The 56,134-nt window shown below is 64.4% G+C and carries 57 protein-coding genes (2 of these 57 only partly in view); 30 read left to right on the forward strand and 27 right to left on the reverse strand.

Going from position 1 to position 56,134, the window contains the following annotated elements; genetic code table 11:
- The 7 genes from ACXAED_RS20345 to ACXAED_RS20375 form a co-directional block, all read right to left on the reverse strand.
- Positions 1-269 carry the 5' portion of a (2Fe-2S)-binding protein gene (locus tag ACXAED_RS20345; RefSeq protein WP_421053542.1) on the reverse strand. The gene continues 217 nt to the left of window position 1, outside the view, so only the first 269 of its 486 coding nucleotides appear in the window; it begins with the start codon at positions 267-269; its stop codon lies off the left edge, out of view.
- A 163-nt stretch (positions 270-432) separates the two neighbouring features.
- Positions 433-1,434 carry a molybdopterin-binding protein gene (locus tag ACXAED_RS20350; protein ID WP_475052830.1) on the reverse strand — a complete coding sequence of 334 codons (1,002 nt, stop codon included), beginning with the start codon at positions 1,432-1,434 and terminating at the stop codon, positions 433-435.
- Positions 1,431-2,411 (reverse strand): XdhC family protein, encoded by a 981-nt coding sequence (locus ACXAED_RS20355; protein ID WP_475052832.1) that lies wholly within the window; start codon positions 2,409-2,411, stop codon positions 1,431-1,433. Before ACXAED_RS20355 ends, ACXAED_RS20350 begins: the two co-directional genes overlap by 4 nt.
- Positions 2,412-2,568: 157 nt before the next feature.
- Entirely contained in the window at positions 2,569-3,159 is a 591-nt protein-coding gene (locus tag ACXAED_RS20360) for a DUF6691 family protein (protein ID WP_475052835.1), read from the reverse strand.
- 3 nt (positions 3,160-3,162) lie between these two features.
- A complete protein-coding gene (locus ACXAED_RS20365) occupies positions 3,163-3,714 on the reverse strand; it encodes a YeeE/YedE thiosulfate transporter family protein (RefSeq protein WP_475052837.1) in 552 nt (183 codons plus the stop codon).
- Between the two features lie 110 nt (positions 3,715-3,824).
- Positions 3,825-5,075: a vWA domain-containing protein gene (locus ACXAED_RS20370; protein WP_475052839.1), complete on the reverse strand. Its 1,251-nt coding sequence runs from the start codon at positions 5,073-5,075 to the stop codon at positions 3,825-3,827.
- 61 nt (positions 5,076-5,136) lie between these two features.
- Positions 5,137-6,045 carry an AAA family ATPase gene (locus ACXAED_RS20375; RefSeq protein ID WP_475052841.1) on the reverse strand — a complete coding sequence of 303 codons (909 nt, stop codon included), beginning with the start codon at positions 6,043-6,045 and terminating at the stop codon, positions 5,137-5,139.
- Positions 6,046-6,308: 263 nt separating this feature from the next.
- On the opposite strand from ACXAED_RS20375, the gene ACXAED_RS20380 reads away from it, so the two are divergent.
- The 9 genes from ACXAED_RS20380 to ACXAED_RS20420 all read left to right on the forward strand — a co-directional run bounded on the left by ACXAED_RS20380 (position 6,309) and on the right by ACXAED_RS20420 (position 16,471).
- Complete coding sequence (locus tag ACXAED_RS20380) at positions 6,309-7,373, forward strand: glycosyltransferase family 2 protein (RefSeq protein WP_475053167.1); 1,065 nt, start codon at positions 6,309-6,311, stop codon at positions 7,371-7,373.
- 152 nt (positions 7,374-7,525) lie between these two features.
- Positions 7,526-8,482, forward strand: a complete 957-nt coding sequence (locus ACXAED_RS20385; RefSeq protein ID WP_475052843.1) for a phosphoadenosine phosphosulfate reductase — start codon at positions 7,526-7,528, stop codon at positions 8,480-8,482.
- Positions 8,483-8,547: 65 nt separating this feature from the next.
- A complete protein-coding gene (gene pyrC / locus ACXAED_RS20390; RefSeq protein WP_475052845.1) occupies positions 8,548-9,588 on the forward strand; it encodes a dihydroorotase in 1,041 nt (346 codons plus the stop codon).
- Between the two features lie 131 nt (positions 9,589-9,719).
- A complete protein-coding gene (locus tag ACXAED_RS20395; protein WP_475052848.1) occupies positions 9,720-11,078 on the forward strand; it encodes a calcium-binding protein in 1,359 nt (452 codons plus the stop codon).
- 115 nt (positions 11,079-11,193) lie between these two features.
- Entirely contained in the window at positions 11,194-11,874 is a 681-nt protein-coding gene (locus ACXAED_RS20400; protein WP_475052849.1) for an orotate phosphoribosyltransferase, read from the forward strand.
- A 320-nt stretch (positions 11,875-12,194) separates the two neighbouring features.
- Positions 12,195-13,718 (forward strand): replicative DNA helicase, encoded by a 1,524-nt coding sequence (locus ACXAED_RS20405; RefSeq protein ID WP_475052850.1) that lies wholly within the window; start codon positions 12,195-12,197, stop codon positions 13,716-13,718.
- Between the two features lie 193 nt (positions 13,719-13,911).
- Entirely contained in the window at positions 13,912-14,949 is a 1,038-nt protein-coding gene (gene alr / locus ACXAED_RS20410; protein ID WP_475052851.1) for an alanine racemase, read from the forward strand.
- Complete coding sequence (locus tag ACXAED_RS20415; RefSeq protein ID WP_475052852.1) at positions 14,946-15,728, forward strand: MlaE family ABC transporter permease; 783 nt, start codon at positions 14,946-14,948, stop codon at positions 15,726-15,728. The genes alr and ACXAED_RS20415 overlap by 4 nt, the downstream gene beginning before the upstream one ends.
- Positions 15,725-16,471 (forward strand): ABC transporter ATP-binding protein, encoded by a 747-nt coding sequence (locus tag ACXAED_RS20420; protein ID WP_475052854.1) that lies wholly within the window; start codon positions 15,725-15,727, stop codon positions 16,469-16,471. The genes ACXAED_RS20415 and ACXAED_RS20420 overlap by 4 nt, the downstream gene beginning before the upstream one ends.
- An 8-nt stretch (positions 16,472-16,479) precedes the next feature.
- On the opposite strand, the gene ACXAED_RS20425 is transcribed toward ACXAED_RS20420, so the two are convergent.
- Complete coding sequence (locus tag ACXAED_RS20425) at positions 16,480-16,878, reverse strand: DUF5071 domain-containing protein (protein WP_475052855.1); 399 nt, start codon at positions 16,876-16,878, stop codon at positions 16,480-16,482.
- A 207-nt stretch (positions 16,879-17,085) separates the two neighbouring features.
- On the opposite strand from ACXAED_RS20425, the gene ACXAED_RS20430 reads away from it, so the two are divergent.
- The 14 genes from ACXAED_RS20430 to ACXAED_RS20495 all read left to right on the forward strand — a co-directional run bounded on the left by ACXAED_RS20430 (position 17,086) and on the right by ACXAED_RS20495 (position 30,868).
- A complete protein-coding gene (locus ACXAED_RS20430) occupies positions 17,086-17,526 on the forward strand; it encodes a paraquat-inducible protein A (protein ID WP_475052858.1) in 441 nt (146 codons plus the stop codon).
- A 153-nt stretch (positions 17,527-17,679) separates the two neighbouring features.
- Positions 17,680-18,462, forward strand: a complete 783-nt coding sequence (locus tag ACXAED_RS20435) for a DNA repair protein (RefSeq protein ID WP_475052859.1) — start codon at positions 17,680-17,682, stop codon at positions 18,460-18,462.
- Between the two features lie 186 nt (positions 18,463-18,648).
- Complete coding sequence (gene radA / locus ACXAED_RS20440) at positions 18,649-20,010, forward strand: DNA repair protein RadA (RefSeq protein WP_475052861.1); 1,362 nt, start codon at positions 18,649-18,651, stop codon at positions 20,008-20,010.
- A 42-nt stretch (positions 20,011-20,052) separates the two neighbouring features.
- On the forward strand, positions 20,053-20,607 hold the full coding sequence (locus ACXAED_RS20445; protein WP_475052863.1) for a CvpA family protein: 555 nt from the start codon (positions 20,053-20,055) through the stop codon (positions 20,605-20,607).
- A 388-nt stretch (positions 20,608-20,995) separates the two neighbouring features.
- Entirely contained in the window at positions 20,996-21,676 is a 681-nt protein-coding gene (locus ACXAED_RS20450; RefSeq protein WP_475052865.1) for a Hint domain-containing protein, read from the forward strand.
- A 272-nt stretch (positions 21,677-21,948) separates the two neighbouring features.
- Complete coding sequence (locus tag ACXAED_RS20455) at positions 21,949-23,349, forward strand: selenium-binding protein SBP56-related protein (protein WP_475052868.1); 1,401 nt, start codon at positions 21,949-21,951, stop codon at positions 23,347-23,349.
- A gap of 3 nt (positions 23,350-23,352) precedes the next feature.
- Entirely contained in the window at positions 23,353-24,012 is a 660-nt protein-coding gene (locus ACXAED_RS20460) for a hypothetical protein (RefSeq protein WP_475052869.1), read from the forward strand.
- A gap of 353 nt (positions 24,013-24,365) precedes the next feature.
- A complete protein-coding gene (purF, locus tag ACXAED_RS20465) occupies positions 24,366-25,886 on the forward strand; it encodes an amidophosphoribosyltransferase (protein WP_475052871.1) in 1,521 nt (506 codons plus the stop codon).
- 159 nt (positions 25,887-26,045) lie between these two features.
- The gene (locus ACXAED_RS20470; RefSeq protein WP_475053169.1) at positions 26,046-26,588 is read left to right on the forward strand and encodes a DUF2199 domain-containing protein; all 543 of its coding nucleotides are present in this window, start codon (positions 26,046-26,048) and stop codon (positions 26,586-26,588) included.
- Positions 26,589-26,747: 159 nt separating this feature from the next.
- Positions 26,748-27,023 carry a hypothetical protein gene (locus tag ACXAED_RS20475; protein WP_475052872.1) on the forward strand — a complete coding sequence of 92 codons (276 nt, stop codon included), beginning with the start codon at positions 26,748-26,750 and terminating at the stop codon, positions 27,021-27,023.
- A gap of 112 nt (positions 27,024-27,135) precedes the next feature.
- Positions 27,136-27,783, forward strand: coding sequence for an SDR family NAD(P)-dependent oxidoreductase (locus tag ACXAED_RS20480; RefSeq protein ID WP_475052875.1), 648 nt, complete (start codon positions 27,136-27,138; stop codon positions 27,781-27,783).
- A 226-nt stretch (positions 27,784-28,009) separates the two neighbouring features.
- Positions 28,010-28,804, forward strand: coding sequence for a 5'/3'-nucleotidase SurE (gene surE / locus ACXAED_RS20485; protein WP_475052876.1), 795 nt, complete (start codon positions 28,010-28,012; stop codon positions 28,802-28,804).
- 8 nt (positions 28,805-28,812) lie between these two features.
- Positions 28,813-29,460 carry a protein-L-isoaspartate(D-aspartate) O-methyltransferase gene (locus ACXAED_RS20490; protein ID WP_475052877.1) on the forward strand — a complete coding sequence of 216 codons (648 nt, stop codon included), beginning with the start codon at positions 28,813-28,815 and terminating at the stop codon, positions 29,458-29,460.
- Positions 29,461-29,617: 157 nt separating this feature from the next.
- Complete coding sequence (locus ACXAED_RS20495; protein WP_475052878.1) at positions 29,618-30,868, forward strand: peptidoglycan DD-metalloendopeptidase family protein; 1,251 nt, start codon at positions 29,618-29,620, stop codon at positions 30,866-30,868.
- 86 nt (positions 30,869-30,954) lie between these two features.
- Here the strand turns inward: ACXAED_RS20495 and ACXAED_RS20500 are convergent, their stop codons facing one another.
- The 6 genes from ACXAED_RS20500 to ACXAED_RS20525 all read right to left on the reverse strand — a co-directional run bounded on the left by ACXAED_RS20500 (position 30,955) and on the right by ACXAED_RS20525 (position 35,637).
- On the reverse strand, positions 30,955-31,797 hold the full coding sequence (locus tag ACXAED_RS20500; protein WP_475052880.1) for an ATP-binding protein: 843 nt from the start codon (positions 31,795-31,797) through the stop codon (positions 30,955-30,957).
- A gap of 88 nt (positions 31,798-31,885) precedes the next feature.
- On the reverse strand, positions 31,886-32,527 hold the full coding sequence (locus tag ACXAED_RS20505) for a hypothetical protein (RefSeq protein ID WP_475052881.1): 642 nt from the start codon (positions 32,525-32,527) through the stop codon (positions 31,886-31,888).
- 207 nt (positions 32,528-32,734) lie between these two features.
- Complete coding sequence (locus tag ACXAED_RS20510; protein ID WP_475052884.1) at positions 32,735-33,856, reverse strand: adenylate/guanylate cyclase domain-containing protein; 1,122 nt, start codon at positions 33,854-33,856, stop codon at positions 32,735-32,737.
- Between the two features lie 195 nt (positions 33,857-34,051).
- Positions 34,052-34,954, reverse strand: coding sequence for a twin-arginine translocase subunit TatC (gene tatC, locus ACXAED_RS20515; RefSeq protein WP_475052887.1), 903 nt, complete (start codon positions 34,952-34,954; stop codon positions 34,052-34,054).
- Positions 34,951-35,415, reverse strand: coding sequence for a Sec-independent protein translocase protein TatB (gene tatB / locus ACXAED_RS20520; RefSeq protein ID WP_475052889.1), 465 nt, complete (start codon positions 35,413-35,415; stop codon positions 34,951-34,953). The genes tatC and tatB overlap by 4 nt, the downstream gene beginning before the upstream one ends.
- Before the next feature lie 6 nt (positions 35,416-35,421).
- Positions 35,422-35,637 (reverse strand): twin-arginine translocase TatA/TatE family subunit, encoded by a 216-nt coding sequence (locus tag ACXAED_RS20525; RefSeq protein WP_174144998.1) that lies wholly within the window; start codon positions 35,635-35,637, stop codon positions 35,422-35,424.
- Between the two features lie 226 nt (positions 35,638-35,863).
- Between ACXAED_RS20525 and ACXAED_RS20530 the strand changes: the two genes are divergently transcribed.
- From ACXAED_RS20530 to ACXAED_RS20540, 3 genes are all read left to right on the forward strand, one after another.
- Positions 35,864-36,172, forward strand: coding sequence for a hypothetical protein (locus tag ACXAED_RS20530; RefSeq protein WP_421053507.1), 309 nt, complete (start codon positions 35,864-35,866; stop codon positions 36,170-36,172).
- Between the two features lie 80 nt (positions 36,173-36,252).
- A complete protein-coding gene (locus tag ACXAED_RS20535; protein WP_475052892.1) occupies positions 36,253-36,927 on the forward strand; it encodes a helix-turn-helix transcriptional regulator in 675 nt (224 codons plus the stop codon).
- 206 nt (positions 36,928-37,133) lie between these two features.
- On the forward strand, positions 37,134-37,769 hold the full coding sequence (locus ACXAED_RS20540; protein WP_475052895.1) for a DUF998 domain-containing protein: 636 nt from the start codon (positions 37,134-37,136) through the stop codon (positions 37,767-37,769).
- A 154-nt stretch (positions 37,770-37,923) separates the two neighbouring features.
- Here ACXAED_RS20540 and ACXAED_RS20545 read toward each other — a convergent pair whose 3' ends face one another.
- The 5 genes from ACXAED_RS20545 to ACXAED_RS20565 all read right to left on the reverse strand — a co-directional run bounded on the left by ACXAED_RS20545 (position 37,924) and on the right by ACXAED_RS20565 (position 43,302).
- On the reverse strand, positions 37,924-38,775 hold the full coding sequence (locus tag ACXAED_RS20545) for a GNAT family N-acetyltransferase (RefSeq protein ID WP_475052896.1): 852 nt from the start codon (positions 38,773-38,775) through the stop codon (positions 37,924-37,926).
- 42 nt (positions 38,776-38,817) lie between these two features.
- Entirely contained in the window at positions 38,818-39,924 is a 1,107-nt protein-coding gene (locus tag ACXAED_RS20550) for an ABC transporter ATP-binding protein (protein ID WP_475052899.1), read from the reverse strand.
- Between the two features lie 205 nt (positions 39,925-40,129).
- Complete coding sequence (locus tag ACXAED_RS20555) at positions 40,130-41,179, reverse strand: methyltransferase domain-containing protein (RefSeq protein ID WP_475052900.1); 1,050 nt, start codon at positions 41,177-41,179, stop codon at positions 40,130-40,132.
- A gap of 211 nt (positions 41,180-41,390) precedes the next feature.
- Positions 41,391-42,512 carry a hypothetical protein gene (locus tag ACXAED_RS20560; RefSeq protein WP_475052901.1) on the reverse strand — a complete coding sequence of 374 codons (1,122 nt, stop codon included), beginning with the start codon at positions 42,510-42,512 and terminating at the stop codon, positions 41,391-41,393.
- Between the two features lie 10 nt (positions 42,513-42,522).
- Entirely contained in the window at positions 42,523-43,302 is a 780-nt protein-coding gene (locus ACXAED_RS20565) for an SDR family oxidoreductase (RefSeq protein ID WP_475052902.1), read from the reverse strand.
- Between the two features lie 205 nt (positions 43,303-43,507).
- Here ACXAED_RS20565 and ACXAED_RS20570 point away from each other — a divergent pair, with 205 nt between their 5' ends.
- Complete coding sequence (locus ACXAED_RS20570; RefSeq protein ID WP_475052904.1) at positions 43,508-44,533, forward strand: Hint domain-containing protein; 1,026 nt, start codon at positions 43,508-43,510, stop codon at positions 44,531-44,533.
- Positions 44,534-44,631: 98 nt separating this feature from the next.
- Here the strand turns inward: ACXAED_RS20570 and ACXAED_RS20575 are convergent, their stop codons facing one another.
- The 3 genes from ACXAED_RS20575 to ACXAED_RS20585 form a co-directional block, all read right to left on the reverse strand.
- Positions 44,632-44,871 (reverse strand): hypothetical protein, encoded by a 240-nt coding sequence (locus ACXAED_RS20575; RefSeq protein WP_475052906.1) that lies wholly within the window; start codon positions 44,869-44,871, stop codon positions 44,632-44,634.
- 6 nt (positions 44,872-44,877) lie between these two features.
- A complete protein-coding gene (locus ACXAED_RS20580; protein WP_475052907.1) occupies positions 44,878-45,447 on the reverse strand; it encodes a hypothetical protein in 570 nt (189 codons plus the stop codon).
- A gap of 211 nt (positions 45,448-45,658) precedes the next feature.
- On the reverse strand, positions 45,659-46,024 hold the full coding sequence (locus tag ACXAED_RS20585; protein WP_475052908.1) for a BrnA antitoxin family protein: 366 nt from the start codon (positions 46,022-46,024) through the stop codon (positions 45,659-45,661).
- Between the two features lie 280 nt (positions 46,025-46,304).
- Between ACXAED_RS20585 and ACXAED_RS20590 the strand changes: the two genes are divergently transcribed.
- From ACXAED_RS20590 to ACXAED_RS20600, 3 genes are all read left to right on the forward strand, one after another.
- Positions 46,305-47,912: a peptide chain release factor 3 gene (locus ACXAED_RS20590; RefSeq protein WP_475052909.1), complete on the forward strand. Its 1,608-nt coding sequence runs from the start codon at positions 46,305-46,307 to the stop codon at positions 47,910-47,912.
- A 299-nt stretch (positions 47,913-48,211) separates the two neighbouring features.
- Positions 48,212-49,600 carry a DEAD/DEAH box helicase gene (locus ACXAED_RS20595; protein ID WP_475052911.1) on the forward strand — a complete coding sequence of 463 codons (1,389 nt, stop codon included), beginning with the start codon at positions 48,212-48,214 and terminating at the stop codon, positions 49,598-49,600.
- A 215-nt stretch (positions 49,601-49,815) separates the two neighbouring features.
- The gene (locus tag ACXAED_RS20600; protein ID WP_475052912.1) at positions 49,816-49,995 is read left to right on the forward strand and encodes an RSP_7527 family protein; all 180 of its coding nucleotides are present in this window, start codon (positions 49,816-49,818) and stop codon (positions 49,993-49,995) included.
- Positions 49,996-50,213: 218 nt separating this feature from the next.
- On the opposite strand, the gene ACXAED_RS20605 is transcribed toward ACXAED_RS20600, so the two are convergent.
- From ACXAED_RS20605 to ACXAED_RS20625, 5 genes are all read right to left on the reverse strand, one after another.
- Complete coding sequence (locus ACXAED_RS20605; RefSeq protein WP_475052915.1) at positions 50,214-51,881, reverse strand: ribonuclease J; 1,668 nt, start codon at positions 51,879-51,881, stop codon at positions 50,214-50,216.
- On the reverse strand, positions 51,878-52,660 hold the full coding sequence (locus ACXAED_RS20610) for a type III pantothenate kinase (protein ID WP_475052917.1): 783 nt from the start codon (positions 52,658-52,660) through the stop codon (positions 51,878-51,880). Before ACXAED_RS20610 ends, ACXAED_RS20605 begins: the two co-directional genes overlap by 4 nt.
- Before the next feature lie 12 nt (positions 52,661-52,672).
- Positions 52,673-53,419, reverse strand: coding sequence for a biotin--[acetyl-CoA-carboxylase] ligase (locus ACXAED_RS20615; protein WP_475052918.1), 747 nt, complete (start codon positions 53,417-53,419; stop codon positions 52,673-52,675).
- Positions 53,420-53,489: 70 nt separating this feature from the next.
- Entirely contained in the window at positions 53,490-54,929 is a 1,440-nt protein-coding gene (gene nuoN / locus ACXAED_RS20620; RefSeq protein WP_475052919.1) for an NADH-quinone oxidoreductase subunit NuoN, read from the reverse strand.
- A gap of 15 nt (positions 54,930-54,944) precedes the next feature.
- Positions 54,945-56,134, reverse strand: partial view of an NADH-quinone oxidoreductase subunit M gene (locus ACXAED_RS20625; RefSeq protein ID WP_475052922.1) — the 3' portion only. The gene runs 358 nt beyond the window's last position; only the last 1,190 of its 1,548 coding nucleotides appear in the window; its start codon lies beyond the right edge, outside the window — the gene reads right to left on this strand; it ends in the stop codon at positions 54,945-54,947.

A 56,134-nucleotide genomic window follows, 5' to 3' on the forward strand; every position in this document is an offset into this window, starting at 1 on the left:
TGCTGGATCGTGTTCAGCGAGCCGTCGGCGTTGGCCTGCCCTTCGATGGTGGCAACCTCTGCGCCTTCGGCCTCAAGCGCCAGCATGGTGCAGGCTTTCACCGCCTTGCCGTCCACATGCACGACGCAGGCGCCGCACTGGCTGGTGTCGCAGCCCACATGGGTGCCGGTCAGCCCGAGCTCTTCCCGAAGGAATGAGGACAGCAGCGTGCGCCCTTCAACCTCGCCGCTGGCAGCCTTGCCATTCACGGTCATGGAGACCTTGGCCATAGTACCCTCCCTTTAGCTTGTTTTTGTCTGGCTGGGGGGAGTTAAGCACGGGCCGCGCCATCCGCGAAGTGTTTTAACAGGGGGGCAGAGGGTAAATTTCGCGTCAGAAGCGCTTACCCAAGGTTGTGACCCTGCGTCACAAATCCCGCGCTGCGCTGCGGCGTCAGCCTTCTGCGTCGCGGCGCGGCATCGGGCGGGTTGGAATTTCCTTGAGCAGCCCGCCAACACCCATCGCGGCGATATCGGCAGAGGTGACAGGAATGCCGCAGATCACCCGCTCCAGCACCCAGTCGGCGCCGTTGAGTGCGGGAGAGCGGGCGCAGCCCGGCAGGCCGATCACCGGCTTGGTCTGGTATTTGCCAAGAAACAGCAGATTGCCGGGGTCCACCGGCATGCCGAAGCGGGTCACTGTGCCGCCCGCGTTGCGCACAGCCTGCGGCGCCACGTCGTGCGGGTCGGAGGTGGCGGAGCCTGTCAGCACCAGCACCAGCTGCCCCGGCGCCTGGGTGATGGCCTCAGCCAGCGCATCCTCGCGGTGCGGCACCACCACCCGCGCCGACAGGCTGAGGCCCATCCGGTGCAACCGGCCCGCCATTGCGGCGCGGCCCTTGTCGGGGGGCGTGTCCTTGCTCACCGTGGTTTCGATCAGCGTGGCGGAGGACAGCACCGGCGGCAGCACCCGGATCGCGTCCCCGGCGCCCTCGCTGGCGCGGCGGATGGCGTCGGCGGGCACGCCATAGGAGATGATCTTTATCGTTGCCAGCATCCCCCCCGCGTCGGCGCGGTGATAGTCCGGCACGGTGGCGACGGTGATCATCGGGTCCACCGCGTTGACCGCCTCCAGCTTGGCGCGGTCCAGCCGCACGACCCCGGCGCCTGTGGTGTACAGGTTCACCCGCCCGGTGCCCGCGCCGGAAATCCGGATGCCCTGCGCGGACGGATCCGGCACCAGTGCGTGTGCCAGCGCCTCGGCGGCAGCGTCCTCATTCATGTCGGCGGGGTCGAGCCGCGCGGCGGTCAGCGTCTCATGGCCCGCCGCAGCAAGCTCTGCGAGGTCTTCACCAGTCAGCACCGTGCCCTTGGCGACCTTGCGAGTGGCGCCTTGCAGCGAGTGCGCGAGGATGGCGCCTTCGGCGTCCTTCAGGGGAACCGGGCCAAACCTCATGGCTGCTTGCCGCGCAGGACGGCGGTCATTTCCGCGAGGATCGAGACGGCGATTTCCGCTGGACCGGCGGCGCCGATGTCGAGGCCGATGGGGCCGTGGATGCGGCTGATCTGTTCTTCGGTAATGCCGGCTTCCTGCATCCGGGCGACGCGTGCGGCGTGGGTCTTCTTGGAGCCCAGCGCGCCGATGTAGAACACGTCTGCAGCCAGCCCCGCGTGCAAGGCCGGGTCGTCCAGTTTGGGGTCGTGGGTCAGCAGCACCAGCGCGGTGCGGGTATCGAGGCCCAGCTTTTGCACCGCCTCGTCCGGCCAGTCGTCCATCAGGGTCTCGCCGGGGAAGCGTTCCGGCGACGCGAAGGCCGCGCGGGGGTCGATGATCACCGGATCATACCCCGCGATCCGCGCCATCGGCACCAGGGCCTGCGCGATGTGGACCGCGCCGACACAGACCAGCCGCAGAGGCGGGTTGTGAACAGCCACGAAGGTCTCGCCATCGTCCTCCAAGCCAGAGCGGTCCATGCGCATCCGGTCGGGGTATGCGCCGCGCAGAAGTTGCCGCGCGCCGGTGGTGAGGTTTACTTCACAGGCAACAGGCGTGCGGGCGGCGCGGGCCTGAACCAGCTCCTCAAGCATCTCCGCGGGCAGCGCGGAGCCGACCGGCTCCACCAGCACCTTGATGGTGCCGCCGCAGGCGAGGCCGACGGCAAAGGCGTCCTCGTCGCTGACGCCGAATTCCAGGAGCCGGTGCTTGCCGTCTGCCAGCGCTTCCTGCGCCTCGACCACCACTGCGCCTTCGACGCAGCCGCCGGAGACGGAGCCTTCGATCCTGCCATCGCCGGAGACCACCAGCTGCGAGCCGGTGCGGCGCGGGGCCGAACCCCAGGTCTGCACCACGGTGGCCAATACGGCGCCTGCGCCTGCCTTGTGCCAATCCAGCGCGGTTTCCGGCGCGTTCTCAAATTGGGCGGTGTGCTGCATCTTGCGTCTCTCCCCGGACCGCCAGGGCGGCGGCTGCCTTTAAACCTCGGCGCTGGCAGGGGAAGTTTCAAGCGCGAAGCGCCCGCAAAAGACGGGCGGAAGACCGGAAAGCGCCCGCCATCCCCGGCGGGCGCTCCCCTGTTGCCCTGCGCGCGGGTTATTCCGCGGGCTGCGCGGCCGCTTTCTGCGGCACCAGCCGTTCCGGCAGGGCAAAGGCCAATGCGATGAATCCAAGGCCCAGGATGATGCCCAGCAGATCACCGGGCAGCGCCATCAGGCCTTCGTATTTGGCACCCGGAACAAAGCCCAGGGTCACCTTGCCGCCCGCGAAGCTGTCCAGCAGGCCGCTGGCCTTCCACGCCGGGTAGGTGACCATGTAGGCCGCCGCGCCCAGCAGGCCGCCCGCGATGAAGAACAGCGCGTCCTTGCGGCCCGAGGCGGCGGCGACCACGCCGGTGCCGGGGCAATAGCCCGCCAGCGCCCAGCCCGCGCCCAGCATCAGCCCGCCGATGAAGACACCGGCATAGGCGGCCTTGACCGACATGTGGCCGACATCGACCAGCCCCGCCATCTGGCCGCCGAACATCAGGACCGAGCCGGTGCCGATCGCCAGCAGGATGGATTTCGCCAGGTTCAGATTGGTGAGGTTCAGCATCTTGCCGATGTAGTTGGGGTTGGAGGCCCCGATCCGGTCCAGCACCGCGCCAAAGGCGGCGCCGATCACGATTGCCAGGATAATGGTAGTCATGGCTCAGGCCTCCTTCTTGAACAGCATCAGCGAGACGGGGATCGCGGCGGCAAAGGCGCCGGCGGCAAAGATGTAGCCCGACAGTGCGGTCTGCATCATGCCGGACATCATGTGGCCCGAGGTGCAGCCGCCCGCCAGCCGCGCGCCATACAGCACTATGAAGCCGCCGAGGAAGGCCGCGGCATAGCGTTTCGCGGTGCTGTCCCCGAAGTTGGCGCGCCACAGGGCGTGCACGCTGCGCTCAGCCCCCGTGATGCCGCCGCGCAGCTTGGCCGACAGCAGCCCGCCCAGCGCCATCGCCAGCACGAATACAAAGCTGTAGTTGAGCGGATTGGCGACGGATTTCGCGTATTTGCCATCCGATTTCGCCAGATAGGCGTTGGTGGAGGTGTAGCCTTCGGCGGTTTCCGTCACCAGCTGCGGGTTCACGGCGTCGGCGATGATGCCGTCGAGGATCACAAACTGGGTCGACACCCCGATGGGTTTGACCAGCAGCACCGCCAGGAAGAACACCAGCCCCAGCAGGAGCCCCCCGGCTTTCCAGTTGAGTGGCATGTTAGCTCCTTTCGCACGTTACATTCTATTTTCAGAATATATTGGAGCGATAAGGTGCGGATTGATTCAGATCAAGTCACATTCTGAATTTGGAATTCATTTACGCCGGGTCACAGCAGCGCCATCAAACGGGCCTTTTCGCCCGCATCCGCAGGGCTGGAGATCACCTGGGCCAGCTCCTCCAGCGAGGCGATGGAGTGGCCGGCGCGGAAGCTGTCGGTATAAGGCAGCATGGCACGGATGCCCTGCGCCTTGGGCGCGAAGCCATCCCAGCGCAGCAGGGGATTCAGCCAGATCAGGCGGCGCGAGGAGAGCTGCAGCCGCTGCATCTCGCGCGCCAATGCCTCCGGGTCGCCGCGGTCCAGCCCGTCGGAGATCAAGAGCACTACCGCCCCCTGCCCCATCACCCGCCGCGACCAGTCGCGGTTGAAGGCGTGCAGGCAGTCGCCGATGCGGGTGCCGCCCTCCCAGTCCTGCGCCTCAGCCCCCGCCGCCGCCAGCGCCGCGTCGACATCGCGCTGGTGCAGGTGGCGGGTGATATTGGTGAGCCTTGTGCCGAAGGTGAAGCCATGCACCCTGGCCCAGCCTGCGCCCTTGGCGTTGGCGGCGGCGTGCAGGAAATGCAGGATGATACGGCTGTACTGGCTCATCGAGCCGGAGATGTCGCAGAGCACCACCAGGTTGGGCCAGCGGATCCGGCGTTTGGCGCGGGCGATGGTTTGCAAGTCGCCGCCCTGCCGCGCGGCCTTGCGCAGGGTGCGGCGCCAGTCTGCCCGGCGCCCCTGCGGAGAGGCCATCAGGCGGCGGGACTGGATCGGCGTCACCGGCAGCTGCAGCTGCGCCAGGATGCGTTTGGCGGCGGCAATCTCGGCCGTGCTCATCTGCTCGAAATCGAGGGTTTTCAGGCGCTCCTCTGCCGTAGCTGTACGGGAGGCGTCGATGTCGATTTCGGTACCCTCTGGCTCCTCCGCCGGGGTGCCGGGCGGCTCCAGCATCCCGTCCAGCAGCGCCTCGGCGGCGCGTTTTTCGGCTGGTTTCGCCGCGCGTTCCTCCTGCACGCCGCGGATCGCGGGCAGCATCGCGGCCATCATCTGCTCAAGGTATCTGGGGTCGCGCCAGAACAGGCGGAAGACCTGGGCGAAGACCAGCCGCTGCTCCGGCTTGGTGACGAAACAGGCGTGCAGCGCCCAGTAGAAATCCTCGCGGCTGGTGAAGCCTGCGGCGGCCACTGCCTGCACCGCGTCCAGCACCCGGCCCGGCCCGATCGGCAGCCCCGCCTTGCGCAAGGCGCGGGCGAAATGGGTGATGTTGCGGACCAGCTTGGGGTTGTCCGGCAAGGGGAGCGGCGGATAGTCGGGCACTACCGTGTTTCATGGGGGCTCTGCCCCCATACCCCCGGAGTATTTCGGGAAAGATGAAACATCAGGCCGCGTCCAGGCCGGCCCTTGCCTGATCCAGGATGCGCTTGGCCTCGGAGCCCTGCAGGCGGGCGATGTCGTCCTGGTACTTGAGGATGGCGCCTAGAGTGTCGGCGATGACCTCGGGGCTGAGGGCGATCACGTCGAGCGCCAGCAGGCAATTGGCCCAGTCGATGGTTTCCGCCACACCCGGCTTCTTGAACAGGTCCTCGGTGCGCAGCGCCTGCACGAAGGCGACGATTTCGCGGCTAAGCTGCTGGCTGGCCTCGGGGGCACGGGCGTTCAGGATTTCCACCTCGCGGCTGAAGTCAGGGTAGTCGACCCAGTGGTAGAGGCAACGGCGTTTCAGCGCGTCGTGCACTTCGCGCGTGCGGTTGGAAGTGAGCACCACGATGGGCGGCTCCGGGGCGTGGATGGTGCCGAGTTCCGGGATCGTCACCTGGAAATCGGAGAGCGCTTCCAGCAGGAAAGCCTCAAACGGCTCATCGGTGCGGTCGAGCTCGTCGATCAGCAGCACCGGCGCGCCGCGTTCATCCGGGCGCATCGCCTGCAAGAGCGGGCGTTCGATCAGGTAATCAGCGGAAAAGAGTTCGTTTTGCAGCGCGGCGCGGTCGGCAGCGCCCGCAGCTTCTGCGGTGCGGATGGCGACCATCTGGGCGGCGAAGTTCCACTCGTAGACGGCGCTGGCGGCGTCCAGCCCTTCGTAGCATTGCAGCCGGATCAGGCGGCGGCCCAGGCCCGCGGCCAGTGCCTTGGCGATCTCGGTCTTGCCGGTGCCGGCCTCGCCCTCCAGGAACAGCGGGCGGCCCAGTTTCAGCGACAGGAACACCACCGTGGCCAGCGCCCGGCCGCAGACATAGCCCTGGCCGGAGAGTATCTGCTGAACCTGATCGATTGACTGCGCCTGCTGCATGCTGACCCCCTTTGCCCGCCCAACAGGCCACGCGGGGCGGCCCCGGTCAAGCCGCGCGGCGCGGAGACGCTGCGGCGGCGGCGCCGGCCCGGGCGGCCGGAGAGTTGTAAATCCCGTCCGGGCGGTTAAAACTTCCACGCAGAGATGCGCTGACCCGGGCGCGGGTTACGAGGACCGAGAAGCACGCCATGCGCAACGCCCCGCACAAGCTGTCCCGCCAGCCTGCCCGAACCGCTGCGGCCATCCGGGGGGGGCTGAGACGGATGCGGGTTCTGGCCATCCTCTGCGTGCGCAACGAAGCCGCCTTTCTGCTGGAATGGCTGGCCCACCACCGGGCCGCCGGATTTACCGATTTCCTGGTGTTTTCAAACAACTGCCAGGACGGGACGGCCAAGATACTGGACCGGCTGCAGGAGCTGGGGCAGCTTACCCACCTGCGCAACGAAGGGCCTTATGACAAGGGCGGCATCCAGTTTACCGCACTGAAGCAGGCGGACCGGCATCCGCTGGTGAAACAGGCCGATTGGATCCTGGTGCTGGATATCGACGAGTTCGTTTGCATCAAGACCGGCGGCGGCACGGTGGCGGACCTGCTGGCGGCGCTGCCGGAGGCGGATGCGGTGACGCTGACCTGGCGGCTGTTCGGCAATGCCGGGATCGTGCGTTACGAGGATATGCCGGTCACCGAACAGTTCACCCGCTGCGCGCCGGAGGTGATCCACTGGCCCTGGCGGGCGGTGATGTTCAAGACGCTTTACCGCAATGACGGCACCTACCGGAAATGCGGCGTCCACCGGCCGCGCGATGTCAAGGACACGGCGCGGCTGGAGGGCTACCGCTGGTTCGATTGCGAGGGGCGCGAGCTGGGCGAGGCGTTCAAGACCAAGCGGCTGTTTTCCGATTACGGCCAGCCCAACGGGCGGCTGGCGCAGCTGAACCATTATCCGCTGGGCGCCATGGAAAGCTATGTGCTGAAGGCCGACCGCGGCCGGGTCAACCGGCAGGCGGAGCTGGGCATGGATTACTGGGTCGAGCGCAATTATTGCACGGACACAGACACCTCCATCGCCCGCTGCGGCGCGGCGCGGGCGGAGCTGCAGTCCAGCCTGCTGAGCGACCCGGAGCTGGCGCGGCTGCATGCCAAAGCGGTGGAATGGCGCCATGCCCGGTTTGCAGCCCTGATGCAGCAGGAGCCCAGCCGCGCGCTGTTTGCCCGGCTTCTGATGACGCCGCCCTCGCGCGCGGTGAGCCCGGCAGCGGCGCGGCTGCTGCGGGAGTTTGCCCTTCAGGGTCCGTCCGCGGGGCTGCCGCCCCAGGACGGCAGCTGAGCCGCCGGCAGCGTTGCTGAAGGCCGCCGAAAGGACGCCGCAACGCCTTAATGAGGCAGGAGTTTTTCCAATTTTAGCCTTATTTCCCTCCTAACTGTTACTGCGAACATCAGGCCCGGACTGTTTCTGGAAGGGCACAGAGGATAGCAGGCATGCAGGACGGACTTGAAAATCTGGATGAAGACCTTTCCGGGCTGAAGCCGGCCCAGTGGAAGGCCCGGATGGCGGAGCTGGCCGAAGAGCATGGCATGTATCAGCCGCTCGGCGACCGGCATTTCGCCACCTTCATCGATCAGGGCAACACGCTGCTGGTGACCTTCGAGACCATGCAGGGCATCCACAACCTGTCCGATCAGGCACAGCCGCTGGGTTTTGACCTGGTGAAGAACCTGGGCTGGTCGCATATGTGCGTGGTCTCCGACGGCGACACCTGGTTCCGCGACGACCTCATCTACGGGTTTTTCGATCAGCTGATCGACGACGGCTTTTTCGACGAGTTCGACAATGTGATCTTTTACGGCGCGGGCCCCTGCGGTTATGCGGCAGCGGCCTATTCGGTGGCATCCCCCGGAGCTGTGGTGGTGGCGGTGCAGCCGCAGGCAACGCTGGATCCGCGGATGACCGAATGGGACGACCGGTTTGCCGAAATGCGGCGCCTGTCCTTTACCGACCGCTACGGCTATGCGCCGGATATGTTGGATGCGGCGGATCAGGCCTATGTGATCTATGATCCGCAGGAGCGGCTGGACGCCATGCACGCGGCACTGTTTGCCCGCAAGAACGTGACGCGGCTGCGCGCATCCCACATGGGCGATGCAGTGCAGACCCGGCTGATCGAGATGGAGATGCTCTATCACATCCTGTCGCTGGCCGGCAGCCGCAAGCTGACCGGGGCGGCTTTTTACAAACTGTTCCGCAGCCGCCGCAACAACTCCTTTTACCTGCGCAACCTGCTGGGACGGCTGGAGCGGGAGAACCGCCCGTGCCTGATGGCGCTGATGTGCCGCAACGTGACTGAGCGGATGCGCGCGCCCCGGTTCCGCCGCCGCCTGCAGGAGCTGGAAAAGCGCGCGGAGGCCGGCGGCTTCACCATTCCCCCAAAACGCTGAAGCGGACCCGGCAGGCGCGCATTCAGCCGCTTTGTTTCCGTGCGGTCATGTGCTAACGCGGGCGCATGACCGACACGCTGACCATCCCCCGCCCCGACGACTGGCACCTGCATCTGCGCGACGGCGCAATGCTGCAGGCCGTGCTGCCCGAAACCGCCCGCCATTTCGGCCGCGCCATCATCATGCCGAACCTGGTGCCGCCGGTGGTGACCGGGGATCAGGCCGCCGCCTACCGCGGCCGCATCCTGGCGGCGCTGCCCGAAGGCATGGCGTTTGAGCCGCTGATGACGCTGTATCTGACCGAGGACACCGATCCTGAAGATGTGGCCGCAGCCCATGCCAGCGGGCTGGTCAAGGCGGTAAAGCTGTACCCGGCGGGGGCGACCACCAATTCGGCGTCCGGCGTGCGCGACTTCGACAAGGTGCGCCCGGTGCTGGAGAAAATGGCTGAGATCGGCCTGCCGCTGTGCACTCACGGCGAGGTCACCGACCACGACATCGACATCTTCGACCGCGAGGCGGTGTTCATCGACCGGGTGCTGGATCCGATCCGCCGGTCCACCCCCGGCCTGCGGGTGGTGATGGAGCATATCACCACCAGGAACGCCGCCGACTATGTGGCCAGCCAGGACAAGGATCTGGGCGCGACCATCACCACGCACCACCTGATCATCAACCGCAACCACATCCTGGTGGGCGGCATCAAGCCGCACTACTACTGCCTGCCGGTGGCCAAGCGCGAAGAGCACCGCCTGGCGCTGCGCGCTGCTGCCACCTCGGGCGACAAGCGCTATTTCCTGGGCACCAACTCGGCGCCGCACACCGACCCGAACAAGGAAAGCGCCTGCGGCTGTGCGGGCTGTTTCACCGCCACCAACACCATGTCCCTGCTGGCGCACGTGTTCGAGGAAGAAGGCGCGCTGGACAAGCTGGCGGGCTTTGCCTCAGAGAATGGCCCGGCGTTTTACGGCCTGCCGGTGAGCGATCAGACGCTGACCCTGACCAAGTCGGACGCCGCCGTGGCGTTTCCGGAGAAGATCGAAAGCGGCGACGGGCCTGTCACCGTGTTCGATCCGGGCTTTGACGTGTACTGGCGTGCCGAATAGCAACACTTGTTAACCAACAGTAAACTTTCTGTCCCCTTCGCCTTGCCGGGAATCAGCAGTCCCCCTCAAGTTTCGGGCTATTGATTTCCGCCAGCGGCGGCCGCTGGCTTATACCGGTAAGGGGCAATGTTATGACAACTTTTACGTTCAGTGGCGCGCGGGTCGATTTTGTGGACGGCGAACCATCGTCGGTCAGCAACATCGAAGTGCAGGTGACGGTTCCGGATGCCAGCTCGACCTTCACCTATTCCATTATCGGTCGTGACGACGACGGCGTTGCCTATATCGAAATGAATGACGATGTCCTTCAGGCGATTGCCGGCGGCGTCAACCTGGACAACCTTGGTTTCGACGCCCTGTCCGACGAGACGCTGATGACGCGGGTTACCTGGTCCGGCGGCACAAGCGTGGTCCTGGGTGTCAGCCTGGAAACCGGCGAGAACACCGACACAGAATTTTATCTTGTGATTGACGGGGCCGCGCTGCCGCAAGTGAGCTCACCGGCGGATTGGAATGCCTTCGACGACACCATCTCCGGCATCGCCGACCCCACCGGGGCACTGGCGCCGGGCCAGGTCATCGCGTGGTCGTCGCTGGCCACCACCGGGTCCACCGAAGACGACGAATTCTACGGCACACCGGGCCGTGACAGCTATAAAGGCGGTGCCGGCGACGACTATTTCGTCAGCTCCGACGGGCGCGACACTTACAACGGCGGCAGCGGCGGCTTTGACCAGGTCGCGTTCACCTGGGACCCCAGCGGTGTCATTGCGCATCTGGGCAAGGGCACCGCGACGGACGGCTGGGGCAGGACCGACACGCTGAAAAGCATCGAGATGCTGCGCGGCTCGGCCCATGACGATAAGCTGACCGGCAACGGAAAAGCCAACTACTTCCGCGGGCTGGAAGGCAACGACACCATCCAGGGCGGCAAGGGCAAGGACGAGGTCCGCTATGACCGCGACGAACGCTATGGCGGCGAGGATGGGGTTACCGTGAACCTGAGCAAAGGTTTTGCCATCGACGGTTTCGGTGACCGCGACACGCTGAGAAGCATCGAACGCGCGCGCGGTTCCGACAGCGGGGATAAGCTCACAGGCAATGGCGGCAGCAACCGCCTGATGGGCGAAGGCGGCAATGACACCCTGTCCGGCAAAGGAGGCGACGACCTTATCCTGGGCGGCGCCGGCCGTGACAAGATCAACGGCGACAGCGGCAACGACGAACTGTTTGGAGATGGCGGCGCCGACCGGTTCATTTTCAAGGGCGCCTTCGGCGACGATACCGTGTCCGATTTCCAGACAAAGGGCCGCAAGGAAAAGATTGATCTGGACGGTGTCAGCAGCATCAAGTCCTTCCGCGATCTGAAGAACAACCACCTGTCCGAAAACGGCGATGGCGATGCTGTGATCAGCGACAACAACGGCAACACGATCACGCTGGACGGGATCGGCATAGCTGACCTGTCGGGCAACGATTTCATTTTCTGACCCCTGCTGCGTGCGGCTCCCGCGAACTTGGGGGCCGCCCCTTTCCGGGGCTTCAAACCGGTGGCGTTCCGGTTTATGGACAGCAAAACCGCTGCCGCAAAGGATGCCTGCCGCCATGATCCCCTCTGCCTTCCCGTCGAAAGAAGAAATCGCCCGCCTGTCGGCCCGGATGCTGCTGGAAATCGGCGCGGTGAACTTTAATACCGAGACGCCCTATACCCTGGCGTCCGGCCTGCCCTCGCCCAGCTATATCGACTGCCGCAAGCTGATCTCCTTTCCGCGCATCCGCTCCACCCTGATGGACTTCATGGCGGTGACCGTGATGCGCAATGCGGGCTTTGAAGCGTTCGACAACATCGCCGGCGGTGAAACCGCGGGCATCCCCTTTGCCGCGCTGGTGGCAGAGCGGCTGGCGCTGCCGATGACCTATGTGCGCAAGAAACCCAAAGGGTACGGCAAGAACGCCCGCATCGAGGGCGCGATGAGCGAAGGCGAGCGGGTGCTGCTGGTGGAGGACCTGACCACCGATGGCGGCTCCAAACTGTCGTTTGTGGATGCGATCCGCGAGACCGGCGCCACCTGCGGCCACACTGCGGTGATCTTCTATTACGACATCTTCCCGGAAACCACCAAGACGCTGGGCGATCACGGCGTGGAGCTGCACTACCTGTGCACCTGGTGGGACGTGCTGGCCGAAGCGCGCGCGCAGGGCGCCTTCAGCTCTGAAACGCTGGATGAGGTGGAGAATTTCCTGAAGGATCCGCGCGCCTGGCAGGAAGCGCACAAGGCAGATTGAGGCAACGGCGGGCAAATTGCCCGCCAGCCCGCCGCCGGACCCGCTGCGTGCGAAGATCCGCTTAACGCAAGGTTAAGCGTTACACGACGGGCTGTGGAAAAGCCCGCTTCGAATCGTTTCCCGCAGGGGTTGATGAGCAGATATAGGGGTCTATCCAAGCCCCGCCGCATCATGTAGCATGCATATGACAGGCTTGCTGGCCCAATGCCGCAAACAGCCCACAGCCCCGGTGCGGATATCCACAGGGAATCCCCAAAGATTCCCAGATAGGCGAATGGCCCCGCGCACCGTATAAGGCGGCCCGAGAGACGAGAGCAGTGATGAACGAGATTACCCCTTTCGACGGCGACATGCCCCCGCCTGCCCCGATGCCCGAACCCGCCGCGGCACCGGAGGCCGCGATGCCGGACAATGAGCTGCCCCATTCGGTGGAGGCGGAACAGCAGCTTTTGGGTGCGATCCTGACCAACAATGAGGTCTACGACAAGATCGCGCTGATCATCGACTCGTCGCATTTCTATGACCCGGTCCATGCCCGCATCTATGAGGTGGCGGCGGCGCGGATCTCCAAGAACGCGCTGGCCTCGCCGGTGACGCTGAAGGCGTTCCTGGAGGACCACGAGGGGCTGAAGGAGCTTGGCGGGCCGGCCTATCTGGCCAAGCTCGCGGGCGCGTCGATCTCTGCCTTTGCGGTGCGGGATTACGCGCAGATGATCTACGACCTGGCGATCCGGCGCGAGCTGATTGCCCTGGGCCAATCGATTGCAGAAAAGGCACGCCGCGTTGACGTGGCATCAGAACCTAAAGAGCAGATCGTTGAGGCAGAGCAGTCGCTTTACCAGCTGGCGGAGCAAGGCCAGACGGAAAGCGGTTTCAAGTCATTCCTGAAGGCCGTCACAGAAGCGGTCAATGTGACCAACGAGGCGTATCAGCGGGGTGGCGGCATGGCCGGCATCTCGACGGGCCTGATGGACCTCGACAAGCAACTTGGCGGCCTGCATCCCTCGGACCTCCTCATCCTTGCGGGCCGCCCCTCTATGGGTAAGACGTCGCTGGCGACCAACATCGCCTTCAACGTCGCCAAGGCATACAAACGCGGGGTGAAACCCGACGGATCGGAAGGCGCGCTGGATGGCGGCGTGGTCGGGTTCTTCTCGCTTGAGATGAGCGCCGAGCAGCTGGCGGGGCGTATTCTGGCGGAAGCGTCGGAAATCTCCTCGCACAAGATCCGTCAGGGCGACATGACCGAGTCCGAGTTCCGCCGCTTTGTGCAGGCGGCAAAGGACCTGGAAAGCTGCCCGCTGTTCATTGACGACACGCCCGCGATCCCGATCTCGCAGCTGGCTGCACGGGCGCGCCGCCTGAAGCGGACGCACGGGCTGGACCTTCTGGTGATCGACTATCTGCAGCTGTGCCGCGGCATGTCGGACAACCGGGTCAACGAGATTGCCGAAATCTCGATGGGGATGAAGGCGATTGCCAAGGAATTGAACATCCCGGTGATCGCGTTGTCGCAGCTGTCGCGTCAGGTGGAAAACCGCGAGGACAAGCGTCCGCAGCTGTCGGACCTGCGGGAATCGGGCTCCATCGAACAGGACGCCGACGTGGTGATGTTCGTGTTCCGCGAGGAATACTACAAGGAACGGGAAAAGCCCGGCGACCACGAGCTTGAGAAGATGGAAGAGTGGAAGCAGGCGATGGAACGGCTGCACGCCAAGGCCGAGGTGATCGTCGGCAAGCAGCGTCACGGCCCCATCGGCACGGTGGAGCTGTCCTTTGAGGCGCAGTTCACCCGCTTTGGCAACCTCGCCAAACCCTGGCAGCAGGGACAGGAGGAATACTGAGCCCGGCCCGCCCGCGGCGCAGTCAGATTTTACCGTGCGGATGAACCGGGGCCAAAACCCTGCATTCACATCCGCACCAGCCCGGTCCAGCCCCCCCGCAGGACCGGGCTTATTATTCCGGCAACGGCAAACCTCCGCCAGCATTCCGGTTTTTCCCCCTTGACCTGCGCCCTCCCCGTGTCAAGAACACCGCATGAGCACGGCAAGATTGACAATCAACCTGGATGCGCTGGTCACAAACTGGCGGAATCTGGATGCGCTGACTGGCTGCGAGACTGCCGCGGTGGTCAAGGCGAACGGGTATGGCCTGGATGCAGGCCGCGTGGGCAAGGCGCTGGCCAGGGCCGGCGCGCGCAATTTCTTTGTGGCGGCGGCCGAGGAAGGCGGCGCGCTGCGCCGCGCGCTGGGGCCCGGCCCTGGCATCTCGGTGTTTTCCGGCCATATGGAGGGCGACGCCAAGCTGCTGAAGGACTTCAAGCTGACGCCGATGCTGAACTCGCTGGACCAGATGCTGCGCCATTTCGAGACCCTGCCCGGCCACCCGTTCGGGGTGCAGCTGGACAGCGGCATGAACCGGCTGGGAATGGAGCACGGCGAATGGGCCGCGGTGGCTGAGATCGCCCTGGGCCAGAACCCGGTGCTGCTGATGTCGCACTTGGCCTGCGCCGATGAGCCGAGCCACGAAATGAACGCCCGCCAGCTGCAGACCTTCCGCCAAATGACGGACGGTCTGGATATTCCCCGCTCGCTGGCCGCGACCGGCGGGATGCTGCTGGGTTCCGAATACCATTTCGACCTCTGCCGCCCCGGCATCGGCCTCTATGGCGGGATGCCGTTCAAGGATGCGGTGCCGGTGGTGCATCTTGATTTGCCGGTCATTCAGGTGCGCGACCTGGAGCCGGGTGAGACCGCCGGTTACGGCAATGCCTGGGTGGCCGAACGCCCCAGCCGCATCGCCACGGTGGCCGCAGGCTACGCCGATGGCCTGCACCGGGCGATGGGCAATGGCGGCATCCAGGTCTTTGCCGGCGACACCCCCTGCCCCGTGGTGGGCCGGGTCTCGATGGATCTGATCACCGTCGATGTGACCGGTCTGGCAGAGGTGCCGGATACCCTGGCCATTCTTAACGAGCGTCAGACCGTCGACATGCTGGCCGGCGCGGCCGGCACCATCGGCTATGAGATCCTGACCTCCACCGGACACCGCTACGCACGGACCTATCAGGAATGAACCCCATCAGTCTCCTGGCCCGGCTGGGCCGCACCGCGCTGGCCGGAATGGCCGCAGTCGGCCGCGCGGCGCTGTTTGCGCTGGGTGCCTTCAGCCATATGCTGCGCCCGCCCTACTACCCGCGTGAACTGCTGCAGGCGCTGTTGAACATCGGCTGGCTGTCGCTGCCGGTGGTCGGCCTCACCGCAATTTTCACCGGCGGCGCGCTGGCGCTGCAGATATATGCCGGCGGCGCCCGTTTCAACGCCGAGGCCGTGGTGCCGCAGATCGTCGCCATCGGCATGGTGCGCGAGCTGGGGCCGGTGCTGGTCGGCCTGATGATCGCGGCGCGCGTGACGTCTTCCATCGCCGCCGAGATCGCCACCATGAAGGTGACCGAGCAGATCGACGCGCTGGTCACGCTGTCGACCCATCCGATGAAATACCTGGTGGCGCCCCGCGTGCTTGCGGCGCTGATCACCGTGCCGGTGCTGGTCGGTGTCGGCGACATCATCGGCATCATGGGCGGCTATACGGTGGCCGTGCAGAACCTCGGCTTCAACGCCGCAGCCTACCTCAAGAACACGGTCGACTTCCTGGAGCCGCTCGACATCATCTCCTCGCTGGTCAAGGGCGCGGCCTTTGGCACCATCGCGGCGATGATGGGCTGTTACTACGGCATGCAGTCGGGCCGCGGCGCCCAGGGCGTGGGCCGCGCCACCAAAGGCTCCGTCGAGGCCGCCGCGGTGCTGATCCTGGCCGCCAACTTTGTCCTCACAGGGGTGTTCTTCTCGCTATGATCCGCATGGAAAACGTCCACAAAGCCTTTGGCGACAACCAGGTGCTGAACGGCATGACCCTGGAGATCCCCAAAGGCACGTCGATGGTGATCATCGGCGGTTCCGGCACCGGCAAATCGGTGGCTCTGAAAAGCATCCTGGGCCTGATCCAGCCCAACTCCGGCGAAATCTATGTCGATGGCAAGCCCGCAGGCTCCGGTGACCGCGACAAGTTCCTGGCACGGTTCGGGATGCTGTTTCAGGGCGGCGCACTGTTTGACTCGCTCCCGGTCTGGCAGAACGTCGCCTTCCGCCTCTTGCGCGGCGCGCTGAAGCGCCCCACGGAGGAAGCCCGCGCCATTGCCATCGAAAAACTGCGCCGCGTCGGGCTCAAGGCCAAAGTGGCGGACCTCTTCCCGTCTGAGCTGTCCGGCGGGATGCAGAAACGCGTCGGCCTCGCCCGTGCGATTGCGGCGGAACCGGAGATCATCTTTTTCGACGAGCCGACCACCGGCCTGGACCCGATCATGTCCGGCGTCATCAACGACCTGATCCGCGAGATCGTGGTGGAGATGGGCGCAACCGCAATGACCATTACTCACGACATGACCTCTGTGCGCGCCATTGCCGACAACGTGGCGATGCTGCACGGCGGGGTGATCCAATGGACCGGCCCCGTCGCTGAGATGGACCACTCGGGCGACCCTTACATGGAGCAGTTCATCCACGGCCGCGCCGAGGGGCCGATCGAGGCGGTGAGGTAGACCAAGCCTCAGCCGGATATCTTTGAGTGCTGCGCCAACGCCTGTTGCGCAGCACTGTTCACGTCTTCCCTGATCTCTTCATCAGTGGGCTGCTCCACCAAGCGCCGCACGGCAGGCGCTACAAGCACCCAGGTATCGCGTTCAAGTTGCAGTACTAAACCTCTCAGCAACGCACGCTTCCAGGTTGAGTCGGCACCGTTGAGAATGTCACTGAGAACTGGAGCAATGCTGTTCCCGAAGGACGAAAGCAGTATTGCGACCGGCCCGGCAACCGGCCAGTTTTCATCCTGCGTCCACTCGAAAAGCTCTGAAATGGTTTCATTGTCCGGCAGGGAGCCAAGGTTCAAGGCACACTCGACAGCCTGCACATCAAACTTGTTCTGAGGAATAGGAAAAGAATGTGTCATGCAAACGCATGTACCAAGTTCCACTTGTGACTGAAACACCCAGGCAAACGGCTGACAGCACCTCATCATTTCGCCTTTGCGAAAATACTTCCGCCGGAGGCAGCCGGCACAAGGCCTGCGCCACGGCTGATTGGTCCGCCAGCGTTTTCCCCCTTTCAAATCGCGCACTGAACCCGCAAGTCTTGGCGGACCTGCTAAAGAGCCGCCATGACCCTCCGCCTCCTCACCCTGTCGCTGCTGATCCTATACCCCGTCGCATGGTTTGCCCCCTTGATGCGGGCGGGGCTGCTGCCGATTTTCGGCCTCAGCGAAATTTCGGTGATCACAGGACTGCAGTCCCTGTGGGGCAGCGACGCGGTGCTGGCGCTGATCGTCACCTTCTTTGCGATCTTTGCTCCCTACCTCAAAACCATCGGCCTGGCACTGGTGCAGTGGAACCTGCTGGATGCGCGGCTGCTGCCGGTGTTGCATGTGCTGGGCAAGCTGGCGATGGCCGATGTGTTCCTGATCGCGCTCTATATCACGCTGGCCAAAGGCATCGGTCTCGCCACCATCGAAACCGCCTGGGGGCTCTATCTCTTTACTGGCTGCATCCTGGCCTCGCTGGTGCTGGGCATGGCAAATACGCCTCAGGCATTGAAGAAATAAATCAGCGGATAGTTGCCTAGATTTTGATTCTTGTGCAACATTTTGCCGACGAACCGCGTTGTTGTGTTCCGTGGGTGCCGCCGTGGACGGCCTGACAAGGCCCCCCCCCTGCCACCGGCCCCCGGGTGGTTTCGGTATTATGGAGGGGTTTTCATGTCCGCCGTTCACACTGTCCTGTTCAAATCCCAGGCGCTGTTCCTGCGCCTCACGTTTGCGCTGATCTGCATTGCCGCCCTCGGCGCGGTCATAGCGACTGCGCTGTCCGCCGCCGGTGTCTGGCCTTGGCTGTCGCTGCAGGCGGGGCTGGACGGGACCTATTACCCGCAGGCAGGCATGGTGGCGCAGATCACGTTGACTGCGCTGGTCCTGATGCTGGCGTTTTTTCTGCCCGCCAACGGCCGCATGCTGGCGCTGGAGAACTCGCACCGCAAGTTCACCGTGCAGATGGAGGATGTCGCCCGCGCCTATCACACCGCCCATGCCGGCGACCGCAAGGGGCTGTTCAACGCCCGGTCCGAATTCGACGCGGTGAAGGAACGGCTGGCCTTTATGCGCAACCACCCGGACCTGGGCGAGCTGGAGCCTGAAGTGCTGGAGCTGGCGGCGCAGATGAGCCAGGTCAGCCAGGACCTCGCCAGTACCTATTCGGACGCCAACGTCGAGCGCGCCCGCACCTTCCTGAAGCAGCGCCAGGAGGAACTGGATGGCTTTCAGGCCCGGCTGGAGGACGCTAAGATGGTGATGCACGAGCTGCGCCAATGGACCCGGGACGTGGAAATCGAGGAATCACTGGCAAAGTCGCACCTCGGCCGCCTGCGCGAGGAGCTGTTCGAGCTGCTGCCGGAACTGTCGGCCCAGCTGCAAAGCCCGCCGGACGGCACCGATCCCGAAAGCAGCAGCGTGGTCGCGATGAAGCCGCCGCGGCGCGCAGACTGACTGGGATCGGGGGCGCTGCCCCCGGCCCTCCCGGGCCTCCCCCGGGATACTTGAGGCCAGATAAATGAAGGATCCGGTCTTCATCTGGCCGCAAATATCCCGGAGCGCGAGGCAGCGCCTCGCATCCTGCGCCGCAGCGCCCGCAGCCCTCTTGAACAAAAGGGAAACATCTGCCACTGATCCGGCATGGCAAAAAAATCTTTCTCCTGCTCGGCCTGCGGGGCCAGCTTCTCCAAATGGTCGGGCCGCTGCGAAGGCTGCGGCGAGTGGAACACCATCAGCGAGGATCAGGGGCTGTCGTCCGGCCCTGCCAAGAAGTCCTTGGGCGTCAAGCGCGGGCGCACAATCCAGCTGACGGATCTGTCTGCGCGGGAAACCCCGCCGCCGCGCACCTGCTGCGGTGTCGGAGAGCTGGATCGGGTGCTGGGCGGCGGGCTGGTGCCGGCCTCGGCCATTCTTGTGGGCGGCGATCCAGGGATCGGCAAGTCCACCCTCTTGCTGCAGGCGGCGGCACGGTTTGCCCATGCGGGGCTCAAGACCGTCTATGTCAGCGGCGAGGAAGCCTCGGCCCAGGTGCGGATGCGGGCGCAGCGGCTGGGGCTGGCGGATGCGCCGGTGCAGCTGGCGGCCGAGACCAACCTGCGCGATATCCTCACCACGCTGGAGGCCGAGAGACCACAGCTGGCGATCATCGACTCGATCCAGACCATGTGGGCAGATCATGTAGACAGCGCGCCGGGGTCCGTCAGCCAGGTGCGGGCGGCGGCGCATGAGCTGACCACCTTTGCCAAACGGCACGGCATTTCCGTCATCATGGTCGGCCATGTCACCAAAGAGGGCCAGATCGCAGGCCCCCGTGTGGTCGAGCATATGGTCGATACCGTCCTCTATTTCGAAGGCGAGCGCGGCCATCAGTTCCGCATTCTGCGCGCGGTCAAGAACCGCTTTGGCCCGGCGGATGAGATCGGCGTCTTCGAGATGACCGGCGGCGGCCTCAGCGAGGTTGTGAACCCCTCTGCCCTGTTCCTGTCCGAACGCGGCGAGCCGTCGCCCGGCTCGGTGGTGTTTGCGGGCATCGAAGGCACCCGGCCCGTCCTGGTCGAAATGCAGGCGCTGATTGCGCCTTCGCCGCATTCGCAGCCGCGCCGGGCTGTGGTCGGCTGGGACAGCTCGCGGCTGGCGATGATCCTGGCGGTGCTGGAGGCGCGCTGCGGCATTCCGTTTGCCGGGCTGGATGTCTATCTGAACGTCGCGGGCGGCATGAAGATTTCCGAACCGGCCGCCGACCTGGCAGTGGCGGCGGCGCTGCTGAGTGCGCGGGAAGACGTCGCTTTGCCCGCCGATACCGCGGTTTTCGGAGAAATTTCGCTATCTGGCGCCCTGCGCCCGGCGCCGCAGACCGAAAACCGGTTGAAAGAGGCGCAAAAACTTGGTTTCACGGCGGCGATTGCCCCTGGCGGCAGCAAAACCGTGTCCGTGAACGGCCTGAACTTGCGAAAGTCCAGCGACCTGGCCGGTTTTGTTGGCGAATTCTTCGGGGCCGGCTAAAGTCGCAAAAAATTTGATATCGCAGGCAAACGGGCGAGGGACATGGAAGGTTTCACAATCATCGACGGGGTCGTGGCCCTGGTCATCGTCGTATCAGCGCTGCTGGCCTATTCGCGCGGGTTCGTGCGCGAAGCCATGGCCATTGCCGGCTGGATCGCCGCGGGTGTGCTGGCCTTCATCTTCGCGCCGCAGGTGGAGCCGCTGATGGCGGAGATCCCGGTTGCCGGCGAATTCATCGCGGACAGCTGCGAATTGTCGATCATCGCCGCCTTTGCGGCAGTGTTCGCACTGGCGCTGATCGTGGTCTCCTTCTTTACACCGCTGTTCTCCACCCTGGTGCAACGCTCGGCGCTTGGCGGGGTTGATCAGGGCGCGGGCTTCTTCTTTGGGGTGCTGCGCGGCATCCTGCTGGTGGCGATTGCCTTCTTCCTCTATGCCGTGGTGATGACCGGGCAGAGTTTTACCGTTGTCGACGAAAGCCGCTCTGCCGTGGTGTTTGAGCGCATGATCGGCAAGATCGAGGAGCGCAATCCGGAGCAGGCCCTGGGCTGGGTCACCGAGCAGTATGAGGCGCTGATCGGCAGCTGCGGCCAGTAACCGCCCGCCAGACATCGCCGGAACAGAACCGCACGGGCGCCTCAAGGGCGCCCGTTTTGCTTTGGCCGCAATGTATTCACACATTTATCCACAGCCCGGGCGCTGCAAAGGTTAACAGCGCAATCGAGCGTTAACGCCCTGTTAACGAACGGGAATCGCGAGTTGCGGCACAACCCTTCCGAGCGCAATCCGGCGGTTAAATCTTAACAAATCCTCACGCTGCACCGTCAAAAGGTTAACAATACCGCGCAAATTCGCGGTTTTGTCCCCAGAAAACTGCGCCATCCCGGAAGGAGCCGCACGCTCGCCCCAATTTGGTCCCAATTCGGGGGCCACATGGCATCAACGGCAAAACGCCGGGCCATAGAAGCTCAGAAGGGACGATACGATGCAGCTGGATCACACCACACACTTTGCCGACTTCCTGCCGGTTGATGTGCTGCTGCGGACCGATCTGCTGCCGGAAACCGCCAAGCCGGCGCCGAAACGCGCCCGCATCCGCAGCGGCGGCTTCCTGCCTGATACCCTGGTCGAGACTGAAGAGGGCTTTAAACAGGCCCGCGACGTAAAGCCCGGCGACATGGTGTTCACCTTCGACGGTGGCGCCCAGGAAGTGAAATCGGTCCGCCACGCGGTTCCGCGCCTGACCACCCTGATGCATGTGCCTGCCGGCGCTCTGGGCAATGACACCGACCTGATGCTGCCCTCCGACCAGAAAGTGGCGCTGGAGATGGACACCGCCGAGCGCCTGTTCGGGCTGCCGGTTGTGGTCACCAAGCTGATCGCCCTGGCCGGCTACAAGGGCATCGCTGCCGCAGCGCCTGAGCGCCTGGGCCGCATCCATTTTGAATTCGAGGAAGAAGAGCTGGTCTGGGCCGAAAGCGGCATGCTGATGCCTGCCGGTGATGACGCCCAGGATTCCGCCTTCCACCAGCTGTCGCTGACCGAGACCCGCCAGGTGCTGGCCAGCGACGCGGGCCGCGCCCTTGCGGAAACCGGCATGGGCGACGAAGACGCCCGCCTGCCCGCACCGCTGGGCAATCTGCTGGACCGCATTCTGGCAGCCTGATCCCGAAACGTTTTTCCCTCCCCACCTCCGGCCCGCCTTCCTGCGGGCCTTTTCTTTTGCGCCGCCACTTCGCCGCAGAAACAAGCGTTCTCCGTCCCCCGTCACCACCGGCCGATCACCGCGCTTCGCGGCCGGTCCAGCAGAACGAACGTTCTGCCCGGCAGCATGTTTTCAAAAAAATTTGCCCGAAATCCGGATGTGTGACAGCATCACCCCGGGCGCACCTAGAAGACCAAAGTTTCAGGCGCCTGTTTTCCAGGGAGGATTTGACGATGAACTTGAGGCCTGACCCCACTTTTCATGCCACCCCCAGGCTTGCCATGGAGGCCCCGGCGGAAACGCTGGCCTTTACCCTGATGCTCAGTCCGGACGGCTCCCAGCCCGACGGTCTGGCGGTGGTCGATGTCGACCCGAAATCCGACAGCTACGGCGAGATCGTGCATCAGCTGATCATGCCCAACAAGGGCGACGAGTTTCACCACTTCGGCTGGAACGCCTGCTCCTCGTCGCTGTCGCCGCTGTCCGGCCACGCGTTTCTGGAGCGGCGCTATCTTATCATTCCCGGCATCCGCTCCAGCCGGATCTATGTGATCGACGTGAAAGAGCCGCGCGAGGCGAAGATCCACAAGATCATCGAACCTGAAGAAGTCTTTGCCAAGACCGGCTATTCGCGCCCGCACACCATCCATTGCGGCCCCGAGGGCATTTATGTCTCGACCCTGGGCGGCGGCGGAGAGGACGGCACCGACGGCCCGCCCGGCATCTTCATCATGGATTGCGAAACCTTCGAGATCCTGGGCCGCTACGAGATGGACCGCGGCAAGCAGGACAAGCATTATGACTTCTGGTGGAACCTGCCGCGCGACTACATGGTGAGTTCGGAATGGGGCCTGCCGCCGCAGTTCGAGAACGGCATCGTGGCGGAGGACCTGCTCAGCAACAAATACGGCCATTCGATTCATTTCTGGAACCTGCGCGAACGCAAGAACGTGCAGACGATCGACCTGGGCGAAAACCACCAGATGGCTCTGGAGATCCGCCCCGCGCATGATCCGTCCAAGGATTACGGCTTTTGCGGCGTGGTGGTTGATACCACCAACCTGCAGGGCGCGATCTTCACCTGGTGGCAGAAGGACGACGGCACCTTTGAGGCCAAGAAGACCATCACCATCGACCCGCGGCCCGAGAAGCCGGAAAACCTGCCGCCGCTCTTGCAGGGGTTCGAGGCGGTGCCGCCCCTGGTCACCGATATCGACCTGAGCCTCGATGACATGTTCCTCTATGTGGCCTGCTGGGGGCTGGGCGAGATGCATCAGTATGATGTCTCTGACCCGATGAACCCCAAGCTGGCCGGCAAGGTTGAGATCGGCGGCATCGCCCGCGGCACCAAGCACCCGAACGGCAAGGATTTTGCCTATGGCCCGCAGATGGTCGAGATCAGCCGCGACGGCAAGCGCGTCTACTGGACCAACTCGCTTTATTCCACTTGGGATGACCAGTTCTATCCGGACTCCGGGGGTGGTCAGATGGTGATGGCCAACGCGGGCGAAAACGGCGGGCTGGAGCTGGACAAGGACTTCTATGTGGAGTTCCCCAAGGGCTACCGCAGCCACCAGATCCGGCTGGAAGGGGGCGACTGCTCCACCGACAGCTTCTGCTACCCCTCCGTCTGACGCGTGGCAGACATCAGCACGGCGGCGGCCCTGTGGGGGGCCGTTGCCGCCTCTGGCGTGTATCACGGGGTGAACCCCGGCATGGGCTGGCCCTTGGCGGTGTCAGCCGCGCTGATGGACCGGAAGCAGGGCAGCCTGTGGCGGGCGCTGGCCGCGCTGGCGGCCGGGCACCTTTTGGCGATGGCGGCGATCCTGTTTCCCTTCTCGGCGCTGATGGTGCTGGCAGAGTGGCAGCGCGAGATCCAGATCGGCGCCGCCTGCCTGGTGATCGCCCTCGGCCTTTATCTGCTGGTCAACCGGCGCCACCCGCGGTTTCTGGCGCGGGTGCCACCTTCGCGGTTGGCGCTGTGGTCGTTCCTGGCGGCGATGGCGCATGGCGCGGGGCTGATGCTGGTGCCGATCTACCTTGGCATCTGCCGCACCATCGAAACGGACGCGGGCCACGCCGCTGCGGGCACGCTGATCACCGGAAATGCCGGCATAGCCGCGCTGGTGGCGGTGCTCCACACCCTGGCGATGACCGCTGCGGGCGGCGTGCTGGCCTACGGGATCTACCGCTGGGTGGGGCTGAAATTCCTGTCCAAGGGCTGGTTCAACCTGGACCTGGTCTGGGCGCTGAGCCTGGTGCTGGTCGGGTCTATCTCGCTGCTGACGCTTCACTGAGGCACAGCGTGGAAAGATCTGAAAACCGCCCTGCCCGCTACCTGCCGCCGCAGCGCAGCAGGGATTTGTGATCCTTTGATGACAGAGGGAAAGAAAGCCACTATGTGAGGGCGCGAACAGGAAACGGATTCGGAGCCTCACCGCCTTGCCGCTGCTGCCCGCCTGCCTTTGTGGAGATGACCTGACGCGCCCGGCGCCGGGGTCCGTTGCCGCAACTGGCGCTCAGGCAACCGGCCGGAAGGCGGCCGAAGCAGCCGGATTGGCGCCCCGGCGCACAAATGCGCTAGACTGCCGGCACCACCGCTTCCAACAGCCATCGAACAGCAAAGCCTAAGTGGGATTGGAGCCAGCCAATGTGCGGGATTTTGGGGATCGCAAGCCGGGACACGGAAGTCTTTGCGGAAATTTATGACGGGCTCTTGATGCTGCAGCACCGCGGCCAGGACGCCTCCGGCATCGTGACCTACACCGGCGAGTTCTTTCGCGAGCGTAAGGAAAACGGCCTGGTCAAGGATGTGTTCGGCCCCGCAGACGCCGAGACCCTGACCGGCCGCGTCGGCATGGGCCACGTGCGCTACCCCACCGCGGGTTCGCTCAGCGCCACCGAGGCGCAGCCGTTCTTCGTCAACGCGCCCTATGGCATCTATCTGGTCCACAACGGCAATATCACCAACACCGCCGAGCAGCGCGAGAAGGTGACCGGCAAATACAGCCGCCATCTTCGCACCACCTCGGATTCGGAAATCCTGCTGAACGTGCTGGCCGACAAGGTCGCCGATGCCATCAAGGTGAACGGCAACGCCGAGCCGATCCGCAACATCTTTGCCGGCGTCAAGATGACCATGGAGCGGGTGCAGGGCGCCTATTCCGTGCTGTGCATGATTGCCGGTGTCGGCATGCTGGCCTTCCGCGACCCCCACGGCATCCGGCCGCTGTCGCTGGGCAAGCGCCCGGCGCAGGGTGCGGGCGATGATTACTGCATTGCCTCCGAGGACGTGGCCTTTGGCATCAACGGCTTTGAGAAGGTCCGCGACGTTAAGGCCGGCGAGGCGGTTCTGATCGACCTCGACGGCAAACTGCATACCTTCCAGGCGGTCGAGGGCAAGCTGACCCCCTGTATCTTTGAGTACGTCTACCTGGCACGTCCCGACTCGATGATGGACGGCGTCTCCGTCTACAAGACCCAGCTGCGCATGGGTCAGGCGCTGGCCAAGCAGATTCAGGAGTCCGGCCTGGAAATCGACAGCATCATCCCGGTGCCCGATTCGGCCCGCCCCGTGGCGCTGGAAGTCGCCAACTCCACCGGCATCCGCTACCGCGAGGGGCTGGTCAAGAACCGCTACGTCGGCCGCACCTTCATCATGCCGGGCCAGGCGGAGCGGCAGAAATCGGTGCGCCGCAAGCTCAATGCGATCCCGCTGGAGTTCAAGGACCGTAACGTGCTGCTGATCGACGATTCCATCGTGCGCGGCAACACCATCAAGAAGATCGTGCAGATGTGCCGCGAAGCCGGCGCCAAGAAGGTCTATATCGCCTCCGCCTCGCCGCCGGTGAAATACCCGAACGTCTATGGCATCGACATGCCGACCAAGCATGAGCTGATCGCAAATGGCCTCAGCATCGAGGAAATCCGCGACGAGCTGGGTGCCGATGCGCTGTTCTATCAGAAGCTCGAAGACCTGATCTGGGCGGCGCAGGAAGGCAACCCGGACATCCAGGGATTTGACTGCTCCTGCTTTGACGGCAACTACATCACCGGTGTCACCGAGGAGTATCTGGCGGCGCTGGAAGGCAGCAGCCGCGTGAGTGCCAAGATCAAGGACATGCCGGTGCCCGGCGCCTCTTGGAACGCCTCCAACCTGGCCTCCGGCTGACCCCTCCCTGCCCCGTTCCTGTAACGGGGGTTTGAACTTCCGGCCGCATCCGCGTATGAGGGCCGCGAACACTGCATAGACAAGGCGCTGGCCGTGACGGCCCGCGCCTTTTTATGCTTCCAGACGAAAGGCCGCCCCTTGGACGCGCATCTTGCCCGCATGCTGACCTCTCCGCGCCAGTGCCGCTGCTGCGGCGCCACCTTTGCGCAACTGCTGAGCCTCAGCTGCGACCGGCCCGACATCTGCTCAGAGGATATGGAGGTGGAAGACAACTCCGCCGTTCTCGCCACCCGAGGCGATATCCTGACCGAGGATTTCTGCCGCCTGGGCGATCTGCGCTTTGTCCGTGCGGTGCTGGCGATCCCGCTGTCCGGCAGCCGCGGCGAGGAGTTTCTCCTGGGCACCTGGGCCAGCCTCAGCCGCGATGACTTCGACGCCTATCTCGACCTCTTTGAGATGCGCGAGACGGAAAAGCTGGGCGACCGCCCGGCCTGGCTGGCCAATGCGATCCCGCCGGACATGCCGATGCCCGCGGGCTGCGTGCTGGAGATGCGCCCCGAAGGCCAGTACCCGGAACTGAAGGTCACTGAGCATAACCACCCGCTCTACCCGCTGCAAAAGGACGGCGCCGCGCTGGAGGAGCTTTTGGAGCTGCTCTATGCCTATGGCCACGATCTGCCCTCGCTGGTGTTTGACGCCTGATTTTCAAGCACCTGTGCCGGTACCACTGCTGGCGCGGCGGCGGGCTTCCACTCATCGTGCCCGGGCCGCTCCGCGGCTTCCCGCCGAGTTCTGCAGAGGCTGGTTGAAGAGAACCGGCAGATTGTCCAGATACGCCCGGACAGATTGGGGATGGACGACATGGCAAACGCAGAACAGGCGGGCGGCACCTCCGCCAAGGTGGCCGGGCTGGCCACGCAGGACAACGCAGTGAACCGCAACCGGCTTAACCTCCTGGGTGTCTACGGCCCCGAGGACAGCCTGACCGCGCTGGTGCGCCTGCCCAGCGGCCGCACCAAAACCGTGTCGCGCGGCGCCCGCCTGTCCTCCCTGGGCCGGGTGGTGGCAATCGACGCCCACGGCCTGGTCCTCAGCGCCAACGGCGAAACCAAGCGCCTGCCGATGCCCGGCAGCTGACTGCGGGAGCTGCGCAAATTTCTTCGAAGAAATTTGCCAGGAATTTTTGAAAATTCCTGCCCCGGGCCGCGGCCTCTTGACCTGCCTTCGCCCGCGGCCCAAGAAGGCGCCCATGACAGAAAAGCTCGCTCTCATCACCGGCGCATCCCGCGGCCTCGGCAACGCCCTGGCCGAGGCGCTTGCGCCCACTCATCACATCGTCGCCGTTGCCCGCACCACCGGTGCGCTGGAAGAGCTCGACGACCGTATCAAGGCAGCGGGCGGCAGCGCCACCCTGGCGCCGATGGACATCACCGTGCCGGAGGCAATGGCAACACTGTGCCGCGGCATCCACGACCGCTGGGGCAAGCTGGACCTGTGGCTGCACACCGCGATCCACGCCACCGCCCTGTGCCCGGTGCCGTCGGTGGCCGCCAAGGACTGGACCAAGGCTATGGCCATCAACGCCACCGCTACCTCGGTGCTGATCCCCTACGTCGCGCCCTTGCTGGGCCAGACAGGGCGTGCGGTGTTCTTTGACGACCCCAAGGCGGGCGAAAAGTTTTACGGCACCTACGGCGCCACCAAGGCTGCCCAGATGGCGCTGGCCCGCAGCTGGCAGGCGGAAACCGAACGCACCGGCCCGCAGGTGCGCATTCTGGAGCCGAAGCCGATGGCCACCGCCCTGCGCGCCCGCTTCCACCCGGGCGAAGACCGCGATGCGCTGACCCCGATCCAGGACGAGGCCGCGCGCCTGCTGCCGCAGATCCTGGCAGACTGACACCTGCAGCCTGACCGCGCCGCGCATCGCGCGGCGCCCGGCCCAACGCCTGAACCGGCATCTTTGATGCGGGTCCAGGGGGCGGGAGCGCGCCCTGCCGCGCCGCCTGTTGCCTCCCTGCCCCGCTTTTCGGCGGATGACGCTTCCCCCCGCGAAAACCTTGCCCCGTTCCGGCACAGGTCCTATTCAATCGAAAACCCGGTTGAAGACGGCAGGCAGACACCCCATGCGCATTCTGATCACCAATGACGACGGCATCAGCGCCGAAGGGCTCACCATCCTCGAATCCATCGCCCATGAGGTCGCAGGCCCCGATGGCGAGGTCTGGACCGTGGCACCGGCCTTTGAGCAGTCCGGCGTCGCCCATTGCATCAGCTACACCCGCCCCACCATGCTCAGCCAGCTGAGCGAACGCCGCTTTGCCGCCGAAGGCTCGCCTGCCGACTGCGTGCTGGCGGGCCTGCACGTGGTCATGCACGGCCAAAGGCCCGACCTGGTGCTGTCCGGCGTGAACCGCGGCAACAACTCGGCGGAAAACGCGCTTTACTCCGGCACACTGGGCGGCGCGATGGAGGCCGCTTTGCAGGGCATCCCGGCGATGGCGCTGTCGCAGTATTACGGGCCGGCCAACCGGGAAACGGACAATCCGTTTGAGGCCTCCGCGGTGCACGGTGCCGCCCTGATCAAGAGGATCCTGACCGCCCAGCCGCAGGATGCGCAGGACTACCGCCTGTTTTACAACATCAACTTTCCGCCGGTCCCGGCGGCGGACGTCAAGGGCTCCTGCGTCGTGCCGCAGGGCTACCGCCACGGCTGCCATTTTTCGGCCGAGGAGCAGCTGTCGCCCACCGGCCGCCGCTACCTGTGGATCCGCGGCGGCAACCAGCACGTCGAGGCCACCCCCGGCTCCGACGCTGCGGTCAACCTGGACGGTTACATCTCCGTCACCCCGATGCGCGCCGACCTGACCGCGCACGACGCCCTGCAAGCGCTGAAGGCGGTCGAATGGACGGACGAGTGAGCGCAGCAATGAGCGGACCCGATCCGGAAACCAAGATGCAGTTCCTGTACTCCGTGCGCTCGCGCGGGGTGACCGACCAGCAGGTGCTGGAGGCGATCGAGGAGATCGACCGCGGATTGTTCGTGCGCGGCATCTTCTCAGATCGCGCCTATGAGGACGTGCCGCTGCCGATCGCCTGCGGCCAGACCATCTCGCAGCCTTCTGTCGTCGGCATGATGACCCAGGCGCTGCAGATCTCGCCGCGCGACACCGTGCTGGAGGTGGGCACAGGCTCCGGCTACCAGGCCGCGATCCTGTCCAAGCTGGCGCGCCGGGTCTACACCATCGACCGCCACTCCCGGCTGGTGGGCGAGGCGCGGTCAGTGTTCGATAAGCTTCGGCTCTCCAACGTGACCTCGCTGGTGGGGGATGGCAGCCACGGGCTGCCGGACCAGGCGCCGTTCGACCGCATCATCGTGACTGCCGCCGCCGAGGACCCGCCCGGCCCGCTGCTGGCGCAGCTCAAGACCGGCGGCATCATGGTGCTTCCGGTGGGCCAGTCGGACCACGTTCAGACCCTGATCCGGGTGCGCAAAACCGGGGACGGGCTGGAGTACGATGAGCTGCGCCCGGTGCGTTTCGTGCCGCTGCTCGAAGGGCTGGGCAAGGACAGCTAGGGCTGCTGCCGCATTTCCGCAAGCTGCGTTTGATATTCCTGCGCCGCCCCCGTAAACTGGCGGCGGAATTCGGCCGCCGGCTGGATCGCATCGGCTATAGTGATTGACGCGAGAGAACCCCCGCGAAAAAGGGGAAGCGTGTTTTGAGGAGAGCAAGATGACCCGGACCACCTCCACCCGGACCGCATCCCGCGGGCTGCCCCGTTTCGTGCGGCCCCGCGCACGGCTGCTGGCCCTGCTGCCGCTGGCCGGGGTGCTGGCGGCCTGCCAAAGCCCGCTGGATTATGACCTGCGCGGCCAGCTTGGCGCCTTTAACACCGCAACTGCCGCCCAGTCGGCCACCTCCAGCCGCCCCTCGCCTGATGCCCGCGGGCTGATCACCTACCCCTCCTACCAGGTGGCGGTGGCGCAGCGCGGCGACACCGTCTCGGACGTGGCCGCGCGCATCGGACTGCCGCCGGAAGAAGTTGCCCGCTACAATGGCATGGAGACCGGCGACAAGATGCGCCAGGGCGAAGTGCTGGCCCTGCCGCGCCGGGCCCCCGCCGGCCTGCCCTCAGGCGGCAGCGCCACCCCGGGATCGGTGGATATCGCCACCCTGGCCGGCCAGGCGATCGAGACCGCGCCGCTCACCTCCCCCAACCCGGGTTCGGTGACCACCACCACGATCCAGCCCACCCCCAAGCCGCAGCCCGCCAAGGTGCAGCGCGGCCCGGAGCCGGTGCGCCACAAGGTGAAACGCGGCGAAACCGCCTATACAATCTCGAGGCTCTACCAGGTACCGGTGAAATCGCTGGCCGAATGGAACGGTCTCGGCAGCGACTTTGCCGTGCGTGAGGGCCAGTTCCTGCTGATCCCGCTGAAAGAGCAGCCGGCAGCTGAGCTGACCCCTGCCGCAGCCCCCGTTGCAGTGACCGAACCCGGCGCAGGCACCCAAACGCCGGTGCCGCCCAGCGCCACTCAGCCGCTGCCGGAGGAAAAGGTCGAGCCCGCCGCAGTCAAACCCGCGGCAGAGACCCTTCCCAAGCCGGAGCTGCCGAAACCCACCCGCGCCAGCAGCGCGGCGATGGCCTATCCGGTGCAGGGCAAGATCATCAAGACCTACTCCAAGGGCCGCAATGACGGCATCGACATCGCCGCTGCGCCCGGCGCGCCCGTGAATGCCGCCGAAGCGGGCACCGTGGCCGCGATCACCAAGGATTCCAACAACGTGCCGATCGTGGTGATCCGCCACAGCCAGAAGCTGTTGACAGTCTATCAGAACGTCGGCAACATCACCGTCAAAAAGGGCGAGTTGGTCGCCCGCGGCCAGCGCATCGCCTCGCTGCGCGGCGGCGATGACGCCTATGTGCATTTCGAGGTCCGAGACGGGTTCGAGAGCATCGACCCGCTGAACTACCTGAATTGACGGCGGCAAAGCCCTGTTAACACACAAAAGCCCGGCCGCTTGGCCGGGCTTTTTTCATTTCGGAGACTTTCACGGCCGCATGTGCCCTAGCGCAAAGCCACCCCGTGCCGCCCGGCCAGATCGGTAAAGAACTGCCACGCGACCCGGCCCGAGCGCGCGCCGCGGGTGGCCTGCCACTCAACCGCCTCCGCCCGCAGGGTGTCCGCGTCCGCCTTGACACCGTATGCCGCGCAATAGCCCTCGATCATCGCCAGATATTCGTCCTGATCGCAAGGATGGAATCCCAGCCACAGCCCAAACCGGTCACTGAGTGACACCTTCTCCTCGACCGCTTCCGACGGGTTGATGGCCGTGGAACGCTCATTCTCGATCATGTCCCGCGGCATCAGGTGGCGGCGGTTGGAGGTTGCATAAAATACTACGTTCTCGGGCCGCCCTTCGATGCCGCCGTCCAGCACCGCCTTGAGGCTCTTGTAGTGCTGGTCGTCATGACTGAACGACAGATCATCGCAGAACAGGATGAACCGGTGTTCCGAGCCGCGCAGGTGGTTCAGCAGCCGCGCCACCGAAGGCAGATCCTCGCGCTGCAGCTCCACCAGTTTCAGATCGGGATGATCCGCAAGCAGCGCCCCATGCACCGCCTTCACCAGGCTCGACTTGCCCATGCCGCGCGCGCCCCACAGCAGCGCGTTGTTGGCGGCATATCCTTGCGCAAAGCGGCGGGTGTTCTCCAACAGCGTATCTCGGGAGCGGTTGATGCCCACCAGCAGGTCCAGATCCACCCGGTTGATCTCAGCTACAGGTTCCAGCCGTTCCGGCCCCACATGCCAGACAAAGGCGCTGGCCACGTTGAAATCAGGTGTTTCCAAAGGCGCGGGCGACATCCGCTCCAGCGCCTCGGCAATGCGGGTCAGTGCAATCTGGTCCATGGGGTGGCTCCCTCCGTCAGTTGCCGGATTTCAAAGCATGTTCCGGCAGGGGCGGCAAGAGGGGCTGGACACAACCCGGGCCGGTATCTCAATCCGCTGCAAAGCAGTAGAAATACCCGTTACCGCCGGTGGAGCGCAGATTTTCGGCGCTGCAGCCGCGGGAGTTGTGCGCTGCATTCCAGGACGTGTTGCCGCCGCCGTGGCGGTCATGATGGCCAACCGTGGCCGAGCCCTCGCCGTTGGAGGTCCAGTTCGAACAGGTCATATCGCCCTCCTGCCAGGGGAAATAGGCGGTGCCGTCTGCCTGGGTGCCGGTCAGGATGTCATGCTCATTGGGATCCTCGCCGCGGCCCTTGATCCGGTTGCCGTTTTCATCGACGGCTGTGCGCAAGTACAGGTTGGGCATGATATGCAGCTGGTCCAGATCCACCGCGATCAGCTCGCCATTGGCATTGTACCAGGGGCCGGTGCCGATGCGCGAGCGGGCCGAGATGCCGCGCTGGCCCTCCTCCTGAGTGCTCAGATACGCGCGCCAGGTGCGACCGGTAGAGCCCACCGCCTCTGCCAGGCTGGCGCAATGGGCGTCTGCGCCGTCCAGCCCGCCAAGGTTACCGCCGTCACCAAGGCCAACGGAGGTGACGAAAAACCCCATCGGCGGATCTTCGGCAACAGCCACGGATGCAATCGCACAGGCTGCTGCGCAGGACAATGCAGTCAGAAACTTACTCATGGAAACCTCCCAACACTCAAACACTGCCCAAACATGGTGCATGGCCTGGGGTAAAGATACCTGGATGCGGGAGGTTCACGAAAGCGTGTTGGCTGACCGGGACTGGCCCGGCAAAGGCAATAGGCGCACCGCCCCTTGTGTGCTGGTCCATCTCAATTCATCTCCTGGCCGTTGGCCCTTGCCGTGCCCGCACCCCCGCTGGCAAGGTCAATTGGTGAGTATCTCCGTCTCCCCGATGTTCTTCGCCTGCACCAGAAACCGGTTCCGGAAGACCCGCTGCTTTGCGCCGCTCAGCTCGCTCCAGAACTCCCGGCTCATCCGGACCGCGCCCAAGCGCCCGTCGCCTTCGATAATGTCCGCGGCCTGGACCTGTTCCAGCCGGGCGGCCTTGTTGACCTCCGGCCCGATCAGGGTGAACTGGTGCCGGGTGGCCGATCCGAAATCGCCGCTCACCACCAGCCCGATGTGGAGCCCGACGCGCAGCGACAAGGGTTCGGCACCGATCTTGATGCCGGCAACGTTGGCGGTGGACTGCTCAGCGGCCTGCACGGCATCCATGCAGGCCTGGCCCGCGTCCTGATCACTGCGCGGCAGGACCCAGAACGCCATCAGCCCGTCGCCGATGAATTTGTCGATATGGCCGCCGTGTTCCAGGATCGGCTCCGTCTGCGCATTGAAGAACCGCTGCACGATGTCTGCCACCCGCTCCGGTGCGGTCTTCAGCGTATACCGGCTGAAATTCACCACGTCGGAGAACCAGATCACCGCGCGCTCCACCAGGTATTCCGCCTGGTGCTCGCCGCCGGACTGCAGCCGCCGGGTCAGCGCATAGGGGTTCGTATAGGCGTGCAGAATGCGCGTATCATCGGCCAGCTGGCGGCCAAGCGATGCGGTCTTGCGGCTGGCGTCCCGCAGCTTGATCGAGATGATCTTTGCGATATTGCGCCAGATTGTCCCGGCCTCCGGATGCGCGGCGATCTTGTCCTTTTCGATGATGAGCACTTCCACGGTGCTTTCATTCGCAACAAGACCATAGACGCGCTGATAGCCGTTGCCGGCCAGATGCTGTTCGCCAATCACCTCGTTGCGCCGCCGGACAAAAAGGGTTTGCTCGCCGAGTTTCACGGCAACGGACCCGTTCACGATGATCCAGAGGCAATGGGCCGGATCGCCGGGGCGGCAGATGAATTCGCCTTCCGCAAACCGGTACGGGCGGGCCTCCAGCAGATGCGGCGCCTGCACATCATCCACGAGCCCGCACAGCGACAGGGCTTCTTCGTACTCGGAACGGAGAGAATTGCCGCTCGATATCGGAGATTTGCCCGCCACCCGGCCCCCTGATGAACTTATTAAACAAAACCAGCACGCCCACTGTAGCAGATTACGGCCCGCGCCGGGTTGATCCGGGGAAACCCTGTTTTCGGAGGCAACGGGTGCTGCGTGAACCGGTCCCTTTTTCGTTCGGCAAACAAGAAAAAGGCGCGCCATCGCTGGCGCGCCTATCTGTCTTGAACCGTCAGCGGCTTACTTGTCCTTGCCGTCCTCGGCCTCGAACTCAGCCATCAGAGGATCGTCGGGATGCGCATCCATCTCGCCCTCGTCGTCATAGTAGCCGTCGGCGCGCAGCTGCGCTTCGCGCTTGGTCTCAACCCTGCGGACCAGGAAAATCGAGATCTCATAGAGCCCGTAAACCACCACAAACAGGATGATCTGGGTGATCACATCCGGCGGCGTCACCAGTGCGGCCAGCACCAGGATCGCCACCACCGCATACTTGCGGACCGATCCCAGACCCTCTGCGCTCACCAGCCCGGCCTTGCCCATCAGCGTCAGCAGAACCGGCAGCTGGAAGCACAGGCCAAAGGCCACGATGAACTTGATCGTCAGGTTCAGATACTCCTGCGCGGAGCCCTGGAACACCACACTGAGGCCCTGATTGACCTCCTCGCCGGTGATCGCTTCGCCAGAGGCGCCGAACTGCTGGAAGCCCAGGAAGAAGTCATAGGCCAGCGGGGTAACGACGTAGAACGCAAAGCTCGCGCCCAGCAGGAACATGAAGGGCGAGGCCACCAGGAACGGCAGAAACGCCCCCTTCTCGGACTTGTAAAGCCCCGGCGCCACAAACCGCCACAGCTGGAACCCGATAAAGGGAAACGCCAGCATAAAGCCGCCCAGGAAGGAGATCTTGATCGCGACAAAGAAACCCTCCTGCGGGCTGATAAAGATCAGCGCGCAGTCCTGGCCGCTTTCGGCCAGCACCTCGCACAGGGGCGCGGTGAGGAAGTTGAAGACCGGCGTTGCCACGGTGAAGCAGATCACCATGCCAACGATAAAGGCCAGCACCGAATGGATCAGCCGCGTGCGCAGCTCGGCCAGATGCTCGATCAGCGGTGCGGTTGAGTTGTCGATCTCATCCGTCTTGCTCATGATTTGGCCTCTTCATCCGTCTTCAGCGCTGCCTCAGCGGCTTCCGCCTTGGCCAGCGCCTCTTCTGCTTCGCGCGCCTTGCGCTCCGCTGCGGCGCGCGCAGTGGAGGCCTGGATTTTCTTGGCATCCTCAGCCCGCTGCGCTGCCAGCTTTCCGGTCTCGCTGCCGGGGTCGAATTTGGTCGGGTCGATCGACGAGGCCATCTCCTGCGCCGCCTGCTTGACCCCGTCCATGGCTGTGCCCACGGGGTTCGAAGCGGCTTTCAGGCCCTTGGCGACCTCATTGACGCCGGCCTCATCCGCCGCGTCATGCATCGCCCGGCTGAACTCGCGCGCCATCCCCTTGGCCTTGCCGATAAACCGCCCCACGTTGCGGAACAGCACCGGCAGGTCCTTGGGGCCGACAACGATCAGCGCGACAACGCCGATGACCAGCAGTTCAGTCCACCCAAGATCGAACATGGCCGCTTAGGCCTTGTCTTTTTCGGTCTCGGGGGTGACGTCCTTGGCCACGTCCGCGGCGTCCTGCTCCAGCTCCTTGGAGCCTTCGTTGATACCCTTCTTGAACGAGGTGATGCCCTTGCCGACTTCGCCCATCAGCGAGGAAATCTTGCCGCGGCCGAACAGGACCAGAACCACAACGGCGATGAGCAGCAGGCCAGGCAGGCCGATGTTGTTGAGCATGAGAGTCTCTCCTTACGTGATCCGGCGCGGATTGGCGGCGCCGGTGGAATTGTTCGCTACGGGTTTAGCGCGCGGGCCGCTTTGAGCGAAAGCAACAAGCCGGGCAGAAGAGCCCCGCGCAGGCCGTAATTCGCAATTTTTGCTGCCAGCCCGCACCCAACTGACAGGTTTATGTCAGTTGCGAGGCGGTAAATCCACCCCATCACAGCATTCAAGGAGAAACGTGATGAGCAAACATGTCGCCGAAATCGTGACCTTCAAACTGGCCGATGGCGTGAGTGCGGCGGATTTCACCGCCCTGATGCAGCGCACCGAAGGTTTCGTGCGCGCTCAGGACGGCTTTGTCACCCGTCAGCTGAGCCAGGGCGAGGACGGCAAATGGACCGACTACGTGGTCTGGAAGGACATGGCGACGGCGAAAAAGGTGGCGCAGACCTTCATGCAGCAGGATTTCGCACCCGAGGTGGTGGCGGCGCTTGCACCGGACAGCGCAGCCATGCGCCATGAAGAGGTGCTGTGGCAGATGGCGCCGTAGCACCCCGGGGCTGCGCCCGCAAGTCTCCGGGCCGGGCGCAGCCCTTGACCTCCTCCCTCCCCCGCGCAAAGGCTAGTCCCATGCGCCGCACCGACCGCCTTTTCGAAATCATCCAGATCCTGCGCGACGGGAAGCTGCACCGCGCCCAGGACATCGCCGAGCGGCTGGAAGTCTCCACCCGCACCATCTACCGGGACATGGACACGCTCGTCGCCTCCGGTGTGCCGGTGGAGGGAGAGCGCGGCGTCGGCTACATGGTGCGCGAACAGATCAGCCTGCCGCCCCTCACCCTGACGCCGGAAGAGCTGGAGGCGCTGAACCTCGGCATGGCGATTGTGGCAGAGGCCGCCGACCCGAACCTCAAGGCCGCCGCCCTGTCGCTGGCGGCCAAGGTGGATGCGGTGCTGCCCGAACAGACCATCGCCGAGGCCGACGCCTGGAAATTCGCAGTCTACCCCTTTGCCGATGCCGCCCGCGGCTTTGCCCATATGCCCAGCTTACGGGCCGCGATCAAAGCCCGCCAGAAGCTGCAACTGACATACCGCCGGATCGACGGCACCCTGACCGAACGCAAGATCCGCCCACTGCACATGGAATACTGGGGCCGGGTCTGGACGCTGACCGCCTGGTGCGAAACGCGGGAGGATTTCCGGGTATTCCGGGTCGACCTGATCGAGGACGCGCAGGCTCTGCCAGAGCTGTTCGTGGATGAGCCTGGCAAGCGCCTGCAGGACTACGACCCTTACGGCACCTGAGATCCTTTATTCATCTGGCTGAAAATATCCCGGGGGAGCCGCCACCGGCGGCGGGGGGCAGCGCCCCCAATCTGCATTTCCGCGGGCGCTGCCTCGGCCGTATTCCAGAGAGCACGCAATGCCGCCTCCGCAGGTTGCCCCGCAGGCGCGGAACACTTGGCCTCCCCGCCGCGTTGAGATGCTGACAGCAACAGGATCCAGCGCCGATGTCCCACACACCGCTCCCTCCATCCCCGTATATCGCCCCCACCCTGATCACTCTGCTCGCCTGTTACGCCGTCCTCGGCTGCGTCCTGCTGGCGGCTTCGGTGATTGCCGCCGATGTCATCGTGCCGGGCCATGACTGGGTGGCGGACACGATCAGCGATCTTGGCGCCGGCCGCTATGAGTTCATCGTCGATTCGGGGCTTTACGCCTTTTCCGCCGCGCTGGTGGCCATCGCCGTCGCCGCCGCCCATGTGCATCTGGGCGGCCGCGGCTGGAGTGTCGGGATCGTCGCCTTTGCCTTGATGGGGCTGATCGTCTTCCTGGTCGGGGCGCGCAATGAATACGGCGACAGCGACAACGAGGGCGTGGTGATCCATATCTACCTGGTCTACGCGCTCGGAGTGCTGATGGCGGTCGCGCCCTGGGCGATGGCGCGCGCCGCAGGCCAGATGGGCCAGGGCTACACGCGGTTGCTCAGGGCCATTGCAGTGCTGTGGGTCCTGACGGCGCCGGTGTTCTTCTTCCTGCCCACCGGCATCGACGGCGTTTACGAACGCGGCCTCGGCCTTCTGGCAATTGTTGCCGTCTGCACGCTGGCGCACTTGCTGCTGCGGTACGCACGCGCGCTGCGCTGACCGCTGCCGCACTGGCAGCCTGCCTGCGGTTCCGGCCTTCATCTTTCCAAAAATACTCCGGGGGGGTGAAGCCCGTCCCGGGAACCGTCCGGGGGACGGTTTCAGGGCTGAACGGGGCGGAGCCCCCATCCAAAGGCGGCGGGGGCAACGCCCCTTACCCGAGTTCGAAACTGGTCACGCCGAAAATCAGATCCGTCTCCAGCTGCGGTGCAGTGCCCCGGTACATCCGGGCGGTCTCAAACACCGGCGCCAACCCCAGGCCGCGTGCCAGATCCACCGCCGCCAAATGCGGCTCTGGCACATCCAGAAACACCTCCTGCCCCGCGGGCAGCTCTTGCAGCAGCCGCGCCAGAACCGCCTCCGCCGCGCCGCGCGTCTCAGCCACCAGCGGCCCGATCTTGCAGCCGCTGCCGCAGGGCCGCAGGGTGCCGAAGCCCGCAAGGCTGCCGTTCCGAATCGCGGCAAAGGAGTGATGCCCCTCCGCCCCTAGCCACTGCTGCCAGAACGCCCGGCGCGGTGCCGGAAAGACGCGGGCGTCCAGCGCCTCCAGCTCCGCCGTTGCGGCGCTCAGCGGCGACAGCTCGAAATCCGCGGCCGCCTCCAGCCCACCCGCGGGCACCCCGCCAAACCGGATGTTGCGGTACGCCAGCTCAAAGCCCGAGCGGCGGTAGTTCTCTTGCTGGTCCACCACTCCGTCAAGGCCGACAGTCCGGCTCCCGGCATGTTCCAGCGCTTTCTGCCACAGGGCATAGCCATAGCCCCGCCCGCGATGCTTCGGCGCCACGATGTAAAAGCCGAGGAAGGAAAACGCCTGCCCGTAATTCACCACCGAGATGCAGGCGATCATCTGCCCGTCCAGAAAGCCGCCCCAAAACCCCTCAGGGTCAACGCTGGCAAAACACGCGGCATCGCTGCTGCCGGGGTTCCAGCCTTCGCGCGCGGCCCAGTCCACTGCGGTCGCGATTTCCGCAGGCGTCAACACCCGGATCTTATAGCTGCCCTGCATCTGCGCCTCCTGTGTCACCGGGTGCAGAATGCCCCTTAAGCCTCAAGCGGGAAAGACGAAACAGCGGTTACGGCGCACCGTCAGCCACATCACCCGGCCCTTTTCCGGCAGGAAGACATTCGGCACCGTCGCCTTGAGGATCGAGCCGTCAAAATCCATGCGGAACTCGACCAGGCTCTCGCTGCCCAGAAACCGGGCGCGCTCCACCACTGCCCGCGCGGCAACGCCGTCGCTGGGGGTGGGCAGCGGCCCCTGGCCGCCGCGGTCAAAGTCGATGCGCAGATGCTGCGGCCGGAACACGATCTCCACCGCGGTGCCGTCGGCCACCCCGGGCGCCAGGAACTCGCCAAAGGCAGTGCGCGCCAGGGCGCCGTTCACTTCTGCCTTCAGCACGTTCACGTCGCTGAAAAACGCCACCGCCGCCTTGTCCACCGGGTGGGTGTAGACGTTGTAGGGCGCGCCCTGCTGCACGATCCGCCCGCCGCGCATCAGCGCAATCTCGTCGGCCATCCGCATCGCCTCTTCCGGCTCATGCGTCACCAGCAGGACGGCGGCGTCCTCTTCCTTCAGGAGGCTCAGCGTCTCATCCCGGATGCCGTCGCGCAAGCGGTTATCAAGGCCCGAAAACGGCTCATCCATCAGCATGATCCGCGGCCTGGGCGCAATCGCGCGCGCCAATGCCACCCGCTGCTGCTCGCCACCCGACAGCTGGTGCGGGTAGCCGTCGATAAAGCGCTTGAGCGACACCCGGTTCAGCAGTTCCTCGACCCGCGCGCGCTTCTCGTCCTTGCTGCCCTTAAGGCCAAAGCCGACGTTGTCCGCAACGCTCAAGTGCGGGAACAGGGCGAAGTCCTGAAACATCAGCCCGATCTCGCGCCGCTCCGGCGGCACCCTGAACACGGTGTCGCAGATCAGCTTGCCATCGACATAAATCTCGCCGCTGTCCTGCATCTCCACCCCGGCGATCATCCTGAGCGTGGTGGACTTGCCGCAGCCCGACGGCCCCAGCAGGCAGGTCACCTGCCCCGCCTGGATCTGGAGCGAGACATCGTCGACCACCGCGCGGCCTTCGAAAAAGCGCCGGATGTTGCGGATCTCCAGCCGCGGCGGGGCCATGGTGCTGTGCATCTCGGCGGGGGCTTTGTTCATGAGGCCTCAGGGCTGTTTCCGATGAAAACGCTTGGGTTCACGCCGGGATAGCAACCCTGCTCAGCCGCCGCAAGCGGTCTGCCCGCACAAGACATGCAGATGAGGGCAGCGCCGGTCCCGGCGGGGCAGGAAGCGAAGCGCCCGCCCCGTGGGGGGCGGGACGTGCGCTGCCCGGCCTTCGGCCGGGCAGTTCATTCAAATCAATTCAGCAGCACCCCGGTGCAGCGCCGTCCTGCTCCAACCCGTTAAAGGGCGAATTGCCGCCGCAACCGGCAAAGATCCCAAAGTGGGTCTCGAACGAGCCGATGAATTCGAAATGCGGCGCCAGGCGGGTGTCCTGCAGCATCATCCAGGTGTTGCCGCAGACCGGAAACACCCTGCCCGCTTCAATCACGTGATGATCATCCAGCGCAAACACGTGCGGCGAGTGCGGGATGGTGCCCTTGTAAATCACCGCTTGCCCGTAATCCTCACAAGCCGGCTCCAGCGCTGCCAGCTTGAACAGCCTATAGGTCGCCGACAGGAACTTCAGCGGCTGCACCCGCTTCTCCAGCACCGGGTTCTCGATCGTCAGCAAGCGCGAGGTCACCATCCGCGGGTCCTTGAACCCGGCCTCTTTCGCAATGCTCAAAAAGTCGTTCCAATAGAGCGCCCCGGACAGGCACTCGCCATAGAGCACCTCATCCTCCGCCATCGCCTGCGGCACCCGGCGGTCGGCGTAGACGTCGGAGAAATACATCTCCCCGCCCTCCTTCAGCAGATGATGCGCGCCGCGCAGCACCGCGCCCTTGTCGGTGGCCAGGTTGATCACGCAGTTGGAGACGATGATGTCGAACGACTCCGGCTCCAGGTCCAATTCCTCCAGCGTCTCGATATAGCCGTGGCGGAACTCTACATTCGACTTGGCATAGCCAAAGGCCTCGGCGTGGTAGTCCTGATGGCGCCGCGCCACCTCCAGCTGCGCGGGCGTCATGTCAACGCCCACCACCTTGCCATGCTCCCCCACCAGCGCCGAAAGCGCATAGACATCGCGACCCGCACCGCAGCCCAGATCAAGGATGCGCGCGCCTTCCAGCGACTCCGGCGCAATCAGCCCGCAGCCGTAATAGCGGGTCAGCACCTCGTCATGGATCTTGGACAATACTGGCTTCACATAGTCCGGCATGTCGTCCGGCGTGCAGCAGGCGTTGGTCTGGAGATCATCGCTGCCCTGCAGCACCTCGCCGTAATAAGTCTGCACTTTTTCATGTTTCATGGGAGCGCCTCTCCTGATGGTTGCGAACCGTCGGGATAGCGGCACCGGGGCACCCGGGCAATCGGGCCGGCGGGAGGTCTGACGCAAGTGTGAAGGAGCGTGCGATACAAGGCTCTGAGGGTAGCGCCCGTCCGCGGGCGGAAGCGAAGCGCCCGCCCATGGGGGCGGACGGGCGCTGCCCGGCGGTGCCGCCGGGCGGAGTGAGAATTGTTCACCCCTCGGGCAGCAGCTCAAACGCCGCCTCGGCCCGCACCTTGCCGTTCACCATCAGCTCGATCCGGTGCGGCCCGGGCACCAGCTTGAAGGTCGTCGCATCCCCCTTCAGCTTGTGTTTCTTGCCCAGTTCCAGCGTGCCGCCGGTGATCCTGGCCTGCTTCAGCTTGAACACCTTGGCCGAAGTTTTGCTGCCAGGGCGCTGAAAATGAAGTATATAATCCACCAGCACCGGCGCGCCCGCAGCTCCCTCCAACCGGCAGGAGAGATCCAAGGCCTCACCGATGCGCACGGCCGCCGGAACAGTTACAAACGCTTCCAAGGCCAGATCCGGATCATAGCCCAGCATTGCCATCGCCCGCGGATGGCCCGCCTTCACCAGCCCGCGCAGGGCGTGGGAGGTCATCCAGTCCAGCTCCTTGCGGTCCTGCTGTCCAGCCGCGCGCCAGCCCTCCAGCCGGTCCATCACCAGGTCCGGATCCTTCTTTGCAATGTCATTCAGATGGTTGGCTACCGAGCGGGTGACATAGCGCGTGCCGTCCCCGTGCAGCCGGTCCAGCAGCGGCAGCGGATCCCCCAGCTGCAGCCCGATCGCCTCGCCCCAGGGCAGCCGCGGGCGGGTGCCTTCGCTCACCAGCCGCCGCACGTGGTAGCTGGGATGCCCGGCCCAGCGGTCCATCCGCGCCAGCACCTCCGCGGGCCAGCGGTTCAGGAAGGGGCGGATGGCCCACTCCATCGAAAACCGCTGGGTGATTTCCTCCAGCATATCCAACGCCAGATCCCGGTGCGCCTCCAGGCCCCGCGCGGCGGCATACTCCCCCAAGGGGGCAAAGATGAAATCGCCGAAGTCATCGTCCGTCTTGCCGGGATCCAGCGGCGGCGGCAGCGCCTTCAGCACGATGGGCGCGGCCTCGGGCAAGGCTTCGGGCAGATGCCCCGCCAGTACCTCTGCAATCAGCGTGATCCGCTGCTTCAGCTCCAGCGCCGGCAGCGCCGCCATCACCTGGGCCTCGAAAGCCTCAGCATCAAACCCAGCCTCAGCCGCGGAAAAAAGGCCCGCCAGATAGCGGACCTTGTCGCGGTTGAACAGCTGGTCCTTCAGGGAAAACCCGCTGGCCATCCGGCTCTCCTCACATCGTGGTGTTGGTGGCGCCGCCGTCCAGCAGGATGTTCTGCCCGACCATGAAACCCGCGTGCTGCGAGCACATGAAGGCACAGGTGGCGCCGAATTCCTGCCGGGTGCCATAGCGGCCCGCCGGGATGGTGGCGCAGCGCTGTTGCTTGGCCTCCTCAGGTGTGATGCCCTGCGCCTTGGCCGCGCCGCCATCCAGCGAGACCGCCCGGTCGGTGGCATGAATGCCCGGCTGCAGGTTGTTCATGATGACGCCCTTGCCCGCCACCTGCCGCGCGGTGCCCGCGACATAGCCGGTCAGACCTGCCCGCGCCGCGTTCGACAGCCCCAGTACCGGAATCGGCGACTTGACCGAGACCGAAGTGATATTGACCACCCGCCCCCAGCCGCGCTCCATCATCCCCGGCACCAGCGCCTTGATCAGCGCGATCGGGGTCAACATGTTGGCATCCAGCGCCTTGATGAAATCCTCGCGGTCCCAGTCGGTCCACATGCCCGGCGGCGGGCCGCCTGCGTTGGTGACCAGGATGTCCACGCCCTCAGCCGCCTCCAGCACCTTTTGCTGCCCTTCCGGCGAGGTCACATCCGCCGCCACGGTCACCACATCCACACCATAGGCATCGCGGATTGCCTGCGCCGAAGCCTCCAGCGCCTCCGCCCCGCGGGCGTTCATAACCAGGTTCACACCTGCCTCCGCCAGCGCCTCTGCACAGCCCAGCCCCAGCCCCTTGCTGCTGGCACAGACCAGCGCGCGTTTGCCCGAAATACCCAGATCCATTGTTGTCCTCCCTCGGGAATCTTCTCTGCTGGCGCAGAGCTTGCACCGCCCGCCCCCCGAAGGCCAGCCCCGGTGCCCCGGCAGCCAATCGTCAAACCGCCGGAAAATCAGCCCCTTCCGGACCCCTTTCCGCCACATTCCCGCGGCAATCCTACTGGACGGCGCCCCGCGCGCGCACAATTATGCACTCAGACACCAGCCGCTTATGGGACAGACCTTGACCGCCAGCCTCACCTCCGTTCAGGCCCACCGGGCCGAGCATTTCCGCGTTGAGTACGGCGCCAACATGGGCGACCCGCTGGGCGTGCTTGAGGATCTGGTGCTGGATGACATCTACATGCTGGACGCCGCCTCCGCCCCGGAGCGGCTTGGCATCGCCGCCCATCACGACGGCAACCTCTCCGTCGCGGACAACTCCGGGCTTGGCACCCCCGGCACCGCGCTGCACCTCGATTGCCTGCTCACCCTGATGCCCGACCGCGGCCCCAACACCGAAATCCTTGTGCTGGTCGAGGCCGATACCGAGGGCTATATCGCCGCCATCTTTCTGGTGCCGCTCGCCCCCCTGCAGCCGCAGATGCCCTATACCCTGGTCAAGGCCGAGCGCGAGCCCGCCCGTCGCAAGCTGGCGCAATCGGCCTGCGTCTCCTTCACCCGCGGCACCCGCATCACGCTCTCGACCGGCGAACAGCGCCCGATTGAGCAGATGCGCCCCGGCGACCGCGTCCTCACCCGCGACGACGGCATCCAGCAGGTCCGCTGGGTCGGCCAGTCCACCCTGCGCGCAGTCGGCGATCTGGCCCCGATCCTGATCCGCAAAGGCGCCTTGAACAACGCCAACGACCTGATCGTCAGCCCTGCCCACCGGCTGATGGTCTACCAGCGCAGCGACGAGATCGGCGCCGGCGCGCCCGAGATCCTGGTCCGCGCCCGCGACCTGGTGAACGGCGACAGCGTGGTGGTGCTGGACGGCGGCTTTGCCGATTACTTCCAGATCCTGTTCGACCGCCACCACATTATCTATGCCGAGGGCATCGCCGCCGAGAGCACCTTCCTCGACCCCGTCACCCGCCCCGCGCTGCCGGAGGATGTTTTCGCCGCCCGCGCTGAAAACGAGCCCGGCGCCCTGCCCGCCGCCCACAAGAGCGGCGCCCACGGACTGGACGTGAACCGGTCGCTCTTGGACCGGCCGGATGCGGTGGGGCTGCTGAAGCGGGCGTCGTTGCGGTAAAGGGTGGTGATGTAACCGCTCATGCCTGTGTGTCCGCCAACGCAGGCAAATATAAAAAAATTCGGCCAATATTTCCGCAAGCCTCACACATCTCACTGCTAACCTTCATCAACTAAAAATTCAACCGCAGGGAAATGCTCGGCGAATTCAATGCGGCATTGCTCAATATACTCGTCGATTACCTTTCTATATTCAACCTCGACCTCTTCCCCATACATTATCCCATCAATCAGGGAATCCATTTTAGCTGTTCGTATTTTTGCCGCAATAGCGCCCTGCTCGCTGAATGCAGAAAATATTCCGTCACCAACATCCCCGTCAGAGTGCGTTGCATTCAAAGAAGCTCATTCATCCCACTCTAGTCGAAGTCTCATATACTCTCTTGAGAGATGGAGAAGGTGGTGACCCCAACTTTGAACTTCAAAAATTCTATTTATCAACTCCGAGCTACCCCTTGAAGCCAAGAACGAGACTTCCGATACACCAATTCTTTCGGGCTCAGGCAAGCTGTCTACAGCAGGCAAGGTAACAAGAGATTTCGGCGTCCCCTCCGCTATTTCGTTCGAATGGGAGTCAACCTGTTTCTTGAATAGAGTTCGAGTTTTTACACCTGCCTCCCACCAATCCCTCATTTTAAACAACGCTCGAAAGGCTGCCTCTGACCTTTGTGTCTCGCGTTCTTCCAACTGTTTTCTTCGTTCAGCTTTCAAACCCTGAAAAAAGATTAGATACGCCATAAAGCCAGATGCAAACCCTGAGGCAATTCCACCAACGACACCTGCGTTCGTGGCAGCCCAATCCCAAAACTGAACAACGTCAATGTTTTTTGGAACTACCGGTTCACCAAGAACAAAATTAAAAAAATACTCCTTCTGCACTTCCAAGTCAGTAAATTTAAACCTCGCCTCACCCAATTCCGCCCCCCTTTTTTTCTGCTTGATAATAAAGTACTCTGACGAGATGTCGTCAGGGCATGTCTACTGCACTATTTGCATTCCGCATAGCGGGGATCACCGCTTCGGTGCCGAGTTCGCGATTTGGATCATTGGAACCCAAGTGCGGCGTTTGACAACCATCAGAGCAGGTAGATACCGCGACTTGAACGTACAAAGAGAAACACTAGCCTCACTCCTTCTCCGTCCCGTCCATGTTCTTCCCCTCCGCCAGATAGCGGGCGGCCAGGCTGAGGCGGACGATGGTGTTGTCCTTGTCATGGGCCTGGATGTAGCCGGCCATCAGCGCCATCCAGTAGGTCCGCAGCACCGAGTTGATGCGGCGGCTGTAGTTCGGACCCAGCTTGCGGAACCATTTCACCATGTCGGCGTCCAGCCGGATCGTCACCCGGGTCTTGGGCTTCTCCAGCCGCTCCCAGCTGTCCATGCCGTCCCAGTCCTTGGGCAGGCTCTTGTCCAGCCAGTCGCGGCGCAGCTTCTGCTGCAGGTCGTCCAGCTCCAGCTGCATTTCATTGTCGTAATATCGCTTGCTGGGCATCCCGTGGCGTTCCCTTGATGGCGGCGGTTCGCGGCGGGGCGGCACTCCCGCGCTGATCCCCACCCTGCCCCGGTCCGGTTAAATCCCGGCAAGCGGGGCGTACGCAGCAAGCGCAACACGCAGGGTGGGCAATTCCGCCCACCGCCCCGCCCGGATGCCCCGAACCCGCGGCCCGCAGCCGCCCAGTGTACAGGGGGTGCACAGGGGGTGTACGGGGGGTGCACGCGTGCCACCCCCTGTTTTTCTTGCCTCGCGCGGCATTCCTGCTATACGCGCGCTCATGCTGGATTCCGTCACAAACCGCCCCGAACTGCCGCCCGAAATTGCCCGCCGCCGGACCTTTGCGATCATCTCGCACCCGGACGCCGGCAAGACCACGCTGACCGAAAAGTTCCTGCTTTACGGCGGCGCGATTCAGATGGCCGGCCAGGTGCGCGCCAAGGGCGAGGCGCGGCGCACGCGCTCGGACTTCATGCAGATGGAAAAGGACCGCGGGATCTCTGTCTCCGCCTCGGCAATGTCCTTTGATTTCAGCGGCTTCCGCTTCAACCTGGTGGACACGCCGGGCCACTCGGACTTCTCCGAGGACACCTACCGCACGCTGACGGCGGTGGATGCCGCGGTGATGGTGATTGACGGCGCCAAGGGTGTGGAAAGCCAGACCCAGAAGCTGTTCGAGGTCTGCCGCCTGCGCGACCTGCCGATCCTGACCTTCTGTAACAAGATGGACCGCGAGAGCCGGGACACCTTTGAAATCATTGACGAAATCCAAGAGATGCTGGCGATTGACGTGACCCCCGCCAGCTGGCCCATCGGGGTGGGCCGCGATTTCATCGGCTGCTACGACATGCTGCGCGACCGGCTGGAACTGATGGACCGCGCCGACCGCAACAAGGTAGCGGAAAGCATTGAAATCAATGGCTTGGACGATCCCAAGCTGGCCGAGCACGTACCGGAGCACCTGCTGGAGAAGCTGCTGGAAGAGGTCGAAATGGCCCGCGAGCTGCTGCCCGCGCTGGACCCGCAGTCGGTGCTTGAAGGCCACATGACACCGATCTGGTTCGGCTCCGCGATCAACTCCTTCGGGGTGAAGGAGCTGATGGACGGCATCGGCAAATACGGGCCGGAGCCGCAGCCGCAGTCGGCCGAGCCGCGGCAGGTGAGCCCCGACGAAAAGAAGGTGGCCGGATTTGTCTTTAAAGTTCAGGCCAATATGGACCCCAAGCACCGCGACCGGGTGGCTTTCGTGCGGATGGCGAGCGGCCATTTCAAGCGCGGCATGAAGCTCACGCATGTGCGCACTAAGAAGCCGATGGCGGTGTCCAACCCGGTGCTGTTCCTGGCCTCCGACCGGGAACTGGCTGAGGAAGCCTGGGCCGGCGACATCATCGGCATCCCGAACCACGGCCAGCTGCGCATCGGCGACACGCTGACCGAGGGCGAGGCGATCCGGGTGACCGGCATCCCGTCGTTTGCCCCGGAACTGCTGCAAACCGTGCGCGCAGGCGACCCGATGAAGGCCAAGCACCTGGAAAAGGCGCTGATGCAGTTTGCCGAGGAAGGTGCGGCCAAGGTGTTCAAACCCTCAATCGGCTCCGGCTTCATCGTCGGCGTGGTGGGCCAGCTGCAGTTCGAAGTGCTGGCCAGCCGGATTGAGATGGAATACGGCCTGCCGGTGCGGTTCGAGGCGAGCCAGTTCACCTCGGCCCGCTGGGTCAGCGGTGGCAAGGCGGCAGTGGACAAGTTCATCAACGCCAACAAGCAGCACATCGCCCATGACCACGACGGCGACATCGTCTATCTGACGCGGCTGCAGTGGGACATCGACCGGGTCGAGCGCGACTACCCGGACCTGAACCTGACCGCGACCAAGGAAATGATGATCTGACGGAAACGCCCGGCCTTCCGGGCGTTCCAAATTGCACCCTCCTGCGGCCGGCAGCAAATTCGCCGGCCCGGCCGCAGCACCACGATTGCCCTGAACACTGCCCGGTTTCCGGCGGATTTGTTTCCTTTCTGCATAGTCCAGAGGCGAAAATACTGTAAAATCCGGCATTAATTGACGATCGCGCGGGATTTTGATATGCCCCGCAACGAGCCGGAAGCTGCCATCCCGCATGACCATTTGCGGATCCGGCTGGAACACACACGCGCGGGCCAGGTCAGTGTCCGCAATGACGGACACAGATGACAAAATTTACCGATCTGAACCTGAATCCCAAGGTCCTCAAAGCTATTGAGGAAGCTGGTTATGAAACCCCCACGCCGATCCAGGCCGGTGCAATTCCGCCCGCGCTGGAAGGGCGTGATGTGCTGGGAATCGCCCAGACCGGCACCGGCAAGACCGCGTCCTTCACGCTGCCGATGATCACCCTTCTGGCCCGCGGCCGCGCCCGGGCCCGGATGCCGCGCAGCCTGGTGCTGTGCCCCACCCGCGAGCTGGCCGCCCAGGTGGCGGAAAACTTCGACACCTATGCCAAGCACGTGAAGCTCACCAAGGCACTGCTGATCGGCGGTGTTTCCTTCAAGGAGCAGGACGCGCTGATCGACAAGGGCGTCGACGTGCTGATCGCCACCCCTGGCCGCCTTCTGGACCATTTCGAACGCGGCAAGCTGCTGCTGACCGGCGTGCAGATCATGGTGGTGGACGAGGCTGACCGGATGCTCGACATGGGCTTCATCCCGGATATCGAACGCATCTTCTCGCTAACGCCGTTCACCCGCCAGACCCTGTTCTTCTCTGCCACTATGGCGCCGGAGATCGAGCGGATCACCAACACCTTCCTGTCGGGTCCGGCCCGTATCGAAGTGGCCCGTCAGGCCACCGCGTCGGAGACCATCGAACAGTCCGTGGTGCAGTTCAAGGCCTCGCGCCGCGACCGCGAAGGCAGTGAAAAGCGCAAGGTTCTGCGCGCCCTGATCGACGCCGAAGGCGACAAGCTCACCAATGGCATCATCTTCTGCAACCGCAAGACGGATGTGGATATCTGCGCGAAATCGCTCAAGAAATACGGCTATGACGCCGCTGCCATTCACGGCGACCTTGATCAGAGCCAGCGCACCAAGACGCTGGACGCCTTCCGCGAAGGGTCGTTGCGCATCCTGGTGGCCTCGGATGTGGCCGCCCGCGGCCTTGACGTGCCCAGCGTCAGCCATGTGTTCAATTTCGACGTGCCGGGCCACGCCGAGGACTATGTCCACCGCATCGGCCGCACCGGCCGTGCCGGCCGTGAGGGCAAGGCAATCACCATCTGCACCCAGCGCGACGAAAAGGCGCTGGATGCGGTGGAGAAGCTGATCCAGAAGGATATCAACCGCCTTGAAAACCCGGTGAAGCCGGAGCCCAAACGCGAGAAGCCTGCCCGCGCCGCAAAGGAAGACTCTGGCAAGCCGGATACCGCCAAGGCCGACACCGAGACCCGCACGCCCCGTAAGGAAGATAAACCTGCGCAGAAACACGAACGTTCGTCTTCGCGAGGGAAATACGGCAAGCGTGACGACAAGGTCGTGGTTGGCATGGGCGACCACCTGCCAAGCTTCATCGCGCTCAGCTTTGCGGAGCGCCGCGCGAGCTGACCGGCGCAGCAGTACGTTTCAGGGCCGCTCCTTTCCGGGGCGGCCTTTTTCGTTGACGGGTCCTGCGGCGCGGCCCTCAGCGGCCATGCAGCCGCAGCATGGTGACCTTTGCAGTTGCAGCATACCGGGTCTTCTAACTTGGCCGGTGTCAGCCTGCGGCAACGGGCGTATAGGTTTCGCAACATAGAAACGCGCCATTGATGATGGGCTGAGCCATGAACACCAAAGACACCCAAACCCTGACCATTTCCCAATTCCAGGCCATCGAGGCCCGCGCCCACGAGCTGCGCGCAGAGGCTTTTGCCAGCATGATGCGCAGCCTGTTCCGCGCCCTGTTCCGCGCCCCGCGCAAGGTCATCTCCTGCCCCAGCTGCGCCCGCCCGCTGCACGGCTGAAGCTCCTGCCGGGCTCTGGCAGCAGCATGGACATGAAAACGCCGCGCGCCCCTGGGGGGCCGCGGCGTTTCTCGTTGTACGGGGGCCGGCAGACGCAACTGCGCCGCGGGCCCGTCAGGGCTCGCGGCGCCTGGCCCAACGGGGCCTGCTGCATCTTTGGATCTGGCTTGGGCCGGGCGGGAGCACAGCCCTGCCCTGCCATGCGCTGTACCGAAGGATCAGCGCATACGGCTGACCACCACCGTGACCTCGGGCTTCTTGCCGATCTCGCTGTGGGCGCTCTGGCGGGCGATGCGGCGCAGTTCCTGCTCCAGCTTGTCGTCGTCGCGCAGGGTCTTGGCACCGGCACGCATCAGGAACTGGTTCAGGTCTTCCTCCATCACCTCCACCAGCGCGGCCTTGGAGCTGCCGGTCTCGGGCAGCCCTTTGACGTCGCACCAGGGTTCGCCCAGCGGCTCGTCGTCCTCGTCCAGGATCACCGTCACCACCACATGGCCGTTCAGCGCCATCCGGATGCGGTCGCGCACGATGCCGTCCATCGCGCCGTATTTGACGGTGCCGTCCAGATAGGTGCGGCCGGTTTCGATCCACTCGGTCACTTTTGGCGCATCGCCGGTCAGGTCCATCATCATGCCGTTCACAACGACTGCGCTCGCGATGCCCTTCTCCTCGCCCAGGCGGGCGTGCTGGCGCAGATGGCGGTGCTCGCCGTGCATCGGGATCAGCATCTTGGGCTTCAGGAGCCTGTGGATTTCCTCAAGGTCCGGGCGGTTTGCGTGGCCCGACACGTGGTAGAGGCCGGAGCTGTCATCGACCACATCCACGCCCATTTCCGAGAACTGGTTGATGATGCGGATGACGCCCTTTTCGTTGCCCGGAATGGTCTTAGAGGAGAACAGGAACAGGTCGCCCTCCTTCAGCTCCAGCCCGCGGTACTTGCCGCGCGCCAGCTGCGCGGTGGCGGCGCGGCGCTCGCCCTGACTGCCGGTGGTGATCAGCATCAGGTTATCGCGCGGCACGTTGGCGGCGTCCTCGGGGCTGATCGTTTTCGGGAAATCGGTCAGCACGCCGGTTTCCACCGCCGCCTCGATCATCCGGCGCATGGCGCGGCCCAGCAGGACAACAGAACGGCCCGCCTTGACACCCGCTTCCGCCAGGGTTTTCACCCGCGCCACGTTAGAGGCGAAGGTCGTGGCAGCCACCAGCCCCTTTGCCTCGGAGAACAGCTTGGTGATTTCCTCCGGCAGCTCCGCTTCCGAGCGGCCCGGGTGCTGCGAGAACACATTGGTGGAATCGCAAACCAGCGCCTGGATGCCGCCGCCGGCGATCTCCGCCCACATTTCGGGGTCAAAGGGCTCGCCCACCAGCGGATTGGGGTCGAGCTTGAAGTCGCCGGTATGCACCACACGCCCTGCCGGGCTGTCAATCACCAGCCCGCCGCTTTCGGGGATCGAGTGGCTCATCGGGGCGACGCCGATTGTGAAGGGGCCGAGTTTGGTTGTTTCCGGCCAGGCCTGCACAGTGTGCACATTGGCCGGGTCGTGGCCTGCCTCCTCCATCTTGCGGCGCGCCAGGTTGGCGGTGAAAGCGCGCGCGTAGATGGGGACGTTCAGATGCGCGTACATATGGGCGATGGCGCCGATGTGGTCCTCGTGGCCGTGGGTGATGAAAATCCCCTCCAGCTGGTCCACGCGCTCCTTGAGCCAGGTCATGTCGGGCATGATCAGGTCGACACCCGGCGAGGTGTCCATATCGGGGAAGGTCACACCAAGATCGACCAGGACCAGGCGCTCCTTGTCCTGGGGGCCATAGCCGTAGACATAGGCGTTCATGCCAATTTCGCCTGCCCCGCCGAGAGGCAGGTAGATCAGTCTTTCACTGCTCATGCGTCAGTACCGTTTTCCTTATTGTATTTATGGATGATCTGAAGCCCGTGCATGGTGAGGTCGTCCTCGAATGCGTCGAACAGATCTGCGGATTGCTGGAACAAAGGCGCCAGCCCGCCTGTAGAGATGACTTTCATGGCGACGCCGCGCTCTGCCTTGATCCGGGTGCAGATTTCGCGGACGAGGCCGACATAGCCCCAGAACACGCCGGACTGCATGCAGGCGACTGTGTTGGTGCCGATTACATTTTCAGGTTTGGAGATATCCACGTGGGGCAGCGCGGCAGCGGCCTGGTGCAGCGCCTCCAGGCTGAGGTTCACACCGGGCGCGATTACTCCGCCGACATAGGCGCCGTCCTCGGCCACCACGTCAAAGGTGGTGGCGGTGCCGAAATCCACCACGATCAGGTTGCCGCCGTGAGCGTCGAAACCGGAGACCGTGTTGACCAGGCGGTCGGGGCCGACCTGCGTGCCTTCGTCCACCCGCACCGCAACCGGCAGCAGGCAGCCGGGCTTGCCCACCACCAGCGGCCGTGTGTTGAAATAGCGGTCCGCCAGAACGCGAAGATTGAACACGACCCGCGGCACGGTCGAGGAGATGATCATGTCGGTGATATCCGCCTCGATCCCCTGCAGCCGCATCAGCGTGTTGAGCCAGACGTAATACTGGTCCGCCGTGCGCTGCCATTCGGTGGCGGTGCGCCACATGCCGATGAACTTCTCGCCGTCATAGATCGAGAAGACGGTATTGGTGTTGCCGCAATCAACTGCCAGAAGCATTGCTGCTCCTTCCTAGAAATAGATGTCGGCCGCGGGAATGCTGACGCGGCCCTTGGCGGTGTTTAGGACAAGGTTGCCGCTGGCGTCCACCGTTTCAAAGGTGCCTTCGGTTTCAGACGACGCAGTCTTGGCAGTGATCACCTCGCCCAGCTTGGCGGCGCGCGCCAGCCATTCGGTGCGGATCGGCTCGAACCCGTAGGTCGAGAACTGCTGCTCATAGCGGGCAAAGGCACTGGCGACGGCTTCCAGGAATTCCTCGGGCGAGACCTGCACCCCGGTCTCTGACAGCAGCGACACCGGGTAAACGGCACCGGGCTCCAGCCATTCCTTCATCGGGGTTTCCACCAGATTGACGCCGATGCCGACAAACAGGTGATTGACCCCCGGCCCGTTGCCCGCGCTCTCCAGCAGGATGCCTGCCAGCTTGCCGCCCTTCAGCAGCACGTCGTTGGGCCACTTCAGCGACAGGCCCTCGCTCCGGCCCGTCACCGCAACGCAGGCATCATAGACCGCCAGCGCGGCGACAAAGCTGCGCAGCGCGGCCTGATCCGGGGCGCCCTCAGGCCGCATCACCAGGGTGGCTGCAAAATTGCCCTTGGGGTCCTTCCAGTCGCGCCCGCGGCGGCCGCGCCCCTGGGTCTGGCGCAGTGCCAGGATCCACTCCGGGCCCGCCAGTTCCCCGGCGATGCGGGCGGCCTCATTCAGGGTGCTGTCCACCTCGGCAAGCACCCGTTTCCCATATCCTGCTGGCCAGCTCATCTGCGCTCCTCGAAAGTGCGAAAAGGCCCGGTCGCGTGACCGGGCCTTCTCAGCCTGCCTGAAAAGCAGATCAATTTACAAGGGTTGCTGCGGCGGCAGCCGCCGCAGTGTCGATACCGAACTGGTACACCAGACCGACCAGCATCATCGCGGCAGAGGCCATCAGCGCGACGGTCAGGACCGGCGAACCCTTCGCCTCGACATCGTCTTCGCCAGTGCCAAAGTACATGTAGAAGACAATCCGGATGTAATAGAAGGCACCGATGACCGAAGCGATGGCGGAGGCCACGACCAGGCCCATCAGGCCCGCGTCGACACCCGCCTTCCACACGCCCAGCTTGGCAAAGAAGCCCAGCATCGGCGGCACGCCTGCCAGCGAGAACATCAGGATCAGCACCGCCAGCGCCTTGCCCGGCTCGCGCGCGGCGAACTGGTTCAGGGCCAGGATGTCGGTGACCGGCTTACCGTCCTTCTCCAGCATCAGGATGAAGGAGAAGGTGCCGATGTTCATGGTGACGTAGATCGCCAGGTAAACCAGCATCGCGGTGATGCCCGCCTCAGTACCCGCGGCCAGGCCTATCATCGCATAGCCCATATGGGCGATCGAGGAGAAGGCCATCAGGCGCTTGATGTCGCGCTGGCCGATCGCCGCGATGGCGCCCAGGAACATCGACAGCACCGACAGCACCACGATGATCTGCTGCCAGTCGGCAATGGCGCCGCCGAATGCGTCATGCAGCACACGCGCGAACAGGCCCATCGCCGCAACCTTGGGCGCGGTGGCAAAGAAGGCGGTGACCGGGGTCGGCGAGCCTTCGTAGACGTCCGGTGTCCACATGTGGAAGGGCACCGCCGAGACCTTGAACGCAAGACCCGAGATCATGAACACCAGGCCGAACAGCATGCCGATGGACATATGGCCCTGCTCTGCCACCTGGATGATGCCCGCGAACTGGGTGGTGCCTGCAAAGCCGTAGACCAGCGAAGCACCGTACAGCAGCAGGCCGGAGGACAGCGCGCCCAGCACAAAGTACTTGAGGCCCGCCTCGGTCGACTTGACGCTGTCGCGGCGCATGGCGGCCACGACGTAGAGCGACAGCGACTGCAGCTCCAGCCCCATATAGAGCGACATCAGGTTGCCTGCGGAGACCATCATCATCATGCCGACGGCAGCCAGCGCGATCAGGATCGGGTATTCGAACTTCAGCATGCCACGGCGCGCCATGTAGTCCTGGCCGACCAGCAGCACCGCCGAGGCGCCCAGAAGCAGCGCCACCTTGGCAAAGCGCGAGAAGCCGTCGTCGATGAACATGCCGCCAAAGGCGGTCTGGGTGCCGGCCGGGCTGCTGGCAATCCAGAACGCCAGCACCGCCATCAGCGCCGCAGTGCTCCAGACCAGCGGTGCCGCCAGGCTGTCCTTGGTGGTGTAGACCGCGCCGATCAGCGCAGCCATGGCATAGAGCGCCAGAACGATCTCTGGCAGGATTACAGTAAGATCAGCTTGGATCATCTGCCTGATGCTCCCTTAATGCGAAGCAATCTGGGTGGCTGCCGAGGTGTCGGCCGCTGCCAGAGACTGGTTGAAGTTTGCAATCAGCGCCTCGGTCGAGGGCGCGATGATGTCGGTGACCAGCGACGGGTAGACACCCAGCAGCAGGGTCATGGCGACCAGCGGCGCAAAGACGAACCGCTCGCGCGCGGACATGTCGCGGATGCCCATCAGGCTGCCTTTGATCAGGTCGCCGAACACCACGCGGCGGTAGAGCCACAGCGCATAGCCCGCCGAGAAAATCACGCCGGTCGCCGCCACCGCGGTCACCCAGGTGTTTTTCTGGAAGGCGCCCATCAGGGTCAGGAATTCACCGACAAAACCCGAGGTGCCCGGCAGGCCGACGTTGCCCATGGTGAAGAACATGAAGACCAGCGCGTAGGCAGGCATCCGGATCACCAGGCCGCCATAGGCGTCGATGTCGCGGGTGTGCATGCGATCATAGATCACGCCGACGCAGAGGAAGAGCGCGGCGGAGATGAAACCGTGCGACAGCATCTGGAAGATGGCGCCGTCGATGCCCTGCTGGTTGGCCGCAAAGATGCCCATGGTGACAAAGCCCATGTGCGCGACCGAGGAATAGGCGATCAGCTTCTTCATGTCTTCCTGCACCATCGCCACCAGCGAGGTATAGACAACCGCAATCGCGGACATCCACAGGACCACATCGGTCATCACGTCCGCGCCCACCGGGAACATCGGCAGGGAGAAGCGCAGGAAGCCGTAGCCGCCCATCTTCAGCAGGATCGCTGCCAGCACAACGGAGCCCGCAGTCGGCGCCTGCACGTGCGCGTCCGGCAGCCAGGTGTGCACCGGCCACATCGGCATCTTCACCGCGAAGGAGGCGAAGAAGGCCAGGAACATCAGCGTCTGTGCACCGCCCACGATGTGAACACCCAGCACGTCAAAGGACGCCGCCGAGAAGCTGTGGGTCAGCAGGGTTTCAATGTCGGTGGTGCCGGCATCCACATACATGAACACCATCGCCACCAGCATCAGCACCGAGCCGAAGAAGGTGTAGAGGAAGAACTTGAAGGAGGCGTAGATCCGCTCCTTGCCGCCCCAGATGCCGATGATCAGGAACATCGGGATCAGGCCTGCCTCGAAGAACAGGTAGAACAGCACCATGTCCAGCGCCATGAAGACACCCAGCATCAGGGTCTCCA

This window comes from Leisingera sp. ABM4_103, assembly GCF_056158685.1.

Coding starts and splice junctions, on each gene's coding strand:
- ACXAED_RS20350 (WP_475052830.1), bottom strand. CDS start 1,434: ATGAGGTTTGGCCCGGTTCCCCTGAAGGACGCCGAAGGCGCCATCCTC.
- ACXAED_RS20355 (WP_475052832.1), bottom strand. CDS start 2,411: ATGCAGCACACCGCCCAATTTGAGAACGCGCCGGAAACCGCGCTGGAT.
- ACXAED_RS20360 (WP_475052835.1), bottom strand. CDS start 3,159: ATGACTACCATTATCCTGGCAATCGTGATCGGCGCCGCCTTTGGCGCG.
- ACXAED_RS20365 (WP_475052837.1), bottom strand. CDS start 3,714: ATGCCACTCAACTGGAAAGCCGGGGGGCTCCTGCTGGGGCTGGTGTTC.
- ACXAED_RS20375 (WP_475052841.1), bottom strand. CDS start 6,045: ATGCAGCAGGCGCAGTCAATCGATCAGGTTCAGCAGATACTCTCCGGC.
- ACXAED_RS20380 (WP_475053167.1), top strand. CDS start 6,309: ATGCGGGTTCTGGCCATCCTCTGCGTGCGCAACGAAGCCGCCTTTCTG.
- ACXAED_RS20385 (WP_475052843.1), top strand. CDS start 7,526: ATGCAGGACGGACTTGAAAATCTGGATGAAGACCTTTCCGGGCTGAAG.
- pyrC (WP_475052845.1), top strand. CDS start 8,548: ATGACCGACACGCTGACCATCCCCCGCCCCGACGACTGGCACCTGCAT.
- ACXAED_RS20395 (WP_475052848.1), top strand. CDS start 9,720: ATGACAACTTTTACGTTCAGTGGCGCGCGGGTCGATTTTGTGGACGGC.
- ACXAED_RS20400 (WP_475052849.1), top strand. CDS start 11,194: ATGATCCCCTCTGCCTTCCCGTCGAAAGAAGAAATCGCCCGCCTGTCG.
- ACXAED_RS20405 (WP_475052850.1), top strand. CDS start 12,195: ATGAACGAGATTACCCCTTTCGACGGCGACATGCCCCCGCCTGCCCCG.
- alr (WP_475052851.1), top strand. CDS start 13,912: ATGAGCACGGCAAGATTGACAATCAACCTGGATGCGCTGGTCACAAAC.
- ACXAED_RS20415 (WP_475052852.1), top strand. CDS start 14,946: ATGAACCCCATCAGTCTCCTGGCCCGGCTGGGCCGCACCGCGCTGGCC.
- ACXAED_RS20420 (WP_475052854.1), top strand. CDS start 15,725: ATGATCCGCATGGAAAACGTCCACAAAGCCTTTGGCGACAACCAGGTG.
- ACXAED_RS20425 (WP_475052855.1), bottom strand. CDS start 16,878: ATGACACATTCTTTTCCTATTCCTCAGAACAAGTTTGATGTGCAGGCT.
- ACXAED_RS20430 (WP_475052858.1), top strand. CDS start 17,086: ATGACCCTCCGCCTCCTCACCCTGTCGCTGCTGATCCTATACCCCGTC.
- ACXAED_RS20435 (WP_475052859.1), top strand. CDS start 17,680: ATGTCCGCCGTTCACACTGTCCTGTTCAAATCCCAGGCGCTGTTCCTG.
- radA (WP_475052861.1), top strand. CDS start 18,649: ATGGCAAAAAAATCTTTCTCCTGCTCGGCCTGCGGGGCCAGCTTCTCC.
- ACXAED_RS20445 (WP_475052863.1), top strand. CDS start 20,053: ATGGAAGGTTTCACAATCATCGACGGGGTCGTGGCCCTGGTCATCGTC.
- ACXAED_RS20450 (WP_475052865.1), top strand. CDS start 20,996: ATGCAGCTGGATCACACCACACACTTTGCCGACTTCCTGCCGGTTGAT.
- ACXAED_RS20455 (WP_475052868.1), top strand. CDS start 21,949: ATGAACTTGAGGCCTGACCCCACTTTTCATGCCACCCCCAGGCTTGCC.
- purF (WP_475052871.1), top strand. CDS start 24,366: ATGTGCGGGATTTTGGGGATCGCAAGCCGGGACACGGAAGTCTTTGCG.
- ACXAED_RS20470 (WP_475053169.1), top strand. CDS start 26,046: ATGCTGACCTCTCCGCGCCAGTGCCGCTGCTGCGGCGCCACCTTTGCG.
- ACXAED_RS20475 (WP_475052872.1), top strand. CDS start 26,748: ATGGCAAACGCAGAACAGGCGGGCGGCACCTCCGCCAAGGTGGCCGGG.
- ACXAED_RS20480 (WP_475052875.1), top strand. CDS start 27,136: ATGACAGAAAAGCTCGCTCTCATCACCGGCGCATCCCGCGGCCTCGGC.
- surE (WP_475052876.1), top strand. CDS start 28,010: ATGCGCATTCTGATCACCAATGACGACGGCATCAGCGCCGAAGGGCTC.
- ACXAED_RS20490 (WP_475052877.1), top strand. CDS start 28,813: ATGAGCGGACCCGATCCGGAAACCAAGATGCAGTTCCTGTACTCCGTG.
- ACXAED_RS20495 (WP_475052878.1), top strand. CDS start 29,618: ATGACCCGGACCACCTCCACCCGGACCGCATCCCGCGGGCTGCCCCGT.
- ACXAED_RS20500 (WP_475052880.1), bottom strand. CDS start 31,797: ATGGACCAGATTGCACTGACCCGCATTGCCGAGGCGCTGGAGCGGATG.
- ACXAED_RS20505 (WP_475052881.1), bottom strand. CDS start 32,527: ATGAGTAAGTTTCTGACTGCATTGTCCTGCGCAGCAGCCTGTGCGATT.
- tatC (WP_475052887.1), bottom strand. CDS start 34,954: ATGAGCAAGACGGATGAGATCGACAACTCAACCGCACCGCTGATCGAG.
- tatB (WP_475052889.1), bottom strand. CDS start 35,415: ATGTTCGATCTTGGGTGGACTGAACTGCTGGTCATCGGCGTTGTCGCG.
- ACXAED_RS20525 (WP_174144998.1), bottom strand. CDS start 35,637: ATGCTCAACAACATCGGCCTGCCTGGCCTGCTGCTCATCGCCGTTGTG.
- ACXAED_RS20530 (WP_421053507.1), top strand. CDS start 35,864: ATGAGCAAACATGTCGCCGAAATCGTGACCTTCAAACTGGCCGATGGC.
- ACXAED_RS20535 (WP_475052892.1), top strand. CDS start 36,253: ATGCGCCGCACCGACCGCCTTTTCGAAATCATCCAGATCCTGCGCGAC.
- ACXAED_RS20540 (WP_475052895.1), top strand. CDS start 37,134: ATGTCCCACACACCGCTCCCTCCATCCCCGTATATCGCCCCCACCCTG.
- ACXAED_RS20545 (WP_475052896.1), bottom strand. CDS start 38,775: ATGCAGGGCAGCTATAAGATCCGGGTGTTGACGCCTGCGGAAATCGCG.
- ACXAED_RS20550 (WP_475052899.1), bottom strand. CDS start 39,924: ATGAACAAAGCCCCCGCCGAGATGCACAGCACCATGGCCCCGCCGCGG.
- ACXAED_RS20555 (WP_475052900.1), bottom strand. CDS start 41,179: ATGAAACATGAAAAAGTGCAGACTTATTACGGCGAGGTGCTGCAGGGC.
- ACXAED_RS20560 (WP_475052901.1), bottom strand. CDS start 42,512: ATGGCCAGCGGGTTTTCCCTGAAGGACCAGCTGTTCAACCGCGACAAG.
- ACXAED_RS20565 (WP_475052902.1), bottom strand. CDS start 43,302: ATGGATCTGGGTATTTCGGGCAAACGCGCGCTGGTCTGTGCCAGCAGC.
- ACXAED_RS20570 (WP_475052904.1), top strand. CDS start 43,508: ATGGGACAGACCTTGACCGCCAGCCTCACCTCCGTTCAGGCCCACCGG.
- ACXAED_RS20585 (WP_475052908.1), bottom strand. CDS start 46,024: ATGCCCAGCAAGCGATATTACGACAATGAAATGCAGCTGGAGCTGGAC.
- ACXAED_RS20590 (WP_475052909.1), top strand. CDS start 46,305: ATGCTGGATTCCGTCACAAACCGCCCCGAACTGCCGCCCGAAATTGCC.
- ACXAED_RS20595 (WP_475052911.1), top strand. CDS start 48,212: ATGACAAAATTTACCGATCTGAACCTGAATCCCAAGGTCCTCAAAGCT.
- ACXAED_RS20600 (WP_475052912.1), top strand. CDS start 49,816: ATGAACACCAAAGACACCCAAACCCTGACCATTTCCCAATTCCAGGCC.
- ACXAED_RS20605 (WP_475052915.1), bottom strand. CDS start 51,881: ATGAGCAGTGAAAGACTGATCTACCTGCCTCTCGGCGGGGCAGGCGAA.
- ACXAED_RS20610 (WP_475052917.1), bottom strand. CDS start 52,660: ATGCTTCTGGCAGTTGATTGCGGCAACACCAATACCGTCTTCTCGATC.
- ACXAED_RS20615 (WP_475052918.1), bottom strand. CDS start 53,419: ATGAGCTGGCCAGCAGGATATGGGAAACGGGTGCTTGCCGAGGTGGAC.
- nuoN (WP_475052919.1), bottom strand. CDS start 54,929: ATGATCCAAGCTGATCTTACTGTAATCCTGCCAGAGATCGTTCTGGCG.